Source organism: Streptomyces malaysiense (genome assembly GCF_000980885.2).
In the GTDB taxonomy this organism is placed as follows: domain Bacteria; phylum Actinomycetota; class Actinomycetes; order Streptomycetales; family Streptomycetaceae; genus Streptomyces; species Streptomyces malaysiense.
The window spans coordinates 57,398-112,825 of the sequence record NZ_LBDA02000016.1 but is presented as its reverse complement, the minus strand read 5'-3'; the positions used below and the strand labels follow the sequence as shown (position 1 = coordinate 112,825).

The 55,428-nt window shown below is 70.3% G+C and carries 60 protein-coding genes and 1 tRNA gene (1 of these 61 running past the window's edge); 19 read left to right on the top strand and 42 right to left on the bottom strand.

What is annotated here, in order from left to right:
* The 8 genes from VT52_RS08530 to VT52_RS37520 all read right to left on the bottom strand — a co-directional run.
* A protein-coding gene (locus tag VT52_RS08530) for an MFS transporter (RefSeq protein ID WP_046417557.1) crosses the window boundary here: on the bottom strand, window positions 1-303 show its 5' end (the start). 1,158 nt of this gene lie to the left of the window's left edge; 303 of the gene's 1,461 nt are visible here — the first part of the coding sequence; the start codon lies at window positions 301-303; its stop codon lies off the left edge, out of view.
* A 112-nt stretch (window positions 304-415) separates the two neighbouring features.
* Entirely contained in the window at window positions 416-1,438 is a 1,023-nt protein-coding gene (gene fbaA / locus VT52_RS08525; RefSeq protein WP_046417559.1) for a class II fructose-bisphosphate aldolase, read from the bottom strand.
* 139 nt (window positions 1,439-1,577) lie between these two features.
* A complete protein-coding gene (gene pyrE / locus VT52_RS08520) occupies window positions 1,578-2,126 on the bottom strand; it encodes an orotate phosphoribosyltransferase (RefSeq protein WP_046417561.1) in 549 nt (182 codons plus the stop codon).
* Window positions 2,127-2,136: 10 nt separating this feature from the next.
* On the bottom strand, window positions 2,137-2,925 hold the full coding sequence (locus VT52_RS08515) for an aldose epimerase family protein (RefSeq protein WP_046417563.1): 789 nt from the start codon (window positions 2,923-2,925) through the stop codon (window positions 2,137-2,139).
* A gap of 109 nt (window positions 2,926-3,034) precedes the next feature.
* Window positions 3,035-3,874 (bottom strand): SRPBCC family protein, encoded by an 840-nt coding sequence (locus tag VT52_RS08510; RefSeq protein WP_046417566.1) that lies wholly within the window; start codon window positions 3,872-3,874, stop codon window positions 3,035-3,037.
* Window positions 3,875-3,944: 70 nt separating this feature from the next.
* Window positions 3,945-5,564, bottom strand: a complete 1,620-nt coding sequence (locus tag VT52_RS08505) for a polyamine aminopropyltransferase (protein WP_046417567.1) — start codon at window positions 5,562-5,564, stop codon at window positions 3,945-3,947.
* Between the two features lie 101 nt (window positions 5,565-5,665).
* Complete coding sequence (locus VT52_RS08500; protein ID WP_046417568.1) at window positions 5,666-6,208, bottom strand: DUF2617 family protein; 543 nt, start codon at window positions 6,206-6,208, stop codon at window positions 5,666-5,668.
* 303 nt (window positions 6,209-6,511) lie between these two features.
* Window positions 6,512-6,853: a hypothetical protein gene (locus VT52_RS37520; protein WP_143070855.1), complete on the bottom strand. Its 342-nt coding sequence runs from the start codon at window positions 6,851-6,853 to the stop codon at window positions 6,512-6,514.
* A gap of 140 nt (window positions 6,854-6,993) precedes the next feature.
* On the opposite strand from VT52_RS37520, the gene VT52_RS08495 reads away from it, so the two are divergent.
* Both VT52_RS08495 and VT52_RS08490 read left to right on the top strand, forming a co-directional pair.
* Window positions 6,994-8,178: a pyridoxal phosphate-dependent aminotransferase gene (locus tag VT52_RS08495; protein WP_046417570.1), complete on the top strand. Its 1,185-nt coding sequence runs from the start codon at window positions 6,994-6,996 to the stop codon at window positions 8,176-8,178.
* Between the two features lie 70 nt (window positions 8,179-8,248).
* Window positions 8,249-9,433: a glycosyltransferase family protein gene (locus VT52_RS08490; RefSeq protein ID WP_046417571.1), complete on the top strand. Its 1,185-nt coding sequence runs from the start codon at window positions 8,249-8,251 to the stop codon at window positions 9,431-9,433.
* Between the two features lie 13 nt (window positions 9,434-9,446).
* Here VT52_RS08490 and VT52_RS08485 read toward each other — a convergent pair whose 3' ends face one another.
* Window positions 9,447-9,989, bottom strand: a complete 543-nt coding sequence (locus VT52_RS08485) for a type III secretion system chaperone family protein (protein WP_046417572.1) — start codon at window positions 9,987-9,989, stop codon at window positions 9,447-9,449.
* A 161-nt stretch (window positions 9,990-10,150) separates the two neighbouring features.
* Entirely contained in the window at window positions 10,151-12,748 is a 2,598-nt protein-coding gene (gene clpB, locus VT52_RS08480) for an ATP-dependent chaperone ClpB (protein ID WP_046417573.1), read from the bottom strand.
* A 182-nt stretch (window positions 12,749-12,930) separates the two neighbouring features.
* On the opposite strand from clpB, the gene VT52_RS08475 reads away from it, so the two are divergent.
* Entirely contained in the window at window positions 12,931-13,344 is a 414-nt protein-coding gene (locus VT52_RS08475) for a pyridoxamine 5'-phosphate oxidase family protein (protein WP_046417575.1), read from the top strand.
* A 181-nt stretch (window positions 13,345-13,525) separates the two neighbouring features.
* Here VT52_RS08475 and VT52_RS08470 read toward each other — a convergent pair whose 3' ends face one another.
* A complete protein-coding gene (locus tag VT52_RS08470) occupies window positions 13,526-13,861 on the bottom strand; it encodes a Rieske (2Fe-2S) protein (RefSeq protein ID WP_046417577.1) in 336 nt (111 codons plus the stop codon).
* Window position 13,862: 1 nt separating this feature from the next.
* Window positions 13,863-14,135, bottom strand: a complete 273-nt coding sequence (locus tag VT52_RS35410; RefSeq protein ID WP_240509685.1) for a hypothetical protein — start codon at window positions 14,133-14,135, stop codon at window positions 13,863-13,865.
* 87 nt (window positions 14,136-14,222) lie between these two features.
* Between VT52_RS35410 and VT52_RS08460 the strand changes: the two genes are divergently transcribed.
* Window positions 14,223-15,227: a helix-turn-helix transcriptional regulator gene (locus VT52_RS08460; RefSeq protein ID WP_079174922.1), complete on the top strand. Its 1,005-nt coding sequence runs from the start codon at window positions 14,223-14,225 to the stop codon at window positions 15,225-15,227.
* 51 nt (window positions 15,228-15,278) lie between these two features.
* Here VT52_RS08460 and VT52_RS08455 read toward each other — a convergent pair whose 3' ends face one another.
* The 7 genes from VT52_RS08455 to VT52_RS08425 form a co-directional block, all read right to left on the bottom strand.
* Window positions 15,279-16,295, bottom strand: coding sequence for a helix-turn-helix transcriptional regulator (locus VT52_RS08455; RefSeq protein ID WP_046417582.1), 1,017 nt, complete (start codon window positions 16,293-16,295; stop codon window positions 15,279-15,281).
* A 208-nt stretch (window positions 16,296-16,503) separates the two neighbouring features.
* Complete coding sequence (locus VT52_RS08450; RefSeq protein WP_046417584.1) at window positions 16,504-17,610, bottom strand: sugar ABC transporter substrate-binding protein; 1,107 nt, start codon at window positions 17,608-17,610, stop codon at window positions 16,504-16,506.
* Between the two features lie 329 nt (window positions 17,611-17,939).
* Complete coding sequence (locus VT52_RS08445) at window positions 17,940-18,395, bottom strand: heat shock protein transcriptional repressor HspR (RefSeq protein ID WP_046417762.1); 456 nt, start codon at window positions 18,393-18,395, stop codon at window positions 17,940-17,942.
* Window positions 18,396-18,400: 5 nt separating this feature from the next.
* On the bottom strand, window positions 18,401-19,576 hold the full coding sequence (gene dnaJ, locus VT52_RS08440; RefSeq protein WP_046417587.1) for a molecular chaperone DnaJ: 1,176 nt from the start codon (window positions 19,574-19,576) through the stop codon (window positions 18,401-18,403).
* Window positions 19,577-19,612: 36 nt separating this feature from the next.
* On the bottom strand, window positions 19,613-20,287 hold the full coding sequence (gene grpE / locus VT52_RS08435; protein WP_046417589.1) for a nucleotide exchange factor GrpE: 675 nt from the start codon (window positions 20,285-20,287) through the stop codon (window positions 19,613-19,615).
* Window positions 20,284-22,131, bottom strand: a complete 1,848-nt coding sequence (gene dnaK / locus VT52_RS08430) for a molecular chaperone DnaK (protein WP_046417591.1) — start codon at window positions 22,129-22,131, stop codon at window positions 20,284-20,286. Before dnaK ends, grpE begins: the two co-directional genes overlap by 4 nt.
* Before the next feature lie 94 nt (window positions 22,132-22,225).
* On the bottom strand, window positions 22,226-23,257 hold the full coding sequence (locus VT52_RS08425) for an MraY family glycosyltransferase (protein ID WP_046417593.1): 1,032 nt from the start codon (window positions 23,255-23,257) through the stop codon (window positions 22,226-22,228).
* A gap of 219 nt (window positions 23,258-23,476) precedes the next feature.
* Here VT52_RS08425 and VT52_RS08420 point away from each other — a divergent pair, with 219 nt between their 5' ends.
* Window positions 23,477-25,759, top strand: a complete 2,283-nt coding sequence (locus tag VT52_RS08420; protein ID WP_046417596.1) for a (Fe-S)-binding protein — start codon at window positions 23,477-23,479, stop codon at window positions 25,757-25,759.
* A 358-nt stretch (window positions 25,760-26,117) separates the two neighbouring features.
* Here the strand turns inward: VT52_RS08420 and VT52_RS08415 are convergent, their stop codons facing one another.
* Entirely contained in the window at window positions 26,118-26,498 is a 381-nt protein-coding gene (locus tag VT52_RS08415) for an antibiotic biosynthesis monooxygenase family protein (RefSeq protein WP_046417601.1), read from the bottom strand.
* Between VT52_RS08415 and VT52_RS35405 the strand changes: the two genes are divergently transcribed.
* From VT52_RS35405 to VT52_RS08405, 3 genes are all read left to right on the top strand, one after another.
* A complete protein-coding gene (locus VT52_RS35405) occupies window positions 26,448-26,732 on the top strand; it encodes a recombinase family protein (protein ID WP_079174930.1) in 285 nt (94 codons plus the stop codon). The two genes, VT52_RS08415 and VT52_RS35405, sit on opposite strands and share 51 nt — an antisense overlap.
* Before the next feature lie 245 nt (window positions 26,733-26,977).
* Window positions 26,978-27,229, top strand: a complete 252-nt coding sequence (locus VT52_RS08410) for a hypothetical protein (protein ID WP_143070854.1) — start codon at window positions 26,978-26,980, stop codon at window positions 27,227-27,229.
* Between the two features lie 498 nt (window positions 27,230-27,727).
* Window positions 27,728-28,816 (top strand): Yip1 family protein, encoded by a 1,089-nt coding sequence (locus tag VT52_RS08405; protein ID WP_206306464.1) that lies wholly within the window; start codon window positions 27,728-27,730, stop codon window positions 28,814-28,816.
* A 70-nt stretch (window positions 28,817-28,886) separates the two neighbouring features.
* Here the strand turns inward: VT52_RS08405 and VT52_RS08400 are convergent, their stop codons facing one another.
* From VT52_RS08400 to VT52_RS38650, 3 genes are all read right to left on the bottom strand, one after another.
* Complete coding sequence (locus VT52_RS08400) at window positions 28,887-29,384, bottom strand: phosphoribosyltransferase (RefSeq protein ID WP_046417606.1); 498 nt, start codon at window positions 29,382-29,384, stop codon at window positions 28,887-28,889.
* Window positions 29,385-29,397: 13 nt separating this feature from the next.
* Window positions 29,398-29,973 (bottom strand): dCTP deaminase, encoded by a 576-nt coding sequence (gene dcd / locus VT52_RS08395; protein WP_046417608.1) that lies wholly within the window; start codon window positions 29,971-29,973, stop codon window positions 29,398-29,400.
* Window positions 29,974-30,046: 73 nt separating this feature from the next.
* Entirely contained in the window at window positions 30,047-30,238 is a 192-nt protein-coding gene (locus tag VT52_RS38650; protein ID WP_046417609.1) for a hypothetical protein, read from the bottom strand.
* A gap of 281 nt (window positions 30,239-30,519) precedes the next feature.
* On the opposite strand from VT52_RS38650, the gene VT52_RS08385 reads away from it, so the two are divergent.
* Window positions 30,520-30,593: transfer RNA gene (locus VT52_RS08385), tRNA-Gly, on the top strand.
* Between the two features lie 90 nt (window positions 30,594-30,683).
* Here the strand turns inward: VT52_RS08385 and VT52_RS08380 are convergent.
* The 13 genes from VT52_RS08380 to VT52_RS08320 form a co-directional block, all read right to left on the bottom strand.
* Window positions 30,684-31,862 (bottom strand): tyrosine-type recombinase/integrase, encoded by a 1,179-nt coding sequence (locus VT52_RS08380; protein ID WP_046417612.1) that lies wholly within the window; start codon window positions 31,860-31,862, stop codon window positions 30,684-30,686.
* Window positions 31,862-32,077, bottom strand: a complete 216-nt coding sequence (locus tag VT52_RS08375) for an excisionase family DNA-binding protein (RefSeq protein WP_046417614.1) — start codon at window positions 32,075-32,077, stop codon at window positions 31,862-31,864. Before VT52_RS08375 ends, VT52_RS08380 begins: the two co-directional genes overlap by 1 nt.
* Window positions 32,074-33,390, bottom strand: coding sequence for a replication initiator (locus VT52_RS08370; RefSeq protein WP_079174929.1), 1,317 nt, complete (start codon window positions 33,388-33,390; stop codon window positions 32,074-32,076). The genes VT52_RS08375 and VT52_RS08370 overlap by 4 nt, the downstream gene beginning before the upstream one ends.
* 115 nt (window positions 33,391-33,505) lie before the next feature.
* Entirely contained in the window at window positions 33,506-33,748 is a 243-nt protein-coding gene (locus VT52_RS08365) for a hypothetical protein (protein WP_046417765.1), read from the bottom strand.
* A 17-nt stretch (window positions 33,749-33,765) separates the two neighbouring features.
* Entirely contained in the window at window positions 33,766-33,960 is a 195-nt protein-coding gene (locus VT52_RS08360; protein WP_046417617.1) for a hypothetical protein, read from the bottom strand.
* A 25-nt stretch (window positions 33,961-33,985) separates the two neighbouring features.
* Window positions 33,986-34,177 carry a mobile element transfer protein gene (locus VT52_RS08355; RefSeq protein ID WP_039656601.1) on the bottom strand — a complete coding sequence of 64 codons (192 nt, stop codon included), beginning with the start codon at window positions 34,175-34,177 and terminating at the stop codon, window positions 33,986-33,988.
* On the bottom strand, window positions 34,177-34,377 hold the full coding sequence (locus VT52_RS08350) for a hypothetical protein (RefSeq protein ID WP_046417622.1): 201 nt from the start codon (window positions 34,375-34,377) through the stop codon (window positions 34,177-34,179). The genes VT52_RS08355 and VT52_RS08350 overlap by 1 nt, the downstream gene beginning before the upstream one ends.
* A gap of 20 nt (window positions 34,378-34,397) precedes the next feature.
* Window positions 34,398-35,000, bottom strand: coding sequence for a DUF2637 domain-containing protein (locus VT52_RS08345; RefSeq protein WP_046417624.1), 603 nt, complete (start codon window positions 34,998-35,000; stop codon window positions 34,398-34,400).
* 81 nt (window positions 35,001-35,081) lie between these two features.
* On the bottom strand, window positions 35,082-36,455 hold the full coding sequence (locus VT52_RS08340; RefSeq protein ID WP_046417626.1) for an FtsK/SpoIIIE domain-containing protein: 1,374 nt from the start codon (window positions 36,453-36,455) through the stop codon (window positions 35,082-35,084).
* A gap of 5 nt (window positions 36,456-36,460) precedes the next feature.
* A complete protein-coding gene (locus VT52_RS08335; protein WP_046417628.1) occupies window positions 36,461-36,811 on the bottom strand; it encodes an SCO3933 family regulatory protein in 351 nt (116 codons plus the stop codon).
* A gap of 527 nt (window positions 36,812-37,338) precedes the next feature.
* Window positions 37,339-38,067 (bottom strand): GntR family transcriptional regulator, encoded by a 729-nt coding sequence (locus tag VT52_RS08330; protein WP_046417629.1) that lies wholly within the window; start codon window positions 38,065-38,067, stop codon window positions 37,339-37,341.
* 92 nt (window positions 38,068-38,159) lie between these two features.
* Window positions 38,160-38,597, bottom strand: a complete 438-nt coding sequence (locus VT52_RS08325) for an ATP-binding protein (protein ID WP_046417631.1) — start codon at window positions 38,595-38,597, stop codon at window positions 38,160-38,162.
* A gap of 277 nt (window positions 38,598-38,874) precedes the next feature.
* Complete coding sequence (locus tag VT52_RS08320) at window positions 38,875-39,615, bottom strand: GntR family transcriptional regulator (RefSeq protein WP_046417634.1); 741 nt, start codon at window positions 39,613-39,615, stop codon at window positions 38,875-38,877.
* A 152-nt stretch (window positions 39,616-39,767) separates the two neighbouring features.
* Between VT52_RS08320 and VT52_RS08315 the strand changes: the two genes are divergently transcribed.
* Window positions 39,768-40,811 (top strand): DUF1152 domain-containing protein, encoded by a 1,044-nt coding sequence (locus VT52_RS08315; RefSeq protein WP_046417637.1) that lies wholly within the window; start codon window positions 39,768-39,770, stop codon window positions 40,809-40,811.
* 332 nt (window positions 40,812-41,143) lie between these two features.
* On the opposite strand, the gene VT52_RS08310 is transcribed toward VT52_RS08315, so the two are convergent.
* Window positions 41,144-41,608 (bottom strand): hypothetical protein, encoded by a 465-nt coding sequence (locus VT52_RS08310; protein WP_143070853.1) that lies wholly within the window; start codon window positions 41,606-41,608, stop codon window positions 41,144-41,146.
* Window positions 41,609-41,736: 128 nt separating this feature from the next.
* Window positions 41,737-42,249 carry a hypothetical protein gene (locus VT52_RS08305; protein ID WP_046417642.1) on the bottom strand — a complete coding sequence of 171 codons (513 nt, stop codon included), beginning with the start codon at window positions 42,247-42,249 and terminating at the stop codon, window positions 41,737-41,739.
* 736 nt (window positions 42,250-42,985) lie between these two features.
* On the opposite strand from VT52_RS08305, the gene VT52_RS08300 reads away from it, so the two are divergent.
* On the top strand, window positions 42,986-43,288 hold the full coding sequence (locus VT52_RS08300; RefSeq protein ID WP_046417644.1) for a hypothetical protein: 303 nt from the start codon (window positions 42,986-42,988) through the stop codon (window positions 43,286-43,288).
* Window positions 43,289-43,584: 296 nt separating this feature from the next.
* Here VT52_RS08300 and VT52_RS08295 read toward each other — a convergent pair whose 3' ends face one another.
* The 3 genes from VT52_RS08295 to VT52_RS08285 form a co-directional block, all read right to left on the bottom strand.
* Window positions 43,585-44,187, bottom strand: a complete 603-nt coding sequence (locus tag VT52_RS08295) for a hypothetical protein (protein ID WP_046417646.1) — start codon at window positions 44,185-44,187, stop codon at window positions 43,585-43,587.
* A gap of 1,034 nt (window positions 44,188-45,221) precedes the next feature.
* Window positions 45,222-46,544: an APC family permease gene (locus VT52_RS08290; RefSeq protein ID WP_206306463.1), complete on the bottom strand. Its 1,323-nt coding sequence runs from the start codon at window positions 46,542-46,544 to the stop codon at window positions 45,222-45,224.
* A gap of 59 nt (window positions 46,545-46,603) precedes the next feature.
* Window positions 46,604-46,801, bottom strand: a complete 198-nt coding sequence (locus VT52_RS08285; protein WP_046417653.1) for a hypothetical protein — start codon at window positions 46,799-46,801, stop codon at window positions 46,604-46,606.
* Window positions 46,802-47,704: 903 nt separating this feature from the next.
* Here VT52_RS08285 and VT52_RS08280 point away from each other — a divergent pair.
* The 4 genes from VT52_RS08280 to VT52_RS08265 all read left to right on the top strand — a co-directional run bounded on the left by VT52_RS08280 (window position 47,705) and on the right by VT52_RS08265 (window position 50,439).
* Window positions 47,705-47,908: a cold-shock protein gene (locus VT52_RS08280; protein WP_028799214.1), complete on the top strand. Its 204-nt coding sequence runs from the start codon at window positions 47,705-47,707 to the stop codon at window positions 47,906-47,908.
* 174 nt (window positions 47,909-48,082) lie between these two features.
* A complete protein-coding gene (locus VT52_RS08275) occupies window positions 48,083-49,588 on the top strand; it encodes a DEAD/DEAH box helicase (RefSeq protein ID WP_079174917.1) in 1,506 nt (501 codons plus the stop codon).
* 108 nt (window positions 49,589-49,696) lie between these two features.
* Window positions 49,697-50,044 (top strand): CBS domain-containing protein, encoded by a 348-nt coding sequence (locus tag VT52_RS08270; RefSeq protein WP_420856269.1) that lies wholly within the window; start codon window positions 49,697-49,699, stop codon window positions 50,042-50,044.
* Window positions 50,045-50,100: 56 nt separating this feature from the next.
* Window positions 50,101-50,439, top strand: coding sequence for an SCO5918 family protein (locus VT52_RS08265; protein WP_046417658.1), 339 nt, complete (start codon window positions 50,101-50,103; stop codon window positions 50,437-50,439).
* Between the two features lie 126 nt (window positions 50,440-50,565).
* Here VT52_RS08265 and VT52_RS08260 read toward each other — a convergent pair whose 3' ends face one another.
* Complete coding sequence (locus VT52_RS08260; RefSeq protein WP_046417664.1) at window positions 50,566-50,940, bottom strand: hypothetical protein; 375 nt, start codon at window positions 50,938-50,940, stop codon at window positions 50,566-50,568.
* A gap of 640 nt (window positions 50,941-51,580) precedes the next feature.
* Between VT52_RS08260 and VT52_RS08255 the strand changes: the two genes are divergently transcribed.
* The 4 genes from VT52_RS08255 (at window position 51,581) to VT52_RS08240 (ending at window position 55,106) form a co-directional block, all read left to right on the top strand.
* Entirely contained in the window at window positions 51,581-51,919 is a 339-nt protein-coding gene (locus tag VT52_RS08255; protein WP_046417666.1) for a MerR family transcriptional regulator, read from the top strand.
* Window positions 51,920-52,817: 898 nt separating this feature from the next.
* The gene (locus tag VT52_RS08250; protein WP_046417667.1) at window positions 52,818-53,825 is read left to right on the top strand and encodes a L,D-transpeptidase; all 1,008 of its coding nucleotides are present in this window, start codon (window positions 52,818-52,820) and stop codon (window positions 53,823-53,825) included.
* A gap of 62 nt (window positions 53,826-53,887) precedes the next feature.
* On the top strand, window positions 53,888-54,394 hold the full coding sequence (locus VT52_RS08245) for a SigE family RNA polymerase sigma factor (protein WP_046417670.1): 507 nt from the start codon (window positions 53,888-53,890) through the stop codon (window positions 54,392-54,394).
* Window positions 54,387-55,106 (top strand): hypothetical protein, encoded by a 720-nt coding sequence (locus VT52_RS08240; RefSeq protein WP_046417672.1) that lies wholly within the window; start codon window positions 54,387-54,389, stop codon window positions 55,104-55,106. Before VT52_RS08245 ends, VT52_RS08240 begins: the two co-directional genes overlap by 8 nt.
* Window positions 55,107-55,428: the final 322 nt, after the last annotated feature.

Here is a 55,428-nt window from a genome sequence, read left to right as displayed (position 1 = left end):
GGAGTCGGGCGCGATGCCGCACAGCAGGGAGGCGGTGGCGAACCAGACCACCCCGAGCACGAAGATCCGCCGGCGGCCGTAGCGGTCACCGAGGGAGCCGCCGAGCAGGATCAGCCCGGCCAGCGTGACCATGTACGCGTTCACGGTCCACTGAAGGGCGCCGAGGCTCGCGTTCAGATCGCGGCCGATGCGGGGCAGCGCCACATTGACGACGGTCGAGTCCAGCATGGCCATGCTGGAGCCGAGCACCGTGGTGAGCAGGATCCAGGTACCCCGGGGCGTGCCGAGCCGGACTTCGGGCATGCCCCAGGTATAACCGGCGCGGCCCGGTGGTACGCCCGGACGCGGCGGTACGCCGGGCCCGGCGGCGTCGGGGCGACGGCCGCCGGACCCGGCGCGGACGGCGTCAGAGCGCCTACTTGATCCTGTTGCCCGCGGAGCGCAGGTTCTGCGTGGCCTCCACGACGCGCGCGGCCATGCCCGCCTCGGCGAGCTTGCCCCAGGTGCGCGGGTCGTAGGACTTCTTGTCGCCGACCTCGCCGTCGACCTTCAGGACTCCGTCGTAGTTGGCGAACATGTGGCCGGCGACGGGGCGGGTGAAGGCGTACTGGGTGTCGGTGTCCAGGTTCATCTTCACCACGCCGTTCTCCAGCGCGGTCCGGATCTCCTCCTCGCTGGAGCCGGAGCCGCCGTGGAAGACGAAGTCGAACGGGGACTCCTTGCCGAACCGCGCGGCCACGCCCTCGTTCAGCTCCTTCAGCAGCTCGGGGCGGAGCACGACGTTGCCCGGCTTGTACACACCGTGCACGTTGCCGAAGGAGGCGGCCAGCAGGTAGCGGCCCTTCTCGCCGAGGCCGAGCGCCTCCGCCGTACGGATCGCGTCGTCGACCGTGGTGTACAGGGAGTCGTTGATCTCGTGCGAGACGCCGTCCTCCTCACCGCCGGTCGGAGTGATCTCCACCTCCAGGATGATCCTGGCGGCGCGGGCCTGCTCCAGCAGCTCCTGGGCGATCTCCAGGTTGTCCGCGAGGGTCTCGGCGGAGCCGTCCCACATGTGCGACTGGAACAGCGGGGTGAGACCGGCCTCGACGCGCTTCTTGGACAGGGCGATCAGCGGACGGACGTACCCGTCGAGCTTGTCCTTCGGGCAGTGGTCGGTGTGCAGCGCGATGTTGACCGGGTACTTCTCCGCGACGATGTGCGCGAACTCGGCGAGCGCGACCGCGCCGGTCACCATGTCCTTGCTGTACTGGCCGCCGAGGAACTCGGCGCCACCGGTCGAGATCTGGACGATGCCGTCGCTCTCCGCCTCCGCGAAGCCGCGCAGCGCCGCGTGCAGGGTCTGGCTGGAGGTGACGTTGATGGCCGGGTAGGCGAACTTGCCTGCCTTCGCCCGGTCGAGCATCTCGGCGTAGACCTCGGGAGTTGCGATGGGCATCTGTCCGCTCCTTGTGTTGCGGGTGGGTTCTGCGTACGGCCCTGACCTAGACCTGGTGGGTGACGTCGTCGTCGGCCCCCCATCCTTCCAGACGGGGGGCGTCGCACGACGCCCCCCAAGTCCAGGTCAAAGGGGCGTGTCAGTCCAGACCCAGTTCATCCTTCGAGAAGGCGAAACGGTACGGCACCCCCGCGCCGGCCTCGATCTTCTCGGCGGCGCCGGTCGCCCGGTCCACGATGGTCGCGACGGCGACGACCTCGGCACCGGCCTCGCGCACGGCCTCCACGGCGGTCAGCGGGGACCCGCCGGTGGTGGAGGTGTCCTCGACCACCAGGACCCGGCGGCCCTTGATCTCCGGGCCCTCGACCCTGCGCTGCATCCCGTGCGCCTTGGCCGCCTTGCGGACCACGAAGGCGTCCAGCCGGCGCCCGCGCGCGGCCGCGGCGTGCAGCATGGCGGCCGCGACCGGGTCGGCGCCCATCGTGAGCCCGCCCACCGCGTCGAACTCCAGGTCCTCGGTGAGGTCCAGCAGCACCTGGCCGACCAGCGGCGCGGCCTCGCCGTCCAGGGTGACGCGGCGCAGGTCGACGTAGTAGTCGGCCTCCAGACCCGAGGAGAGGGTCACCTTGCCGTGCACCACGGCCTTGTCCTTGATCTGCTGAAGCAGCTCAGCGCGTACGTCCGTCATGCCGCCCAGCTTAAAGGCGCCGCCAGCTCCAGGTCGTGGTCGCCTCCAGCGGCTCCAGGGGCGTGACCAGGCGCGGGCTGGTGTTCAGTCCGTTGGGCGGCCCGGTCTGGGGCTCCACGCACACGGCCTCGGCCTGCTCGTCGTAGACCACCACCCACTCCTCGCGGCTGGTCACCCTCAGCTCCAGCCGCCCCGGCCAGGTGAGGGTGACGTCGACGCCGCCGGGCATCCCGAAGCAGTCGTCCCACGGGCCCGGCCTCACCTCGACGCGGTTGCCGGTGGGCAGGTGGTCGGCGCCGCGCTCCTCCTGCCAGGCGGGCGCGAAGTCCAGGGCCACGTCCACGCCGTCGAGGGTGCGGTGGAACCAGGGGTGCCAGCCGATCTGCGCCGGGAACGAGTCGTCGTACGTCTCCACGGCCATCGACAGCGTCAGGCTGTCCTCGGCGAGCGCCGCGATCTGGGTGACGCGGCCGGGGTGCGGCCAGGGGTCGGTCAGCTCGTGCGTGATCACCGCCTCGTGCTCGGTGACCCGCGCGGTGCGCCAGGCGCCGTCGCGGGCGGTGCCGTGGATGGCGTGCGGCGGGGAGTTGAGGGGCATCTGCCGGACGACGCCGCCGTCCAGGAAACGGCCGTCGCGGACGCGGCCGGCCCAGGGCACCATCGGGAAGCAGCCGAAACGGTCGCCCTGCCGCAGCAGTTCCGTACCGCCGATCCTCAGTCCACCGATGCGGCCGCCGCTCCCGGGCCGCACGATCACCTCCGCGTCGCCCGCGGTCAGCGTGATGTCTTCGTTACTCACGGGACGACAGTACTGGGACAGCGCCCCGAAGGCCGCGTGCCGTGACTGATATGCGGCTCCACCCCGCGGGCGGGACCGGAATCGGCGAAGGCCGCACGAGCCGGACGCCTCAACGGCGCCTGCGAAGCGCCCGTCCCACCACGATGGCCGACGCCACCGCCAACGCCGCCGCCGGAGCCGCCCACTTGAGCGCCTGGTTCGCGGAAACGGCCTGCGGGGGCGGTACCGGGGCATAACGGCCGCGCGGCGGGGCGTGATCGACCTCCTCGGCGCTGCGGCCGATCATCGTGCGGCGGGCGTGGGCCGCCTCGGCGGGCGGGACGCCGGTGTCGGTGAAGTCGTCCGCGGGCCCCTCCCCGTCCTCGGCCGTCTCCTTCCCGTCCTCGGCCGTCTCCTCCGCGTCCTCGGCCGTCTCCTGCGCGTCGTCCGCGTCGTCCGCGTCGGGGTCGAGCGAGGATGGCGGAATCTCGGTGTCGAAAACGGACGCGCGCCCGGCCCGCGGCGCCTCCGCCTCCGCCCCGGGCTCCCGCGACCGCTCCCCCAGCCCCTCCAGGAAGCGGGTCAGCAGCCTGGTCGCCGCCGCGGAGACCGTGTCCGCGGGAAGCTCCGCGATCCTGCCGGAGGCGTCCGCGCCGCCCTCGACGGTGACCGCCGTACCGCCCTCGGTGTCCGCGAGACGCAGGGTGAGGGCGAGCTTGACCGCGCCGGTGCCGCGTGACTCGGTGGCGTCGCCCTCGACGGCATAGGTGCCGTCCTCCCGGGCGAGCACCCGTGCGGTGCCCCGATAGGTGACGGAGTGTCCGCCGACACGCAGCTTGAGCCGGCCCGCCACGGGTGGGGCGCCGGCGTCCTGCTGAAGCCCGGGGACGGCCCCGGCGACGCGCGCGGGGTCGGCGAGTGCCGCGGCGAGACGGTCGGCCGGGACCGGGACGAAGACCTGGTGCTCCATGTCGGCTGAGCCTACCCAGGAGCGGGCGGATCGTACCCTCGCCGGAACCGGCACCTGCGCGGGCGCACCCTCAGTACCGCGGGTGGATCAGGGTGGAGGCGGGCAGCCCCTCGATCCTCGTGCGCTCGGCCGCCCGCCGGTCCGCCGCGAGGGCGGCCGGGGTGAGGGTGGCGGCGGGGACCGCCGGGTCCAGGCGCAGCGGCGGGGCGGCGCGGCCGGGGGCGGCGAGCAGGAAGCCCCAGTCCCGCGGGGTCCCGGGCGCGCCCGCCGGGCGGCCGGGGTCCCGGCCGGGCACCCGGTAGGGGGTGGCGGCGAGTCCGGCCGCGCGCAGGGTGGCGGCGACCGTCCAGAAGACGCGGGGGCGGGTGGTGACGGAACCGGCGTGCACGGCGAGGCGCCCGCCGGGGGCGAGCACCCGCCGGGTGAGGCCGTAGAACTCCTGGGAGTACAGCTTGGTGCCGGCGGTGATGCCGGCGTCGGGGAGGTCGGCGATCACGACGTCGTACGAGGCGCCCGGCGCGGTGCGCAGCCAGCCGAGGGCGTCGGCGGTGACGAGGTGGACGCGGGGGTCGGCGTAGACATGGCCGTTGGCGGCGGCGAGGCCGGGGTCGCTACGGGCCAACCGGGCGAGCACGGGGTCGAGTTCGACGATGTCGACGCGGCGCACCCCCCGGTCGCGCAGCACCTCGCGCGCGGCGAGGCCGTCGCCGCCGCCGAGGATCAGGACGCGGGCGTGCGGTCCGGCGAGGGCGGGACGGACCAGGGCCTCGTGGTAGCGGCGGGCGTCCTGGCCGTCGACGCTCAGCCGGCCGTCGAGGTAGAGGTCGAGGGGACGGCCGTCGGTGCCGCCCGCGAGGACGACCTCCTGCACCCCGCTCCGCACGGCGACCCGGACGTCCGTGCCGTACACCGCCCGGCGCGCGGCGCGTTCGAAGTCGGTGGAGAGGACGGCGGCCGAGGCGAGGACGCCGAGGACGGTGAGGCCGGCGAGGAGCAGGGTCCAGCGGGCTCGGCGGGTCAGGTCGCGCCGGAAGAGGCCGAGGACGAGGGCGCCGCCCGCGAGCAGGTTGACCGTGCCGGTGAGCAGCGCGCCGGTCAACTGCCCGAAGAACGGCAGGAGCACGAACGGGAAGGCGAGGCCGCCGACGAGGGCGCCGACGTAGTCCGCGGCGAACAGGTCGGCCACGGCTGTGGGCGCGTCCTGCCGGCGGATGCGCTGGATCAGCTCCATCAGCAGCGGGATCTCGGCGCCGATGAGCAGGCCGATGGCGAGCGAGAAGGCGACCAGCAGGCAGCGCGGGCCCTCGGCCCACAGCCCGCCCCAGCCGGCGGTCCAGGCGAACACGGCGTACAGGGCCATCGCGCTGCACCCGCCGACCAGGGCGAGCAGGGTCTCGACCGCGCCGAAGCCGAGGGCGGTGTGCCGGCGCAGCCGTTTGGCGCCGAGGGAGCCGATGCCCATCGCGAACACCATCACGGACAGCACGACGGACGCCTGGGTGACCGTGTCGCCTATCAAGTACGAGGTGAAGGCGACGAGTTCGAGTTCGTACACGAGTCCGCAGGCCGCGCAGACGAAGACGCACGCGAGGACCAGGAACCGCCCGGTGCCGGGCCGGACGGGCAGCCCGGCGGGGCCGGTCCGGGAGGGCGGGGCGCCCGGGGGCGCGGGGGCGTGCGGTTCGATCACGCTGCGACGTTACGTCACATGAAGGGCACGCTTCGTCACCCACACGTGTGGATCTGGGGCCGTCCGACCCCGTCCGGGTTTATGCGGCGGACACCCCCGCGCTACGCGGCGCGGGCGCCCCGTTCCCGCCGGCCGCCGCTCGCCCGCGCCCCCACCCGGGTCCGGGTGGCGACGAGTTGGCCGTCCTGCGGGTAGGCGTGCCAGGTGCGCCAGTGCACATGGTCCTCGTGCCGCTGGGCCAGCATCGCGGTGAACGCGTGCGGGCTGCCCGGGAAGACGCCGGCGAGTCCGTGCGGGTGCTCGGAGACGAGGGCGAGCAACTCCTGGGCGCGGCCCTCGAAGGAGCCCGGGGTGAGCATCTCGACGCGCGCCGCGAACTCGTACTCCCAGTCGCCGACGCGCTTGGCGACGCCCAGCGGCAGCGGTGTGCTGGAGCCGGGGAGGCAGGCCACGGTCTCGGAGCACAGGCCGCGCTCCTCCTCCAGGAGGACCTGGTGGGAAGCGCCGAGCAGTCTCAACTGGAGTTTCGCACCGGTCAGTTCGAGGTCGAGGGTGGCCAGGGCGGGAAGCGCTTCGCGTCCCAGGGCCCAGGCGAGGTCGGCAGCGCGCGTATCGCTGTAACTGGTGTTCAGGGTCGTGAGCATGGGCAGGCTCCGCTAACACGCAAATGAGGGAGTTGGCCGTGTCAGCCCAGCCGGCCCGGCCGGTACGAGGCGTCCGCGAGACGTCCTGGGGGCTGCGTTGGCTGTATTGGCGTTTTAGAGGGAATCATGAACAGAGGCCCTGCCACAGCGTTTTTACCCAACTTCGGGGGCTTTCCATCCCTCGGGGGGCTCACAGCTCAACTGTTCCACCACGGCGCGCGCGCCGGGCGCGGACGCCGAGGCCCGCCCCCCTCGTCCCGGCGGCCGCCGCCGGCCCCGTTCGCCTCGGCCCGCTCCCCCGCCTCAGCTGCTCCCGCAGCCACCGCCACCACCGCAGGACGACCCGCCCCCGCAGGACGACCCGCCGCCACAGGAGGAGTGCCCCCCGCAGGAGGAGTGGCCGCCGCCGCAAGAGTGCCCGCCGTGGTGGCCCCCGTGGCTCCCGTGATGCCCGTGATGCCCGTGGTGGCCGCCGGACGAGGAGCCGGAGTCCCCGGCCCACCAGCTGCCGCCCGCGGTGCCGGCCGCCCCGCCCCGGCCCCCGGTCCTGCCCTTGCCGCCGCCCCGCCCGCCCCCGCCGGACACCCGCGCGATGACGACGAACAGGACGAACACTCCCACCAGCCCGACGACGAACGGATCCATGGCGCCACCCTCTTCCGGTCCCCCGAAGCCACCCCCCGTGGGCGCCTCGTCCCCTCCCGCGCCGCGCGCGGTGCCCCTGGGATGCCCGCCCGGAACGGACGCCAAAGCGGAGTTGAGGAACTCCAGAGCTTGGGCGCAGGATGGCCGCCATGACCTCCACCGCGCGCCCCCTCCTCAACCGCAGGCTCGCCGAGTTCGGTACCACGATCTTCGCGGAGATGTCCGCCCTCGCCGTGGCCACCGGGTCGATCAACCTGGGCCAGGGCTTCCCCGACACCGACGGCCCCGAGGAGATCAGGGAGGCCGCCGTACGGGCGCTGCGCGACGGGCGCGGCAACCAGTACCCGCCGGGCCCCGGCGTCCCCGAGCTGCGCACCGCGATCGCCGCGCACCAGCTGCGCCGGTACGGGCTGTCGTACGACCCCGACACCGAGGTGCTGGTGACGGCGGGCGCCACCGAGGCCATCGCTGCCGCGCTGCTCGCGCTGCTGGAGCCGGGCGACGAGGTGGTGGCCCTGGAGCCGTACTACGACTCCTACGCGGCGAGCATCGCGCTGGCGGGCGGCCGCCGGGTGCCGGTGACCCTGCGCCCGCACGAGGGCAGCTTCCGGCTCGACCTGGACGAACTGCGCGCCGCCGTCACCGACCGCACCCGCCTGCTGCTGGTCAACACCCCGCACAACCCCACCGGGACCGTCCTCACCCGCGCCGAACTGGCCGCGATCGCCGAGCTGGCGGTGGAGCGGGACCTGCTGGTGGTGACGGACGAGGTGTACGAGCACCTGGTGTTCGACGACGCCGAGCACCTCCCCCTCGCCGCCTTCCCGGGTATGCGCGAGCGCACGGTGACCATCGGCTCGGCCGGCAAGACGTTCTCGTTCACCGGCTGGAAGGTCGGCTGGGTGACGGCCGCGCCCGCCCTGGTCAGCGCGGTCCGCGCGGCCAAGCAGTTCCTCACCTACGTCTCCTCGGGCCCCTTCCAGTACGCGGTGGCCGAGGCCCTCGCCCTGCCCGAGTCCTACTACGACGACTTCCGGAACTCGATGCGGGAGCGCCGGGACATCCTGTCGGCGGGGCTCACGGCGGCGGGCTTCGAGGTGTTCAGGCCGGCGGGCACCTACTTCGTCACCACCGACATCCGCCCCCTCGGCGAGAAGGACGGCTTCGCCTTCTGCCGGGCCCTGCCCGAACGCGCCGGTGTCGTGGCCATCCCCAACGCGGTCTTCTACGACGACCGCGAGGCGGGCGCCCCGTTCGTGCGGTTCGCGTTCTGCAAGCGCGCGGACGTGCTGCGCGAGGCGGCGGAGCGCCTGCGGGCCATGTGAGGGACGGCCGGCCACCGGTCGGCCGCGCCCCGCTCGCGTCCGGGGGCGGATACCTGCACAGTGCGGAACTGTGACCCATGCAGGCACCGTTCTCGTCCCGCCCGTCACCGCGCCCGAACCCGCGCCCGGGGAACGCGCCCGCGCCTCCCTGCTCAAGGCGAGCGGCGCGGCCGTAGGACTGTTCCTCGGCGCGCGGCTCGCCGGTGTCGTCGTCCTCGCCCTGCTCGCCGAGGCCACGGGCCGGCCGGTCCTGGGCCTGCTGGGCCGCTCCTGGGACTCGGTCTGGTACCTGGGCATCGCGGCGCACGGGTACGGCCATGCCCTGGGCCGGCACGGCTACAGCGACCTGGCGTTCTTCCCGCTGTACCCGGCGCTGGTGCGGGCGGTGAGCGAGGTGAGCACGCTGGGCGGGGGCGCGGCCGGGCTGCTGGTGTCCTGGTCGGCGGCGCTGGTGGCCGCGGCGGGCCTGTACGCGGTCGGGACACTGCTGTACGGGCGGCCCGTGGGGACCGCGCTGGTGCTGCTGTGGGGGCTGCTGCCGCACTCGGTGGTGCTGTCGATGGCCTACACCGAGCCGGTGCTCGCCGCGTGCGCTGCCTGGTCGCTGTACGCGGTGCTGACCGGGCGCTGGCTGTGGGCGGGAAGCCTGGCGGCGCTCGCGGGGCTCGCCCGTCCGAACGGCTTCGCGGTGGCGGCCGCCGTGCTCGCCGCGGCCGGCTGCGAGGTGTGGCGGCGGCGCGGCCGGGTTTCCCACAGACTGTGGACGGGCGCGGCGCTCGCCCCGCTGGGCTGGACCGCGTTCCTGCTGTGGGTGGGCCGTCGCCGGGGCGATCCGCTGGGCGGCTATTTCGACGTCCAGGCGCGCTGGGGCTCGCGGTTCGACCTCGGGCGCGGCTCGCTGCGCTTCGTGCGCACCCTGCTGCTGCACGGTGGCCGGGTGGTGTTCCCCGTGGCGCTGATGGTGGTGGCCGTGGGAGTGGTGCTGTTCGTGCTGCTGCTGCTCGACCGGCCGCCGCTGCCACTGCTGGTCTACAGCGGGGTGCTGCTGCTGGTCGTGCTCGGCGGGTCGGGCATCTTCGAGTCCAAGCCGCGCTTCCTGCTGCCGGCCTTCCCGCTGCTGCTGCCGCCGGCCCGCGCGCTGGTCCGCACGGCGAGAGCCCGGCCCTGGCACGCGGCCGTGGTGGTCGCGGCCCTGGCCGGGCTGTCGTACCTCTACGGCGCGTACCTGCTGGTGCTGGGGAACGCGCCGCTGTAGCGGTCCGGGCCGGTCACTCGCCGGAGTCGGCCTCGCCGTCCTGCGGCTTCTCCGCGCCGTCGGCCTCCTGCTCCAGGCCCAGCTGCTCGACCAGCCACTTGTCGAACTCGATCGCGGCGCGCACCCAGCTGACCGTGGAGGAGACGAAGTGGTTGAGGTCGACCCCGGTGCCGATCAGCATCTGGGCCTCGCCGATGAGGCGGACCGTGCCGTCGTCGTGGGTGTGGGTGTAGACCTTGGGCCACAGGGTGCGGCGGTTCCAGTCGTCGACCGACTCGAGGAGCTGGGCCTTGTCCTCGATCTGGTGCGGGCGGTCGTAGAAGGTCCGCACCGAGAAGACCGCGTGCTCGTCCTCCCCGCGGAACATGAAGTAGGTGCGGAACTGCTCCCAGGGCGCCGCGAGGTCGCCCTCCTCGTCGATGACGTACTTCAGCTCCATCTGCTCCAGGAGCTGCTTCACGAGGTCCTGGTCCGGGAGGACGGGGCCGCCCGGTCCCTGGGGCTGCGGCTCGGGCTGGCCCCCGAAGTTCGGAATCGAGGACGGGTCGATGCTCACCGTGATTTTCCCTTCGTACGGATGCCGCCATCCTCCCCCATGCGGGGAGGGGGGTGGCAAGCCCGAGCGGCCGGAACACACCGACCTTTCGGAACAGGCCGAGGCCATGGGGGCGGCCCGAGCCGGAGGAGGACGGTCCGGCTCGGGCGCGCCCACGCGGGTTACAGCGTCTTGCCCGTCGCCGGCCCCACCAGCAGGCCCTCGCCGAAGCGGTCCACACGGACCGTGTCGCCGTCCTGGATCTCGCCAGACAGGATCTCCCGGGCGAGCCGGTCACCGATGGCGGTCTGCACCAGGCGGCGCAGCGGCCGGGCGCCGTACGCCGGGTCCATCCCCTCCTCCGCGAGCCAGGACAGCGCCTCGGGCGTGACGTCCAGGGTGAGCCGGCGCTCGGCGAGCCGCCTGCCCAGCCGCTCGATCTGGAGCCCCGCGATCCGCTCCAGCTCGGGCTTAATCAGCGCGGAGAACACCACGAGGTCGTCCAGGCGGTTGAGGAACTCGGGCTTGAAGGACGCCCGTACGACCTCCAGCACCTGCTCCTTCTTCTGCTCCTCGCTCGCGACCGGGTCGACCAGGAACTGGCTGCCCAGGTTGGAGGTGAGCACCAGGATGGTGTTGCGGAAGTCGACCGTACGGCCCTGCCCGTCCGTCAGGCGGCCGTCGTCCAGCACCTGGAGCAGGACGTCGAAGACCTCCGGGTGGGCCTTCTCCACCTCGTCCAGGAGCACCACGGTGTACGGGCGCCTGCGCACCGCCTCGGTCAGCTGGCCGCCCTCCTCGTAGCCCACGTACCCGGGGGGCGCGCCGACCAGCCGGGCCACGCTGTGCTTCTCGCCGTACTCCGACATGTCGATGCGGACCATGGCCCGCTCGTCGTCGAAGAGGAAGTCCGCGAGCGCCTTGGCGAGTTCGGTCTTCCCGACGCCGGTCGGGCCGAGGAAGAGGAACGATCCGGTGGGCCGGTCGGGGTCGGCGATGCCGGCCCGGGAGCGCCGTACCGCGTCGCTGACGGCGCGCACGGCCTCGCCCTGGCCGATGAGCCGCCTGCCCAGCTCGTCCTCCATGCGCAGCAGCTTCTGGGTCTCGCCCTCCAGCAGCCGGCCGGCCGGGATGCCGGTCCAGGCACCGACGACGTCGGCGATGTCGTCGGCGCCGACCTCGTCCTTGACCATGGTGTCCCGGGCGGCCTCCTCCTCGGCCTCGGAGGCGGCCTCCAGCTCCTTCTCCAGCTGCGGGATCTCGCCGTAGAGCAGCTCGGCGGCCTTGTCGAAGTCGCCGTCGCGCTGGGCGCGTTCGGCCTGGCCGCGCAGGTCGTCCAGCCGCTCCTTGAGTTCGCCGACCCGGTTGAGGGACTGCTTCTCCTTCTCCCAGCGGGCGGTCAGGCCCCGCAGCTCCTCCTCCCTGTCGGCGAGGTCGCGGCGCAGCTTCTCCAGACGGGCCAGCGAGGCGGGGTCGGTCTCCTTGCCGATCGCCAGCTCCTCCATCTTCAGCCGGTCGACGGAGCGCTGGAGTTCGTCGATCTCCACCGGCGAGGAGTCGATCTCCATGCGCAGCCGGGAGGCCGCCTCGTCCACCAGGTCGATGGCCTTGTCCGGCAGGAAGCGGGAGGTGATGTAGCGGTCGGAGAGGGTGGCCGCGGCGACCAGTGCGCTGTCCGCGATCTGCACCTTGTGGTGGGCCTCGTACCGGCCCTTGAGGCCGCGCAGGATCGCGATGGTGTCCTCGACGGTGGGCTCGGCGACCAGCACCTGCTGGAAGCGCCGCTCAAGGGCGGGGTCCTTCTCGATCCGCTCCCGGTACTCGTCCAGCGTGGTGGCGCCGACCATGCGCAGCTCACCGCGGGCGAGCATGGGCTTGAGCATGTTGCCGGCGTCCATCGCGGAGTCGCCGCCCGCGCCCGCGCCGACGACGGTGTGCAGCTCGTCGATGAAGGTGATGATCTGCCCGTCGGAGTCCTTGATCTCGGCGAGGACGGCCTTGAGGCGTTCCTCGAACTCGCCGCGGTACTTGGCACCGGCGACCATCGCGCCGAGGTCCAGCGCGACCAGGCGCTTGTCCTTCAGCGACTCGGGCACGTCGCCCTTGACGATCCGCTGGGCGAGCCCCTCCACGACGGCGGTCTTGCCGACGCCCGGCTCTCCGATGAGGACCGGGTTGTTCTTCGTGCGACGGCTCAGCACCTGCACGACCCGCCGGATCTCCTGGTCCCGTCCGATGACCGGGTCGAGCCGGCCCTCGCGGGCGGCGGCGGTGAAGTCGGTGCCGAACTTCTCCAGGGCCTTGTACTGGCCCTCCGGGTCGGCGGTGGTCACGCGGCGTCCTCCCCTGGCCTTCCTGAAGGCCTCCAGCAGCTTCTTCGCCTCGGCGCCCTGCCGCCTCAGCAGCTCACCGGCGGCCCCGCCCTTGGCGGCGATGCCGATCAGCAGGTGTTCGGTCGACAGGTACTCGTCGCCGAGGTCCTTCGCCCGCTCGCCCGCGTCCGCGAGCACGGCCAGCAGGTCCCGGCTCGGCTGCGGGGGCGCCACGGTGGAGCCGGCCACACTGGGCAGCCCGGCGAGGAGCTTCTCCGCGCCGGCGCGCACGGCGGCCTGGTCGGCCTCGACGGCGGCGAGCAGGTCGGTGATGTTCTCGTTGTCCTGCCCCGCAAGCAGCGCCAGCAGCAGATGCGCGGGGGTCAGGTCCGGGTGCCCCTCGGTCACGGCCCGGTTGCTGGCCGCGTTGATCGCGTCCCGGCTCTTGTTGGTCAGCTCGGCGTCCACCTTCGCGTTCTCCTCCTCGACGTACCTTCACGACCCGACGTTCCCGACGTTCCCGCGGGGCAGGGGCGGGCGCACCCTCAGACGTGCCCCCACATCCTCTGCTGACTTAACCAGCGTACATAAAGTTGAGTCTATTCCACTCAAGGCTGCTCGCGCACCGCTCTACGGCTAGGTTTCCGGGCATGGCGAAACACTCCGTGGATCCGGGTTCCCCGGACGACGCGTACCTCGGCTTCTGGCGCGAGCGGCACCTGTGCACACTGACCACCGTCCGGCCGGACGGCAGCCCGCACGTCGTGCCGGTCGGGGTGACGTACGACCCCGAGGCGCGTCTCGCCCGGGTGATCTGCGACGGCGGCAGCGCGAAGGCGGCCCACGTCCGCGCGGCCGGCCCGGACGGCGCCCGCGCAGCCGTCTGCCAGGTCGACGGGCGCCGCTGGGCCACGCTGGAGGGGCGGGCACGGCTGTCCGCGGACCCGGAGCGGATCAGGGACGCGGAGCGCCGCTACGCCGAGCGCTACGGGCACGCCCCCCGGCCGAACCCGACCCGCGTGGTGATCGAGATCTCACTGGAGAGGGGGCTGGGGCGAGGGTGAAAGGGATGTGGAGGACCAGTGACTCCACGGCGGCCGCGTTCGATTCGATTCGGCCACTGTGGAAGACGGGGCATACCCCGAAATGTCGGCACGAACAACAGCGGCGTCACCGTGTTCAGGTCACGGTGACGCCGCTGCGGGGGGAAGCGCCTGAGCGATCTTTTACGACGGGGGAATCGCGTCAGGCACTGCGGGGGGTGGCCGAGATTGTTCTCAGGTCGGACTCCACCGGCTCGGTGAGCCGGTGATCCCGCTGGTCCAGGTTCACAAAGATCATTCCGTACCGTATGGCACACCGCACCGGCTTGGGCGCCCCACGCGGCTTGCGCAGGCACCGGTAGGCCCGGACGTCCTCCTCGTCGTCGCGCGTGACGACGACCGGCTCGCCGAAGACGGTCACCATCAGCGAGTCCCCCGGGTGGGGGATCGCGGTCACCAGGTCGATGAAGTGCCAGCCGGAGCGGTAGGCGGTGGCCATCTCACGGCGGAAGGAGCGGTCGTCGGGTGGCGTGGTCACATCAGCTCCCTGAACCGTCTGCCGTGTCCACCGTCGTCGTGGTCACCGCGGGCGCGGGCGCCGAGGGCCACCGGGTGTCCGAGGGCCACCGGGTGTCGGCGCGCACATCGGTCTTCGCGTCGAACGTGGCCACCGCGGGCCACCTGGTGTCCGCGCGAGTGTCGCTCTTCGCACCGAAGGGGCCACTCAGCACTCCAAGGGCCACAACGGCGGAGAAGGTGGCGACCAGCACCGAGCGAATCATCTTCTTGCCCATGGTCGACTTCGTCCTCACTTGAAGGTCCCCTTCTTCCCCCGTCGGATAAGACGATGGCTCATTCAGGCACATCATGACCACACAATCAGTGCATCATGTTCCTGCATGTTCAGGACCCTGGGGGGTGGAGATTTGACTTCAAATCGGCACAACACGGTACATCCCCATGCGGTCACCGAACTGTGCGAGGAAGGGGGCCGACTTTACGCCAACGCCCTGCGTACCGGACACGTCTCCCGCGCTGACGTGGCGTCGGCTCCCTGCCTGATGGAATTCGCCCTGCTCCACCCGGACCCGGACGACCCCGACTGGCTGCGCCCGGTGCCGCCGGCGGTGGCGCTGGCCCAGCGGCTGTCGCCAGTCGAACAGGAGATAGCCGACCGCCGACGCTGGGCGGTGCAACTCTCCGACGTGTTCGAGCCGTTCCTCGCGCTGAGCACCCGGACCGGGTCCGCGACCCACTCGATCACGGTCCTGGAGGGCAGCGACCGCATCAACGCCGCCCTCGACCTGGCCACCGCCCAGTGCCAGTCCGCCGTGCTCACCGTGCAGCCGAGCAACCGCTTCACCGAACACACCATCACCCAGGGCCTGGAGCGGGACACCGCCCTGGTGGAACGGGGCGTGCACATCCGCACCCTCTACCAGCACACGGCCCGCTACAACCTCGGCCATCTCGGCTACGTCGCCCAGCTCACCAGCGGCAAGGTGGAGTACCGCACCATCGACGAACTGGTCGAACGGCTCATCATCTGCGACGAGTCGGTCGCCTTCATCCCCACCCGCGACGACCAGCAGGTGGCGCTGGAACTGCGCAACCCCGGGCTCATCCGCTACCTCATCAAGGTCTTCGAGTTCATGTGGAACCGCGCGGTCCCGCTGACCGCGGGCGCCCCGTACGAGACCGCGCCCGACGGCATCACCGAGATCCAGCACTCCATCGCCAAGCTCCTGGTGGAGGGCCATGTGGACGAGGCCATCGCTCGCCGGCTCGGGATGAACGTGCGCACCTGCCGCGCCCACATCGCCCGGCTCGCCCAGGCGCTCGGCAGCGGCAGCCGCGCCCAACTCGGCTATCTCATCGCCCAGTCCGGCATCCTGGACAAGTGAGCCGCCCGTACCGGCCCCGTGCGGGCCCGTACGGGGCCTTCTGGGGGAAGGTCACCGCGAGGCGTCCCGGGCGGCCGGCAGACCCCTGCCGCTGCCGTCCAGGCCCGCCTGGGCGATACGCACGCCGAGCTGGGTACGGCTCGCCGCGCCCAGCGTCTCCGAGAGGCGCGCGATGTGCGCGCGGCAGGTCCGCACGCTGATGCCGAGCCGCTCGGCGATCACCGCGTCCTGATGCCCCTCGGCGAGCAGCGCCGCGATGGACTGCTCGCGGTGCGAGATGCCCTCGATGCCGGTCTCCGGCAGCGGCGCGGTGAGCGGGATGGCGAGCCGCCACAGCCGCTCGAAGACGGTCACCAGGTACTCCACCAGCGCCGGGTGGCGCAGCTCCAGGGCCATGGTGCGGTCCGCGTTCGCCGGGATGAAGGCCACGGTGCGGTCGAAGAGGATGAGCCGGTCGATGACCTCGTCCAGGGTGCGGGCCTCCACCGTGTCGCCCATCAGCTCCAGGTAGTTGAGCAGCCCCTGCCCGTGCCGGGCCACATGCGTGTACAGGTCCCGCATGCGCACCCCCCGCCCGCGCAGCGCCAGTGCCCGGTGCAGGCCCTCGGTCAGCTCCGCCTCCCGCCGGATGCCGCCCGGCTGCACGGTGAGCACCTCGGTGGTGCACGCCTCGGTCGCCTCGTCCATCGCGGCCTGGATCCGGGACAGCCCGTCCAGCACCCGCACCGCGCTGCCCCCGGCCGGCGCCGCGAGCGCCCGCAACCGGCCGAGCCCGGCGTACCACTCGAAGGCGGCCACCGCCGAGCCCACCCGGCGCTGGCTCTCGCTGACCTCGTCGTAGACCCCGCGCAGCAGCCGGGTCATGACCTCCTGCGGGGAGGTGGGGACCAGCCAGTCCATGTCGTCGGGGTCCGGGTGCAGCAGGGCCAGTTCCAGCAGGCAGGGCACCGCCTCGGCCTCGACGCGCGGCACCCGGCCCCGGCGCACCGCCCGTGAGTACACGCGGTCCCCGGCCTCGCACAGCCGGTCGGCACCGTGAGGATGCTGCTCCGCCCTCCGCCCGGCCATCGCGCATTCCACCCCCGGTGTGCTGCCACTTCCGCAGCGCAACTATGCGTGGCGCCGACCGGGTCCGCAACACGGCTCCCCGCGGCACGGCGGCCGTTGACAGCCGCCTTGCGGGGGTATCTCCCGGGCTCCGCGCCTCGCACTGCAACAAGCTGGTGGCGGCCCCGGACACCCGCCCGGGGCCCGGCCGCCGTACCCCGCCGGCCGGTTACTTCAGGCCGATCGCGTCGCACCGCGCCTTGAACTTGGCGGTGCAGATGTCGCCCACGGTGTAGATGCCGTCCGCGACGACCGTGTCCTTGATGGTCTTGCGCGTCAGGGCGCTCACCTGGACCAGCTTGGACGGGATGTTCTTGGTGGTGGGGCTGTCCACCTTGTCCTGGGTGAGGGCGTCGAACTGGATGTCCTTGCCCTGGACCTTTGAGACCGCCATCTGCGCGGCGGCCTCGGCCTCGTCCGGGTAGGACTTGTAGACGCTCATGTACTGCTCGCCCGCCACGACCCGCTGCACGGCGTCCAGCTCGGCGTCCTGGCCGGTGACCGGCGGCAGGCTGGTGACACCCGCGGCCTTCAGGGCCTTGATGACACCGCCCGCCATGCCGTCGTTGGCGGCGTAGACGCCGGCGATGTTGCCCGCGCCGATCTGGCTGATCGCCTTCGCCATGTTGGCCTGGGCGTTCTCCGGCTTCCAGTCCGTGGTGTCGTAGCTGGCCGCGATGGTCACCTTGCCGTTCAGCTCGGAGAGCGCGCCCTCCTTGAACTGCTTGGCGTTCGGGTCGGTGGGCGAGCCGTTCATCATCACGATCTTCGTGGCGGTGCTCGCGCCGCTGCCCAGCGCCTCCAGCAGCGAACGGCCCTGCACCTCGCCGACGAGCTCGTTGTCGAAGGAGATGTACGCGCTGATCGGGCCCTCGGCCAGGCGGTCGTAGGCGATGACCGGGATGCCGGCGTCCTTGGCCTTCCTCACCTCGCCCGCGATGGCGTGCGAGTCGACGGCGTCGAGCAGGATCACGTCGACCTTGTCGTCGATCATCTTCTGCATCTGGCCGGACTGCTTGGCCGCGTCCGCGTCCGCGTTCTCGTACTCGACCTTGCCCTGCTTCGCGGTCAGGTCGGAGACCTTGCTCTTGATGATGGGGTAGTCGAACTTGTCGTAGCGCGAGTTGGTCTTCTCCGGCAGCAGCAGGCCCACGGTGAGGTCGTCGCCCTTGGCCGGGCTCGCGCTCGTGCTGTCCCCCGTCGCGTTCAGGACGCCGCATCCGGCCAGCGAGAGGGTCGCCGCGGAGGCGGCCACGGACAGGGCGATACGGCGCATACGAGGGCTCACTTCACGTGTGTTTCGGACGTGGGTGCTGCTTTAGGACCCAGGTGTCTGAAAAGACAACGCGGAGCCGACAGTCGGCGTCAAGAAGCCTTGCTTAACGAGTACGCAACACTACGCGCCGTCCAACCTGTGAAAGCAATGGGGAAACCTCTCCAAACGCTCTTTACGGACCGTCCATCCAAGGGGAGTTCACGGGGCGGCAAAAAATGGGTTGTGCCCGCCGCCGTGCCGCACGGGGTCCGAGGACGGCGAAGGGACGGCGAAGGGCCCGCGGACGGGATGCGTCCGCGGGCCCTTGGCCGTACGTGGTGGTGCGGGGGTCAGTCGCCCTGCTGCGGGGACCGCTTGGGCCGCCACACGACCAGCGCGCTGGTCTGCTGGACCTCCTGATACGGGACCAGGTCCCGCCGGTAGGAGGCGTGCACGGCGGCCTCGCGCTGGCGCATGGCGGCCGCCGCCCCGTCCAGGGCCGCCTCCATTTCCGCGACGCGGGACTGGAGCGCGGCGACCTGGTTCTCCAGTTCGATGATGCGCTTGATGCCGGCCAGGTTGATGCCCTCGTCCTGCGACAACTGCTGCACCTGGCGGAGCAGTTCGATGTCACGGGCCGAGTAGCGCCGGCCCCGGCCCGCGGTGCGGTCCGGGGAGACCAGGCCCAGGCGGTCGTACTGGCGCAGCGTCTGCGGGTGGAGTCCGGAGAGCTGGGCCGCCACCGAGATGACGTAGACCGGGGTCTCCTCGGTCAGTTCGTACGGATTGCGCCGGCGGCCTTCCATCACTCTCAAGCTCCCTTCGCGGCCTCGAACAGCTCCGCCCGCGGGTCCTCGCCCGCGGTCGCCTCGCGATACGCCTGCAGTGCGTCACGAGCCTTCCCCGACAGGTCCTCCGGGACACTCACCTCGACGGTGACCAGGAGGTCGCCTCGGGTGCCGTCCTTGCGGACCGCTCCCTTGCCGCGGGCCCGCATGGTCCTGCCGTTCGGAGTGCCCGGGGGCAGCTTCAGGGTGACCGGCGGGCCGCCGAGAGTCGGCACCCGCACCTCGCCGCCGAGCGCGGCCTCCGCGAAGGTGACCGGGACGGTCACCGTGAGGTTGTCGCCCTTGCGGCCGAACACCGGGTGCTCGCCCACATGCACGGTCACGTACAGATCGCCCGCCGGACCGCCCCGCTCGCCGGGAGCGCCCTTGCCGCGCAGCCGGATCCGCTGCCCGTCGGTGACGCCCGCCGGGATGCGGACCTGCATGGTGCGCGAGGACTTGGCGCGTCCGCTGCCCTTGCAGTCCGGACAGGGGTTCTCCGCGATCAGACCGCGGCCCTTGCAGTCGGGGCAGGGATCGGTCAGGGAGAAGCCGCCGCCCGAGCCCCGGGCGATCTGGCCGGTGCCGACGCAGGTCGGGCACACCCGGGGCGTGCCGTTCTTGTCGCCGGTGCCGGAACAGGCCTTGCAGGGCTGCTGGGAGGTCATCCGCAGCGGCACCGTGGCCCCCTCGATCGCCTCGGTGAAGCTGAGGGTGACCTCGGTGTCCACGTCCTGGCCGCGGCGCGGCTGCGTACGGGTCGCCCCGCCCGCGCCGCCCCGGTTGAACAGGCCCCCGAAGACATCGCCGAGCCCGCCGCCGAAGCCGCCGCTCTGGGCGGTGCCGCCGCCTCCGAAGAGGTCGCCCAGGTCGAAGTTGAAGTTTCCGCCGCCGGCGCCCGGACCGGGGCGGAAGCCGCCGTTGCCGAACAGGGCGCGCGCCTCGTCGTACTCCTTGCGCTTCTTGGGGTCGCCGAGGACGTCGTTCGCCTCGGAGATCTCCTTGAAGCGCTCCTCGGCCTTGGCGTTGCCCTTGTTGGCGTCCGGGTGGAACTCACGCGCGAGCTTCCGGTACGCCTTCTTGATCTCGGCCTCGGTGGCGTCCTTGGGGACGCCGAGGACCTTGTAGAAGTCCTTCTCGATGAAGTCCTTGGTGCTCATCCCCGACGTCCCTCCTTCCCGTCCGCTGTGATTACGTCAGCCCTCCTCCGGGCCACCGTTCTCCTTGTCGTCGGCCGCCTCGGACTTCTCCTCGGCACCCTCGGCCTTGCCCGCCTTCTCCGGCTTCCCGGCCTGCGCGCCCGGCTGCGGCTCGGCCACGGCCACCCGCGCGGGGCGGATGGTGCGCTCGCCGATGCGGTACCCGGGCTGCAGGATCGCCACGCAGGTCGTCTCGGAGACGTCCGGAGCGTAGCTGTGCATCAGGGCCTCGTGGATGGTCGGGTCGAAGGGCTCGCCCTCCTTGCCGAACTGCTGGAGGCCCAGCTTGGCCGCGATGGTCTCCGTCGACTCGGCCACCGACTTGAAGCCGCCGACCAGTTCGCCGTGTTCCCGCGCGCGGCCGATGTCGTCGAGCACGGGCAGCAGCTCGGTCAGGAGGTTCGCGACGGCGACCTCCTTGACCGTGACCCGGTCCCGCTCGACCCGGCGGCGGTAGTTCTGGTACTCGGCCTGGAGCCGCTGGAGGTCCCCGGTGCGCTCGCTCAGGGCGGTGCGCACCTGGTCCAGCTGGGCGACCAGACCGGCGTCTGCGTTCGCGTCCCCGGCCGGGGCCGCCCCCTCCTTGGGGGCGGCCTTCGACTCGGCGTCGTCAGGGGTGGCGCCGGAGGGGACGTCGGGCTTCTCGTCAAAGCCCGGGGTCTCCTCCGTCACGCGGCACCGTCCTTGCGCTCTTCGTCCACGATCTCGGCGTCCACGACGTCGTCGTCGGCCTTGGCCTGGCCGTCGGCGGCCGCGTCACCGGCACCCGCGGCCTGAGCGCCCTGGGCGTCGGCGTACATCGCCTGGCCGAGCTTCTGCGAGACGGCCGCGACCTTCTCGGTGGCGGTGCGGATCTCGGCGGTGTCCTCGCCCTTGAGCTTCTCCTTCAGCTCGGCGACGGCGGACTCCACCTCGGTCTTCACCTCGCCCGGCACCTTGTCCTCGTTGTCCTTGAGGAACTTCTCGGTCTGGTAGACGAGCTGCTCGCCCTGGTTCCGGCTCTCGGCGGCCTCGCGGCGCTTGTGGTCCTCCTCCGCGTAGCGCTCGGCCTCCTCGCGCATGCGGTCGACCTCGTCCTTCGGCAGCGAGGAGCCGCCGGTGACGGTCATCTTCTGCTCCTTGCCGGTGCCGAGGTCCTTCGCCGTGACGTGCATGATGCCGTTGGCGTCGATGTCGAAGGAGACCTCGATCTGCGGGACGCCGCGGGGCGCCGGCGGCAGACCGGTCAGCTCGAACATGCCGAGCTTCTTGTTGTACGCCGCGATCTCGCGCTCGCCCTGGTAGACCTGGATCTGCACGGACGGCTGGTTGTCCTCGGCCGTGGTGAAGATCTCCGAGCGCTTGGTCGGGATCGTGGTGTTGCGCTCGATCAGCTTGGTCATGATGCCGCCCTTGGTCTCGATGCCGAGGGACAGCGGGGTGACGTCGAGCAGCAGGACGTCCTTGACCTCGCCCTTGAGGACACCGGCCTGGAGCGAGGCGCCGATGGCGACGACCTCGTCCGGGTTGACGCCCTTGTTGGCCTCCTTGCCGCCGGTCAGCTCCTTGACGAGCTCGGCCACGGCGGGCATACGGGTGGAGCCACCGACGAGGACGACGTGGTCGATCTCGTTGATGGAGATGCCGGCGTCCTTGATGACGTTGTGGAACGGCGTCTTGCAGCGCTCCAGCAGGTCGGCGGTCAGCTGCTGGAACTGGGCGCGGGTGAGCTTCTCGTCCAGGTGCAGCGGGCCCTCGGCGGACGCCGTGATGTAGGGCAGGTTGATCGAGGTCTCGGTGGAGGAGGACAGCTCGATCTTGGCCTTCTCGGCGGCCTCGCGGAGGCGCTGGAGGGCCATCTTGTCCTTGGACAGGTCCACGCCGTGACCGGACTGGAACTGCTTTACCAGGTAGTCGACGACACGCTGGTCCCAGTCGTCACCACCGAGGTGGTTGTCACCGTTGGTGGCCTTCACCTCGACGACGCCGTCGCCGATCTCCAGCAAGGACACGTCGAAGGTGCCGCCGCCGAGGTCGAAGACGAGGATCGTCTGGTCGTCCTTGTCGAGGCCGTAGGCCAGCGCGGCGGCCGTCGGCTCGTTGACGATGCGCAGGACGTTCAGGCCCGCGATCTCGCCGGCCTCCTTCGTCGCCTGGCGCTCCGAGTCGTTGAAGTACGCCGGGACGGTGATGACCGCGTCGGTCACCTTCTCGCCCAGGTACGCCTCGGCGTCCCGCTTCAGCTTCTGCAGGATGAACGCGCTCATCTGCTGCGGGTTGAACTGCTTCCCGTCGAGCTCGATCTTCCAGTCCGTGCCCATGTGGCGCTTCACGGAGCGGATGGTCCGGTCCACGTTCGTGACCGCCTGGCGCTTGGCGACCTCGCCGACCAGCACCTCACCGTTCTTCGCGAAGGCGACGACGGACGGCGTGGTCCTGGCACCCTCGGCGTTGGTGATGACGGTGGGCTCGCCGCCCTCCAGAACGCTGACGACGGAGTTAGTCGTGCCCAGGTCGATGCCGACCGCACGTGCCATGGTTGATTCCTCCAGCTGACTTGAGTGCAACAGGCTCAAGTGTGCACGAGCGGGCCGCTGGGGTCAACAGACATGAGTCAGACAGACTCAAGTCTTATCCGTTCCTTACACGCAACCGCTCGCTGACCTGCGTCGATGCCATACGACGGGGGCGCTGGACCGGAATCCGCACGGGCGCCCGCAGGAGTACGAGCACCAGGACGGCCGCCCCTCCCGCCACCCACAGCACGGGGTCCTCCCCCGCCCACCCGGCGTGCACGAGCACTCCGGCGAGCACCGCGGCGAAGGCGCACATCCCGAGCACCACCACGGCCCCCGGCTGCGTGAGCCCGAACCGCCGCAGCCGGTGCACCAGGTGGTCCGGGCCGCGCCGCAGCAGCGGCCGGCGCCCGAGCAGCCGTACGAGGACCACCAGGGCGGCGTCCGCGAGGGCGACGGCGCCGAGGCAGAACAGCACGGCCGCGCTCGGCCCGATCGCGTACCCCGCACGAGTGAAGACGACCCCGGAGGACAGCAGGAACCCGGTGAACAGCGAGCCGCAGGCGCCGAGTCCGACCCGGGCGGGATACCAGTTGTGCATCAGGAAGCCGGTGAGAGCGGCGGCGAGCACGCTGAGCAGGACGGCGAGCCCGTCCATCACCTCGATGGCGGCGCAGACACCGGACCCGAAGGCGGTGACCACCCCGACGGTCCCGGCCAGCCCGTCCGCGTGGTCGAGTCCGCGGAAGGCGAGCGAGACGACGACGATCCCGGCCACGGCGAGCGCGCCCCCGGCCACCCCCGTCTCGTCGTAGGGCACCACGCAGGCCGCCGCCACCGCCGTACCGGCGGCGATCACCCGGCCGCGCAGCCGCCAGACGTCGGCGACCAGGCCGAGCAGTCCGACCACCACGGCGGCCAGGAGCAGCCCGCCGACCCCGTCACCCAGAGGGGCGACCCGGGTCCATTCACCCGTCCAGGCGACCAGCGAGGTGACGGTGACGACGGCGAGGCCGCCGAGCAGGGGCAGCGGCCGTCCTCGGCGCCGGTCGACGACCCCGGCCCGCAGGGCGGGCAGCCGGAGCAGCGCCGCGAGGACGGCGGTGAGCAGCAGGGCGGCGGAGGCCGCGGCGATCCCGTAGAGCACGGCTCTAAGGTAGGGGTGAAAGTAGCAATTCGGGATGAATAACACGATCAGATTGCCCTTGAGGTGATCAGCACGCCACCATGGGCGACCCCTCAGCGACCCATATCACCCCGCGCTCCCCTGCAGCGCGAAGGAAGATAGGGGTAGTCTCAGAGGACTACATAAGTTACCGCTTAGTAATGTCGCTCGGTCAATTCGAGGCCGCCCTCAGGAGCCCCAATGCAACTCGCCGCGATCATCGTGTCGCTGGTCCTGATCGTGGTCGGCGTGGCACTGTTCGGCCGCGCCCTCCTCCAGATCTTCAACTACATGCGTCTCGGCCAGCCCGTACCGGCCGGGACCAGGACCAATGACCCCGCCCAGCGCACCGTCACGGTGGCCAAGGAATTCCTCGGCCACACCCGGATGAACCGCTGGGGCATCATCGGCGTGGCGCACTGGTTCGTGGCGGTGGGCTTCTTCTCCCTGCTGCTGACGATCGTCAACGCGATCGGCCAGCTCTTCAAGGCGGACTGGATCCTGCCGATCATCGGCAACTGGACGCCGTACAACATCTTCGTCGAGTTCGTCGGCACCATGACCACGATCGGCATCCTGGTGCTGATCGCGATCCGCCAGCTGAGCAGGCCGGACAAGCCGGGCCGCAAGTCCCGCTTCGCCGGCTCGAACTTCGGCCAGGCGTACTTCGTCGAGGCCGTCATCCTGATCGTCGGCGTCTGCATCTTCATGCTGCACGCCCTGGAGGGCGCCCAGCACCACGTCGACAGCTACGAGGCGTCGTTCTTCATCTCGTATCCGGTCGTCGCCTGGTTCAAGGGCATGAGCGTCGGCACGCTCCAGAACCTCACCTACTTCTTCGCCGCCCTGAAGATCGCGACCTCGTTCATCTGGATGATCACGGTCGCCCTGAAGACCGACATGGGTGTGGCCTGGCACCGCTTCCTCGCCTTCCCGAACATCTGGTTCAAGCGCAACGCCGACGGCGGCACCGCGCTCGGCGCGCTGCTGCCGATGACCTCGGGCGGCAAGGCGATCGACTTCACCGACCCCGGCGAGGACGACGTCTTCGGCGTCTCCCAGGTCGAGCAGTTCTCCTGGAAGGGCCTGCTGGACTTCTCCACCTGCACCGAGTGCGGCCGCTGCCAGTCGCAGTGCCCCGCCTGGAACACCGGCAAGCCGCTGTCCCCGAAGCTGCTGATCATGTCGCTGCGCGACAACGCGCACGCCAAGGCGCCCTACCTGCTGGCCGGCGGCGGCAAGACGGCGGAGGGCGAGGAGAAGGCCTCCGAGGAGCAGCTGGCAGGCGTGCCGGCCGCCGCGCTGGCCGAGGCCGAGCGCCCGCTGATCGGCACCGCCGAGGAGAACGGCGTCATCGACCCGGACGTGCTGTGGTCCTGCACCACCTGCGGCGCCTGCGTCGAGCAGTGCCCGGTGGACATCGAGCACGTCGACCACATCGTCGACATGCGCCGCTACCAGGTCATGATCGAGTCGGCCTTCCCCTCCGAGGCGGGCACGATGCTCAAGAACCTGGAGAAGAAGGGCAACCCCTGGGGCCTGGCCAAGAAGCAGCGCCTGGAGTGGACCAAGGAGGTCGACTTCGAGGTCCCGGTCGTCGGCAAGGACATCGAGGACCTCACCGACGTCGAGTACCTCTACTGGGTCGGCTGCGCCGGCGCCCTGGAGGACCGCGCCAAGAAGACCACCAAGGCGTTCGCCGAACTCCTCCACATCGCGGGCGTCAAGTTCGCGATCATGGGCGGTGACGAGAAGTGCACCGGTGACTCCGCCCGCCGCCTGGGCAACGAGCCCCTGTTCCAGGAGCTCGGCATGGAGAACGTGATGGCCCTGAACACGGCGTTCGGCGAGGAGCTGGACGACGACGGCAAGGTCACCGCGGAATCCCGCAAGCCCAAGTCGGCGAAGAAGATCGTCGCCACCTGCCCGCACTGCCTCAACACGCTCGGCAACGAGTACCCGCAGCTCGGCGGCGACTACGAGGTCATCCACCACACCCAGCTGCTCCAGCACCTGGTGGACGAGGGCAAGCTGATCCCGGTCACCCCGGTCGAAGGCATCATCACCTACCACGACCCGTGCTACCTGGGCCGCCACAACAAGATCTACACGCCACCGCGCGAGATCATCGGCAAGGTCCCCGGCCTGCGCAACGAGGAGATGCACCGCCACAAGGAGCGCGGCTTCTGCTGCGGCGCCGGCGGCGCGCGCATGTGGATGGAGGAGCGCATCGGCAAGCGCATCAACAACGAGCGCGTGGACGAGGCCCTCTCCCTCGACCCGGACATCGTCTCCACGGCCTGCCCCTTCTGCCTCGTCATGCTGACCGACTCGGTCAACGGCAAGAAGAACGACGGCAAGGCCAAGGAATCCATCCAGGTCGTCGACGTCGCCCAGCTCCTGCTGGACTCCGTCAAGACCCCGGCGGACCCGACGGACGAGTCCGAGTCCGAGACCGCCCCGGAGCCCGAGCCGGTCAAGTGACGGCCCCCACGGCCCGCTGAGACACGGCAACGCCCCCTGCTTCGCACAGGCAGGGGGCGCTGTCGTGTCCGGGGGCGGGACGCTCGGGGGACGGCATCGCCGCGCCGCGGCGCGACCCCGGCGGCCGTCGGAACCCGCACACCCGCCGAGCGGGGGCGGGAGGGGCCGGGCGCACGGGGAACCGCGGGCATCCGGCCGGGGCCGGGCAGGCGACCGGGAGGCGGGCCGCCCGGCGGGACCCGCCCGCGGGCGTCTCTCATGGCGGGCCCGAGGCCGGCCCCGCCTCCCGCACGGCGGGCGCGCGGCGCAGGCATGGCGCCGGACCTCGTGAGCACCACCGAGGCCCGGCGCCGGGCGGTCACGCGTTCTTCGGGGCCGCCTGCTGGACCACGTCGAAGGACCACAGGGTGGAGCCGGAGGCGGCCGGCTTGGGACGGTCGCCCTCCGTGGCACCGCCCTGGTGCGCGGCCTTCATCGGGCCCTCCATCCACGCCTGGAAGGAGGCCTCGTCACGCCAGCGGGTGTAGACGAGGTACTGGTCGGTGCCCTCGACCGGGCGCAGCAGCTCGAACCACTCGAAGCCGTCGGAGTTCTCCACCGCGTGGGCCCGCGAGGCGAACCGCTTCTCCAGGATTTCCCGCTGCTCGGCAGGCACGGTCAGCACATTGATTTTTACTACGCTAGGCACATGACACCTCTCGTCAAACGGGGCCCCGACTGGACCCCTGATCTGGACCATGTGCGCGCAGTGTCCTACATCCGACAGTCAAGGAAGCGTGAGGACGACTCCGCGTCGTCCCCCGAAGCACAGCGGACCAAGTGCGAGGCGCTGATCACAGCCAAGGGTTGGGACAACGCCGGTCACTTCGCTGACGTGGGCAAATCCGGCTGGGACCCCAAAGTGGTCCGCCCCGCGTTCGAAGAGATGATGTCCGCCGTTCGCGCCGGACACGTAGACGCAGGTCGCGCCTGAGTACGCTGGACCCCGAGGACCGTGAAGACCTGGAATGGCTTGGTGAGGCAGCGCGCCGATTTGCCGCCCAGGCAGACACGGGCGAGCGGCATGCAGAACTAGCCGCCGCGCGGGCTGAGTTGGAGCACGTACGGGAAGCCCTCCGCACGCTGTACGCCGACCGGCAGGCAGGGCTGTACGCCGGGGCGACCGGCACGGCCATGTTCGCTGAATCCGTCGAGCGGCTGACTGCCCATGAGGCTCGGGTGAGTGAGCGCGTAGCTGAGCTGGGGCGGGATGAGAGCGGCACCGTGGTCATCCCCTCGGAGTGGACGGCCCCGGAGGGCGACCCCATCGGGCCGGAGTCGACGTGGGGCAGTTGGGACCTGGAGCAGCGACGTAGCTTCCTGGCTTTCTCCCTCGACCGCATCACCATCGCCAAGTCCATCGGCCGTGGCCGGAACGCGAACACGGAGGATCGGGTGACTGTGCACTGGGCAGAAGCACCAGCCCAGTAGGCGCCTGAGCGCCCTCTGAGCCCAGTTCGGGGACGTCGATTGGGATTTCGCCTTTGTGGTCTCGATGCCATGATCGCGTCGTGATGGATCCGGAGGGCGATTTCGGTCATCCGGCACCCAGGTTCGGTGTTGAAGCCGAACGTGTCGTGCGCCTGGCGGTACCGCCGCCCGTTGCGGGCCGCCACGCAGGTAGTGGGGGTAGGTCAATCTCTGGCGACACGCGTCCCACGGACCCGGCCTCCGGGGTTACGCGCATTTCCGCGAAATGGCCACCCGGGGGGTCTGGGGCAAAGCGGGTCGCGTGGCTTGCATCGCCGCAGGTCAGAGCATGTCACTTACCGGCGTTCACCGGGACTCCCGTACGGCCCTCGTCCACCACGGCGTGTCCCCCGGCCGCCGGCCCGGCGGTGAACCCTGCGGTCCGGCTCCGCCCTCGCGGACCGAGACGGTTCAAACCCGGAACCATCCCTGGTGAAACGGCTGACGGCCCCTTAGGGGATGTCACAGGTCGGCCGCAAAGCCCGGCCCGGACCGCCGGGCCCGGCACGTGGCCCTCCGGGACCAGGTACGTTCGATGACGTGGCTGGATTCAGGATCGGACGTGGGGGCCGGGACGACCGCACCCCCCAGGGACAGCAGGCGCCGCAGGGACCGTCGTACGGCCGCCCCGGCCCCTCGGGCGGGCGGCGCGGCCCGTCGTCGTACGGGCAGCAGGGGCCCCAGGCGCCCGGACAGGGCGCGGGACGGCCGTCGTACGGCTACCCGTCGCCGCAGTCGCCGCAGCCGTCGTACGGGCAGCCGCCGCAGGCACCGCAGTCGTACGGACAGCAGTCGTACCCGCGGCAGGGCCGGCCGTACGACCGGCAGGGCCCGGCGGACGACGGCCCGGAGTACTTCGACGACGGCTACGGGAGCGGCACGCCCGACCCGTACGCGGCCAACAACCCGGGCCACACCCAGGCGTTCTCGATCGACGAGGCCGCCGGCTACACCCAGGGCGCGACCTACCAGGCCGGCTCCGTCGCCGCACCCGCCCCGCCGGTGGGCCCGCCACTGCACTGGAAGGAACTGCTGCGGGGGATCATCCTCTCCCCCGACCCGACCTTCCTGCGGATGCGGGACTACACGATGTGGGGTCCGGCCCTGGTCGTGACCTTCCTCTACGGTCTGCTGGCCGTCTTCGGCTTCGACGACGCGCGCAAGGAGGCCATCGGCGCCACGCTGTCCAACGCGGTGCCGATCGTGCTGATCACCGCGGTCGTGATGGTGCTCGCCCTGTTCGTGCTGGGCGTGGTCACCCACACCCTGGCCCGCCAGCTCGGCGGCGACGGCGCCTGGCAGCCGACGGTGGGCCTGTCCATGCTGATCTCCGCCCTCACGGACGCGCCCCGCCTGGTCTTCGCCATGTTCTTCGGCGGTGACGCGGGCTTCGTCCAGATACTCGGCTGGGCCACCTGGCTCGGCGCGGGCGCCCTGCTCACCATGATGGTGTCCCGCTCGCACGACCTGCCGTGGCCGAAGGCGCTGGGCGCGTCGGCGATCCAGCTGATCGCGCTGCTGTCGATCGTGAAGCTGGGCACGTTCTAGCCCCGGACACGGAGAAGGGCCCCCGGCGCGGTTTCCGCCGCCGGGGGCCCTTCTCCGTGTTCTGTCTCCCTCAGGCGTCGAGCACCTGGTCGTCCCGCCGCACGACGGGCCCTTCCACGCTCCACGGGAAGTTGATCCAGTCGTCGGTGCGCTTCCAGACGTACTCGCACTTCACGAGGGAGTGGGACTTCTCATAGATCACCGCGGAGCGCACCTCGGCCACGGTGTCGAGGCAGAAGTCGCGGACCAGCTTCAGCGTCTTGCCGGTGTCGGCGACGTCGTCGGTGATCAGGACCTTCTTGTCGGAGAAGTCGATCACGTTCGGGACGGGCGCGAGCATGACGGGCATCTCGAGCGTCGTCCCCACGCCAGTGTAGAACTCGACGTTCACCAGGTGGATGTTCTTGCAGTCGAGGGCGTAGGCGAGCCCGCCGGCCACGAACACGCCGCCCCGGGCGATGCTGAGCACGATGTCCGGCTCGTACCCGTCGTCCGCGATGGTCCGCGCCAGCTCGCGGATGGCGCCGCCGAACGCCTCGTAGGTCAGATTCTCCCGCACGTCACTCATGTTCCGGCCGCCCTCACACCTGGGTCCGATGGAAATTGACGTAGGACCGCGAGGCGGTCGGCCCGCGCTGACCCTGGTACCGCGAGCCGTAGCGCTCACTGCCGTACGGGAACTCCGCGGGCGAGGACAGCCGGAAGAGGCACAGCTGGCCGATCTTCATCCCCGGCCAGAGCTTGATGGGCAGGGTGGCGAGGTTCGACAGTTCGAGGGTGACGTGACCGCTGAAGCCCGGGTCGATGAACCCGGCGGTGGAGTGGGTGACCAGGCCGAGGCGGCCCAGCGAGCTCTTGCCCTCCAGCCGCGAGGCGAGGTCGTCGGGCAGCGAGATGACCTCGTAGGTCGACGCGAGCACGAACTCCCCGGGGTGCAGGATGAACGGCTCGTCCCCTTCCGGCTCCACCAGCCGGGTCAGATCGGGCTGTTCGACGGAGGGGTCGATGTGCGGGTACCGGTGGTTCTCGAACACCCGGAAGTAGCGGTCCAGCCGGACATCGACGCTCGACGGCTGCACCATGGATTCGTCAAAGGGATCGACCCGTACCCGCCCGGCGTCGATCTCGGCCCGGATGTCCTTGTCTGAGAGAAGCACGTAGCGAGGATACGCAAGGCGCGCGGAGCCATGACAATCGCGACGACTCCGCGCGCCGGTGGTGACGACGCGGCTACACCGCGTACGTACCGACTTCGCCGCTCACCCCTTGCTTCCGCCGGGCGACCGGCACGACGCTGCGCAGCCGCGCGCATCGAGGGCACCGCATGAGCCGACCGGGGCCGAGCCGCTCGGCCTGCTGCATCGGGAACGAAGCGGTGCTGAAGACGTGCCCATCGGCACAGCGGACGACGGTGTGTTCCATCAAGTCCCTTAAGTCCCTTCCCCAAGAGCCTCGTCGGGCTGACCAACCCGACGACAAAAGCCACATTACGGGATCAAAGAGACGACCCTCCAGGCGGCACTCCGGCCTCACCCGGCCCCTCTCCCGGGCCCCCACCGTACGCCCCAACTCCCGCCCCCCGCAGCCGGATCCCACCCCTGAAACACACTCAGACCCCCGGCCATGAGCACCGGGAGCCTGCGATGAGGTACAGTGAGCGAGCGTCGGACAGGGACCGTCTCGGGAACTTTGTCCGTAGTTACGCGGGTGTAGTTTAATGGTAGAACATCAGCTTCCCAAGCTGAGAGCGCGAGTTCGATTCTCGTCACCCGCTCCACACTAAACCCCCAGGTCAGAGACCCGGGGGTTCTTTGTTGTCTAGACCGGCGCGCGGAGCGCGCACCACAACCGCACCACAAGGGCGTGGCTAGCTGCCCGTGGGCTTCTCGTCGTGGTGCGTGGGGCCGCCGTGTTCCTTGCCGTTGTGGTGCTTCGCACGTTCGGCGCGGACCAGGTCGTCGAGGCCGGCCGCGAGGTCGCGCTGCCGCTCCTCGTCGGAGTGCTGGTAGATCAGCGCGGCCTTCTCGGACGACTGGCCGGCGCGGACCATCGTGTCCTTGAGGGTGGCACCCGAACGGGTCGAGAGCGTGTGTCCGGTGTGACGAAGGTCGTAGAAGCGGAAGCCGTCCGGGAGCCCGGCGGCCACGCGAGCACGCCGCCACTTCCGGCCGAACGAGGTACGCCGGAAGGGAGCGCCCTTCTCACCCACGAACACCAGCCCGTCGGGCCCCTTCTCGGCGAACCAGGCGAGGTGCTGCCGCACCTCCTTGTGGAGGAAGGCCGGGAGGACGACGGCCCGGACACCCGCGTCGGACTTCGTCTCACCGGGAGCACGCTTGCCGTTGGTCCGCTCCGGTTCGGCGACGCGGACGCGCATCACCATGTGGTCGAGGTCGACGTCCCGGCGCCGCAGGCCGGCCAACTCCTCCGGCCGCATCGGGCCGTAGGCGCCGAGATAGACCATGAGGCGCCAGCGGATACCGATCGCCTCGGCGAGGGCGTCGACCTGGGTGACGGTGGCGATGCGCCGCTCAGCGGCCGACTCCTTGCCCGCTCCCTTGATCCGGCACGGATTGCGGCTGATCAGGTCGTCGTCCACGGCCGTCTCAAGGATGCCTTTGAGGAGGCGGTACGCCTTGGCGACGGTGGTCTTGGCCTGGGTGGTGCGGAGCCGCTCGGCCCGCCATTCGCGCACGCGGGGAGCGGTGATCTCGTCCAGGTCGAGCGTGCCGAAGGTCGGGAAGATGTGCAGCCGCAGGAGGTGCCGGTACAGGTCCTCGGTCCGAACGGCCAGCTCCCGTTCCTCGACCCACTTCTCGGCGTAGAAACGGAAGTTGACCGCCCCGGCATCGGGATCGCGCCAGTCCCCCCGGCTGAGGTCCGCCTCGACCTGTGACAGCCAGATCTCCGCGTCCTTCTTGGTGTCGAAGGTCTCGTCCGCACGGATGCGCTCACCGTCGGGCGCGAGATACGACGCCGTCCACTTGCCGGACCGGTACTGCCGCACTGCGCCGAAGCGCCGGCGCCTGCCCTTCTTGTTGGCCATCAGGCAGCCCTCCGGAATCGGGAGCGAGGACGCCTCAGCGGCTCCACCGTGCGCGACTTGATGAACTCCTCGACCGCGCTCTCAGGGATGCGCACATGCCGGCCGACCTTCACGTACCGGATGCGCCGCTCCTCGATCAGCCGCCGGGGGAAGCGGGCGGTTGTGCCGAGCAGCTCGGCGACCTGGTCGACGGACAGATAGCGGTCGGTCGTCATGTGGCCGGTTCTCCTTCCGTTCCGGAGGCGGGTTCGAGAGTTGCGGCGAGCCAGGCTTCGCCGTCGGTGAGACCGGTTCCGGCGAACACCCAGTGGGCGAGGACGAGGGTGGTTTCGCCGTCCTGCGGGACCGGTGGAGCCGTCTGGGCGCGGCGCCATTCGGCGCGGGCGTCGCGGAGGGCGCCGAGGGTTGTGGAGTAGCGGCGGGACTTGGTGGAGAAGTGGCCGCGGAAGCCGAGCATGTGCGCCCAGGCGCGCAGGCGGAGGTGTTCGAGGTCCTTGCGTGCGCCGAGGGTCCAGGCGGTGCGGATGAGGCGGCGGGCGTGGTCGCTGATGTCGAGCTGGGCGAGTTCGGCGGCGAACTTCAGCGGCCGGTCGAGGGTGCCGATCGCGGTTTCGGCGCCCTTGGTGGCGTACTTGGCGATGTACGCGGCTACGGCCCGCTCGGTCAGCTCCTGGCCGCCGTCGAAGTCGGCGGAGCGGATCGGCCGGACGTCGAGCTGGCGGCCGAAGGCGAAGGTGTGGGCGCGGCCATCGACAACAGGGCCGTCAACGCGCGCGGCGGTTGCTGCCGCGCGGATGGCATCGGACAGCAGGTCGGCGGTGGCCCACGGCGGGGGCGGGGTGTCGCCGCCGTCGGGACCGTCGAGGCGGATGACCGCATGGAAGTGGACGGCGCCGCGCTTCTGGTACTCGGCGACCTTGGCGAACGCGACGCGGGCGTGGTCGCGGAAGGCGCGTTGGGTGAGGCCGGCGCGCTTGGCGATCTCCCGGCGGAGGTAGATCGAGAAGCGCCGCCAGAGGTCGCCCGCATGAGCGTTCCAGAGGATGGCCGCTTCGTAGTCGTAGGTGTCCGCGTCGAGGGGTGTGCCGAGGGCGGGGTCGTCCTGGTCGTGGTGGGTGCCGCAGCGGCAGGGGCGGCCGTCGGTGCGGCGGTTGTGGACCGGGCCGAAGCCGGGAGCGGTGACGGTGGCGAACACGCGCGGGTGTGCGGCGACCCGGTCGGGGGTGCCCTTGCCGCCGCGCAGGCCAGCGGTGATCAGTTGGTAGGTGTCGCGGCGGTAGACCTCGGCGCAGGCCGGGCAGCGGGTTGCCCGTCGGTTGTTGCAGCGGACCAGCAGCTGTCCGGCGGGCAGGGTGGCGGAGTCGAGGTGGTGAAGGGTGTTGCCGATCTCGCCCGTACGGGTGTCGACGGCGTATTCGGTGCGGTGGCCGTCGAGGCGGATGGGGTGGGTGCAGCCGCCCAGGCCGGAGAGTTGGCGGGCAAGCTCGGGCAGGGTGCCGAGCGACGCCAGGGTGGAGAGTTCCGCCAGCGGGGGCGGAGTCTGCCGGGTGATGATGGGACTTCCTTTCGGCTGTTTCGGCGGTGGGAAGGGACGGCCCCGGGGCGGCGGGATGCTTGGCGGCGTTTGCCGCCCCGGTGGCCGGTCAGCGCCTGTCGGCGCCGTTGACGAGGGAGCGCAGGACCACGGCGGCGACGGCCACGGACACGGCCGTGACGGCGACCGCCGCGAGAAGTGCGGTGAGGACGATGCCGACGACGACCACCGCGGCGACCGCACCCGCGTAAGGCGCGAGCGGGCGGCCGGCGAACGCCAGTGGAGCGCGGTCCTGGTGCCCGTGGACCGTGGTGGGCGGGTGCGGGATGTCGGGCGGCCGGGGGCGGAACAGCATGGCGGGCCTTCTTGTCATTTGTCGGTGCCGTTGACGACGTCGACCCCGGAGCGGGTGCCGGTCTCGATGGCGGGGGCGAGGAAGGTGTGGGAGAGCCAGAAGCCGAACAGGGCGATCACGACGGCGACCCAGAGGCGGACGCCGAGGAACTTGATCGCGGCCCAGGCGATGACGCCCAGGACGAAGACGAGCGGCAGCGAGACGGTCACGGGATCTCCTCAGCGGATCAGCAGATCAGCGGACGCGGCAGCGGTGGGTGCGGGCGGCCAGCTCGGCGGCGGTGCGGCTGTCGTAGTCGTTCGAGAAGCCGCAGCGCGGAGCCGTGCAGACGGCGGCGTGCTTCTCACGGCCCCGGCCGTCGTAGTACGTGCCGACCTGCACGGGACCGATGCGGACGACTCGGCGGAAGCGAGGGTTGGCGGGCATCAGGGCAGTTCCTTCGAGTCCGGGTGGTTCTCGCCGGTGAAGTCGGCGACGTGGTCGAGGAGCCACTGCCGGATCTCCTCGCCCTCGTACTCGTCGGCGGTGAGGATCACGGGTTCGGCGATGAGCATGGCTTCGGTAAGGCGGTTCTGGCGGGTCAGCTCGGCGGCGCGGTTCAGCGCGCGGAGCGTGGACGGGCGCATGGGCGGAAGTTCTCCTGAGTTCAGGTGAGTTGGGCAGCGATGGCTTCGGCGAGCGGCAGCGGGACGCCGAGTCGGGCGCGAAGCGTCGAGGTGTCGATGGGGGTTCCGGTCCGGGCCCGGTGTTCGTCGGCGACCTTGCGGGCGTGAGCGACGAGGGCGGGCGGGACAGGCGTTGTGGACGGCGGAGCCGGTTCGGGTTCGAGGGCCGGTGGTTCAGGGACCGGCGGAGCCGGAGTCGCCGTGGCGTTGGACGCGGGTTCAGGTGATCCGTGGGCGAGGAGGGTGCTGCCGAGGAAGGCGACGGCGGGCCATCCGGCGACGAGGATGCGCAGCCAGGCCGGTACGGCGTTCAGGTCGAGGAGGCCGGCGGTGGCGACGTTGGCACCGAGCGAGGCGGTCAGCGCAACCAGGAACCAGCACCACCCGGCCGCTTTCGACCCGCCGGACCGCAGGCGCCGCCAGGCCGCCACCAACAGCAGGTCGACGGAGACCGGATAGGCCCACGCCTTCCAGCCGTCCTGCCCGGCGGCCGAGGCCAGGTCGTGCAGGTGGGCGAAGGACAGTGCGGCGGCGATCAGCGCTTGGACGAGTACGGCGTCGAGGCGGACGGGCAGCGAGCGCACGGCGTCACTCCTTCCGGTTCCGGGCATGGCGGGGTAGGGAGTCGGCGCGGTACGGCCACGCCGGCCGATGCTTCGGGTGGGTTACTCGGTGACCGGGCGAGAGGTGGTCACGGGCCCGGAGGCTTCTACGGGCGCGGGTGGGACGTACGGCCGGAAGCCGGCGAGCGCCGGTACGTCCGGGACGAGGTGAGCCGATTTCCGGCAGGTCTCGGCGGCGGCGCCGAGGGAGAGGTACGGGGTGCGGATGCGGGACCAGCCGCCGGAGGTGTCGCCGACGACGGCCAGGCCGGGCAGCTCGGCAGCGATGGAGCAGGCGGCGAGTACGGCTTCGGGTGCGATGTCGCCGAGCGCCATCTTGGCGGATGCTTCGTCGTTGACGCGGTGGCAGACGCGGCCGGTGAGCTGGGCGCGGAGCATGGTGGCGCCCTTGCCGAGTTCGGCGCCGAACCGCTGTCCGCACACTTCCAGGTAGATGCCGGCCGCGCGGCCGAGCTGGGCGAGCCGGATGAGCTGGGTGACCATCTCGTCCCGCCGCTCTTCGTCCTTGCGGGTGGCGACCAGGAACAGCTCGGCTACCTCGTCGACGAACACCACGACGGGCACGGGCCGTTCGCAGTCGGGCAGGCCCCAGATGTCCGAGGTGATCTCCTCGTCCGGGGTGCCTGGTGCGATGCCCTGCCGGGCCTTGATCAGGTCGTATCGGTCCTCCATTTCCTTGACCAGGACGGGCAGCAGCTCCGCCGCTTCAGTGGGGTCGGTCGCCAGTGCCGACAGGCGCGAGGCGAACGGCGCCAGCTCGACCCCGCGCTTGCAGTCGATGCCGACCAGGGCCACGGGTTGGAGCGCGAGGCCGGAGATGAGATGGCGCAGGTACATGGACTTGCCGGACAGCGTGGCGCCGAGGACGAGTCCGTGAGGTACGGCGCGGTAGTCGCGGACGAACGCGGTCGCGTCCTCCCGCAGCGCCACCGGAACCCGCAGAAGCCCGCTGTCGACACGGCGCGGCATGCGCACCTTGCGCAGGACGTCGAAGCCGACGAGCCGGAGTTCGACGACACCAGGCTTGACGTCCCGTACGTGCACGGCGTGAACGCCCCAGGCGTGCCGGAGGCGTTCCGCCGAGGCGGCCACGTCCGCCGGTTCCTGCCCCGGCGCCAGCCGCAGCCGGAGCCGCAGTCCGGTCGAGGTGGGCCGGATGACGCCCCGGCGGGGTGGCACCGGCCGCACCTCACGACGTGTGGTCGCTCGGACGGCCAGGGCCCGCAGCCGGGACGGCTCCATGGTTAGGCCGCAGGCGTCCATGGTCGAGGAGTACGAGGCCAGCAGCCGGGCCACCGAGAGCGGCAGCCCGACCGTGGACCAGTACGCCGCCGGGTGGGCGTGCCGGGCGTAGACCGCACCGCCCACGGCGGCGAGCGAACCGCCCAGCTCGGCCAACGTCACGAGGTCGGTCACGTCGATCAGCCCGCCTGAGCCATCTGGAAGGCGCCGGGCATGACGGCGGTGGCGCGGTAGGCGATGCCGTGCCGCTGCTGCCCGTTGAACACCGACTCCCACGGCCGGGCAACCAGCCCCGGCAGCGAGACCGGCGAGCCGAGGGCCAGCCCCTCGGCGACGCCGCCCTCGGGGACGGTGACCTTGATGAGCGAGGACTCGCCGTCCTCGATGTAGACGACGCCGATCGTCATCAGCGCCTCACCGCTCACGGCGTCCTTGGCGATCTCACCGGTCTGCCGGTCGCGCACCTTCGGCGCCGGCGCTTCGGTCAGCAGGATCGTGGCGGTCGAGGCGTCAACGCGGATCACACGCACAGGAATGTCTCCTTCTGGGATCGATCAACCCGCCACCTGACAGGTTGACTTAGCAAGTTCGAGCTAGAGATGCCAGGTTGACTTGTCAAGTGAGAACGAGGCGTGTGCCGCCACCCTCCTTGACCGGCCCGAGCCGTCTCAGAATTCGGTTTGCCGGAGCTGCGCGATCAGCCAACCTGAGGCCATGCCTCGCAGAATCATGTTCATCCAGCTCAAGACGGGTTACGACATCGACCGCGGACCCTCGTGGATCGGTTGGGTGGACTTCTCCAAGACCTGGAAGACCGCCTACTTCCAGGGCCGGACGCTACGGCGCGCCACGCGGCGCGGCATGTCCGACGCGAACTTCTACGACGTCGAGACCGACGAGGAGTTCTGGATTTCCGGCCCGAAGCGCGACCGGAGCGACACGCGGTACGGACCGGAGGCACCGACCGTGGAGGCGACGCCGCCGACGCCTACCGGTCGTTTCTCCAGGGCGTGCCCCTCCCCGGCAGGGAGGACGGTTAGCCACACCCGGAGCGGACTCAGCTCAGGCGGTAGGTGTCTTCAAGCTCCTGCCGGTCGGCAGGAAGCAGCACGTCGGACACTTGCAGGGCTTGTCCAGAAGCGTCGCAGGCGATGATCAGGACGCTCAGGACAGGAACGCCGTCGGGCAACCCCAGCAGCTCGGCGTCACCGCTGTCCGGGATCCGGACCGACACCCGTTCCGTCACATGGTCGAAGCGGATCTTCTTCCGCGCCTCCAAGTGCGCACGCGTGCTGCCGCTCAGGGGTACGGCGCTCTCCAGCTCGGTGCCCTCGACCAGGCCGGCGGGGAAGTAGGACGAGATCAGCTCGACCGGTTCGCCGTCGTCCTCGACCAGGAGCCGCCGCATGAGGACCTTGGCGCGCTTCGGCACCCCGAGCGCGGAAGCCACACGCGCCGGAACGGGAACGTAGCCGACCTTGACCAGCGCCCCCGACCCCTGCGACTCGTCGCGGGCGAGCACTTTCCTGCCCCGGCGGTCCCTCTGCTCGACGCCGGCCGGACGACCGCGCACGATGGTGCCGTACCCCTGCCGGGACTCCAGCCAGCCGTCCCGCTTCAACAGCTCCAGCGCCCGGACGACCGTCGGGCGGGACATCCCGAAGGCTTGCACCAGTTGGTTCTCACTCGGCACACGGGTGCCCGGCGCGTACGTCCCGTCCTCGATGCGACCCTGAATGGTCTGAGCGAGGCGTACGTACTTCGGTGCCTCCACTTCATACGCCATGAGTGCTGCCGCCTGTCGAGAATGGCCAAGTCAACTGGTCAACCAGACTAGCGACCAATCCGCCGGCGCAGTACCAGCGGAACGTATTCCCGTCATGACGGCCAGGCATCATCGACCATGAAGAAGACCACTGTCCCGCCGAATCGGCTGGGCCCGGAGTGCCACGAGTCGGCGATGGAGTCGACCAGGAGCAGTCCGCGTCCGTGAGCGTCGTTGGCATCGGGTCGGCGCAGTCGCACGTTCGCCGGGAAGCCAGGGTTGTGCACCTCGACCCGGAGCGAGTCCCCCTCGCGGAACCACTCGACCCGTACAAGCCACGGATCCTCCGACCGCCCGAAGACGATGGCGTTGGTCACCAGCTCCGAGATCATCAGCACGCAGTCGTCGACCGAGCAGGCCGGGTCGTATGGGGCGATGAACTTCCGGAACCAGCGCCGCGCCCGAGGGATGGACTCCGCGACGGGGTGCAAGGTCATCGCCCCGAGCCGAGGCGAGTCCTCAGAGGGATAGCGGTCGATCATGTAGGCCATCCGCGCTCACTCCTTGCCGCTGCCGTCGCAGTCGAGGCAGCGCCGCTTCGATGTGGCACGGGTGCGGTCGGCGGCGGTGGCCAGTGCCAGGGTCGTACGCGAACCGACACGCTTCCATCCGCGCCCCCGGCACCCTCGGCACACTGGGCGCGTGCCCCGATCCGGCCGCTGACTCGTCACGCCATGCCCCCTTCCGATCAAGTGGCCTTAGCCACTTACTGGATAGTGGCATTGGCCACTTGGGCTGTGCAAGCGGTTCGCCATGATTGGCGAGTCGTCAGGAGAGCGGGTAGCCCTGCTCGAACGCCCAGCGGTGCGGCGGGTAGGTGGCTTCGGCGAACTCCAGCGGCCGGTCCTGGAGGTCGAAGACGACGTGATGCACGATCAGGACCGGCGAGTTGGGCTCCAGATGCAGGTCGGCGGCTTCCTCGTTCGTTGCCGTACGGGCGCACATCCGATCTTCGGCGTAACTGCCCTGGCGACCGGTCATGTTCTCGACGTACATGAGGGTCCCTTCCTGGATCCGCCCCGGATCCGTCAGCTTGGGCGCCCGCCGGCCCACATCTGCCCCGAACCACGAGGTGGACAGAGTGATGGGTCCGTCCTGGTTGTTGGTGACCCGCCGCCGGTGCACGGCTCGACGGTCCTTGACCAGGCCGAGCGCCTCAGCGACGTGATCCGGGGCGTCGAGCCAGCCCGCCGAGGTGATGACGGCGTACTCGCCGGGGGTGTAGATCTTCCCGGTCTGCCGGGCACGCCCGTACAACTCGCGGGCCCGCCGGTTCACTTCGAGGCTGCGTACGTAGGTGCCGGACCCCTGCCGCTTCTCGACAAGCCCCTGATGACTCAGCGCCTCCAAGGCCCGCGCGGCCGTCGGCCGGGACACCTTCCAGTCGGCCGCGAGTTGCCGTTCCGAGGGAACCTCGTCTCCCGGTCGCAGGTCACCCCGAAGAATCTGATCGCGGATGAAGTGCGCGATCTGGAGATACTTCGGCTGAGCCTCCTCGATCTGGGGCATGTGCCCTCCTCGTCCCGTGCCGCATGGTCGGCAAGTGGCTATGGCCTCTAGCCACTATAGGGTGAGTGGTCAACGCCGGAACCCGTACTCTTGGGCCCATGACGCGGTTGATCGTCGCAGCAGGAGGAGGGGGCGACGCAGTCGCCGCCGCCATGCTCCACGCCGCCCTGTATGGCAACGACAGCGATCCGGCGGTGATCCTCACCTACGCGTGGGACCGCTTGCTGATCGACCCGGTACCGGGCCCGCGAGGAGCCGACGACTTCACCGGCCTGGAGCCGATCACCCCGGCCGTCTGGAAGGTGCCGGCGCAGGCCCGCCCCATCGCACCGGCGGGATCCACTCTCCCCCGACTCGCGGCAGAACTCCCGCACACGTTCGCACTGCTCGACCCGAAGCAGGGTGCCGAGGGCGTGACCCGCCAGCTCGAAGAGTTGGTGACCCACCTGGCGCCCGAGTCGATCGACCTCCTGGACGTCGGCGGCGATGTGCTGGCCCGGGGCGATGAACCGACACTCAAGAGCCCACTCGCGGACGCCCTCACACTGGCCGCGTGCTGCCAGACGAACGCACCGATCCGGCTGCTGATCGCCGGTCCGGGCCTGGACGGCGAACTACCGCTCGACGACCTGCGCGGCTTGCTCGGCCCAGTCGTCCACACCTTCACCGCGAAGGACGTGGAGCCCATCAGCCCGGTCCTGGAGTGGCACCCCTCCGAGGCCACCGGCATGCTCGCGGCAACCGCCCGAGGAGTGCGCGGCACGTGCGAAGTCCGGGACGCAGGAGTCCCCATCCCACTCACCGACGAAGGGCCGGCCGTCCACGCAGTCGACCTGGACGAGGCCCTGAGCCGCAACGAATTGGCCCGCGCGGTCCTGGCAACGACCACCCTGGACGAGGCAGAGACCCTGTGCCGTGAAATCTGCGGCTTCTCGGAGATCGACTACGAGCGCAACAAGGCCCTCTGGCTCAAGGACCAGCAGGCGGCGAAGCTCGACCCCCAAGCGGTACTGGCCGGCGTCGAGCAGTTCGAGGCGGAAGCCCGAAGCCGCGGAGTCACCCACACGACGTTCCGCCACCTCACCGAGGCCCTGAACATCAACGGCTCGCAGCGGGACGCCCTCCGCACCCTGCTCATCAACAGCCGACCGGAGCAGTACACGGCCCCACTGTGGCACGTACCAGCCGAAGCCTGAGTAACAACTTTCTTCACGGGTTCAAGTGCGGCTCGCTCCGCTCCCCGCGCGCGGCCCGGCCCCCGGCCGGGCCTGCGCTCCAGTCTCCGCCCCGCTCCAGCCCGGCCGGCGCCCGTGCCGCGCGCACAGCAATCAGCCGCATGAGGCCAGAGAAGGGGTGCGTCGTGGCTGGGGCGGTCGGCTCCGCGATTTTAGGCAGCCACTTTGGCGCGAGCCTCGAAGATCATGGCCCCAACGTCGTGCTTTACCGGGCAGGTCCACAGACTGCCCGACGCGCCGGAAGCTTACGGGGCCATGATCACTCGCGCCAAAGCAGCTCCAGCCCAAAATCGCTACGCCGCCCGCTCGGTCTCCGCACCAGGCTCGACCATGCTTCGGACTATCAGGCCAAGCGCGTCGGCCTGTTCCGGGGTGAGCTGGTCGAGGAGCGGTGCAAGGTTCATCACTCTCGGAGAGACACCGCCGTGCGGCTCCTGCCCGTACCAATCGGCGGCGACCATGGCGGCAACCTGCTCTACTGTCGTACCGAAGAGCTTGGCGATGCCGGGGAACTCATCGGGTGTGGGAGGCCCCACACGCGCGCCGCCGGAAGTCACCCCCCATGCTCCGCACTCCACGATGTTCTTCCACCACGAGTGCGAGCGGGCTCGATCGCACTCCACCGACATGGAGATGTAGTCCTTCTTGCGCGCGATGCTCCGCGCGGTGTCCCTGAATGGAGTACTGGCCATATTGCGACCATGCCAGATGTGCGCGAGTTTCACACTAGCTTTCAAAAACCTTTGAATGATGGACACTTCGCTGCCCGGACCTTGAGGGGCGTGCCGACTGGGCGCTGTTGTTCAGTTGCAAGTGGCACTGGATCCGCGTGGGGCATGAAGCGAGCCCTGCGCAGCGGGACCGCGCAGGGCTCAGACTCAACCCATCACTTGGACTGAGTCCACTCCTTGTCGAACCACTCAAGGAACGGCACGACGCCGCCGACCTTGGCGATCCGCTCGTGAATCGCCCTCTGGTCGTGCCCGGCCACGAAGTTGCGGCCCGACGGTGTCTCTGTGCCGCATCCGCAGGCGCAGACAGTCCTGTCGAACGGGGCGTCGAAGTACTGGACCGGGTTCTGGCTCTTACCCACAGGTGCCTCGCCGCCCACGTACTTGTCGTACACCGGGTGGCCCGGCTTGAGGATCACGCCGCTGACAGTGCGTCGGCCGTCGGGGTCCGGGTTCGAGATGCTGTCGATCTCGACGGCCAGGACGACGATGCCCATGGCGGTAAACAGCACGTACCGCTCACGGTCAGCGCGGGCGCCGAGCTTCCAGCGCCCGCGAGCCGCCTCGTACGCCTCCTCGTCGGTCAGCCCAGGTCGCCAGCCTGCGGACGACTGCCCGTACTCATTGAGCTGAAACGTCCGGTAAGTGCCGAGTGTGATGGCGAGCATGTCTTACCCCCTCCTTCTAGCCAGGGATACTGCATCCCGGGGTTACGGCAAGAGGTTAGAACCTGTGTCGCTCTCGACGCAATCCCGGGATGCAAAGTCTCTTTGCTGACCTATGCGCGATCAACGCGATCCCGGGAATCAAAGTATTTGGAGGGCGTTCCAATGATCCGAACGTCGAGTGGTTCTCCCCGACCGGCAACCGCTGCCGTACAGCAGCGAAGTACAGCAACCCCAGCAACCGGCCATGACCGACAGCCGCTCTGAGGAACCGCGCGGCGGCCTCTATGGCCCCCGTTGACCGATCTCTCTAGAGCTACGGATCAGGTGCTCCCGTCGCCGGCGTCAGCAGGACGCAGTACCAGTGCGTGTCTAACTGCGTGACAACGCAGACGTACGACGGCGGACGAGCACGGACACCTGCGGACCATCAGCGCAGGTTAGAGGTACACCAGCCCCAGGTACAGCCCCCACCCAAGTTGCTTCGGGACGAAGAAGTCCTTACCCAATGCCTCGCTGCCACAGTTCCGCCGTCGCCGGTTGCTCTGGCTGATGTCACCGGCCAACGCGGCTGAGGCCGGTGCAGGTGGAGCGAGGCACACGCGTGCCTGGTCGGTCAGCGCAACCGCCGTCGTGGCTGACTGTCGTCGGCTGAGGCCCAACCGGGCCCGGTACCGGGCCCCTGAGCGGACGAGGCCAGCGCGAGTTGTAAGCGCCGTCCTGCTGGCAGGATGCTGCCATGCCCGAGTACACGATCAGCACCCGGAGCGGCGCTGACTGGCCTGACATACCTGCTGGCAAGCTCTCCAGCCACCTCGCGCCGAAGTCTCAGCCATGCGAGATCGTGGAGGACGGCAGCGTCCTCGTCCTCCGCATCGGTGACGCCACCATCCACGTCTCCTGGGAGATCCTCGGGACCTGGTACGTCGACATCGAAGGCTCCGCATCTCTTGAGCAGGCGGACACGATCGCGTCCGAGATCGCACGCCAGCTTGGGGACGCGACCGCCGAACAGGCTGCCTGGTACCGAGTCACCGACTGAGGAAACTCACCATCCTGATCTCACGTCCCCGCCCGACGGGCTCACACCAGGGGCCGACACCAAGAGCGGCGGACGAGCGCGAATCAAAGCAGCCGCCGCGGCCACCACACTGCTATGAGGTCGTGCCAGACCCGTGCCAGATGGTGCGGGGAACCGCGGGGAACACCGGGGAACCAGCCAGCCTCGCTCCAGGCACCGATACGGCTCAGCGGCAGGTCAACAGCGGAGTACGCCCCGATTCACCTCAGCTTCCCAAGCTGAGCGCGTCCGGCACTTGTCCGCGTACCCCCGAGGAGTCAGAGAAGGTCCCGCCAGAAGGGGACCGTCGCTCGCGGGTTCCAGCTCTCGCCGGCCTCGCCCCGAGCCTCGTCGAACTCCTGGTGCATGTAGTCCACCAGGTCCAGCCCGTAGTAGATGACATCGGTCTGCCACATCGAGAGCACCGGATGCCCGAAGCTGCCACGGCCGGCAGGCAAGTACCGGTGGGCGTACACGGGCACGAGCACCGGTACCTCCGCAAGATGCCGTCGCGCCGTATCCAGTGCCGCCGTCTCGTCGGCTGGACGCTCACCCCAGCCCTCGTACCAGAACCCGTTGTGCTCAACATCGAGCAGAACACCCTCGACCGGCCAGTCGAGCTGTCTGCGCAAGCTGTCCAGGTCACCGCCCCGCCACTCCGGCCAGGGCCTGGACCAGGTCTGCCCCTCTTCCGGAGGGACGTTAACCGGAAGACCAGTTGCAAGAAACGCTCGGTGATCGTCTGCGAACTCGAAGCCATACTCCTGCTCGATGCGCGCGAACTCGACGTCCGTCAGCCCCGACTCAAACTCATAGAGACCCGTCGCTGCCAGACGGCATGCGGCCTCCGCACCCAGGCGTACTCCCTCACAGCTGATCACTGCTGCACGCTAGCGCCAACCGGCGCCCGCGGTCACCCGAGTTGTGCGCGGGCCCCGTCTCAGTTTCCGTCTCATTCAGCATGGTTCACGGCCGTTCAGGGGAGACCGGACGCCGAGAGTGAGTGAGCGTCCATCCGCCGATGAACCCAGGTGAACCCTCCTGCACGCGCGCCGACGACCCACCACCACAGTTGGAAAGCGTGCGTCTGCTCTACCGACAGTCGCCAGGCTCGGTGCGCGGCTGGCGCTGGCAGGTCTCTCCTTAGCCATCGACGAAGCCCGACCGTCGGTTAGGTCCCGGGCCGTACCCGGTCCGCCCCCAGACAGAGCCGGGGATGCAACTGCTCTACAGATCTGGACACCTCGGAGCCAGCCGCGCGTCTGAGACCCTAGCCGCGCCCACTGACAACGCGTCCCACCAGTACGACCTCTGACTCCCTACGGCCTGCACCACAAGCGCACCAGATCGAGCGGGGAACAGCGGGGAACAGCGGGGAACCACGGTGAAAGCAGTCGAGCCCGACGAGGACCCTGCACGGCCCTTTGCGCAGGTCAGCGCCCGAACCGCCCACAAATGCCCGCAGCTTCCCAAGCTGAGAGCGCGAGTTCGATTCTCGTCACCCGCTCCATGCGAAGCCCCCAGGTCAGTGACCCGGGGGTTCTTTGTCGTCTGGATCGGTGGGCGGGTTGTGCACCACGACCGCACCACTGAGGCCCGCCTCCTTGCCGGCCTCCAGGGTCGCCGCTCCTTGCGGTACTGATGATGCTCCGCGTATGACTGCGCGAGGACACGAAGTGCGTACGCGAGACCGGCGGCGCGCGGGTCCGTGGGATCCATCACCTTGAAGTCCCGCGCCAGCATATGCGTGGTCGTCCTCCTCGTTGCGCGTGCGGAGGAACTTGAGAAGGTGGTCCATCGGCGTCGCTGCCGTCCGGCCGAGTGGACGCAGAGAGTGACCCGCAGATCACGCCGGCACCCGAGCCTCAGGGTGGACCGGCAAGCCCCTGGCGCGGTGCCTGCGATCCGGTTCCGGTCACCGCTTCGGCTCGGAGCCACGCGGCTTGGTGCCCGCCGGAGGAGTGCGGCCGCGCGCCCGGATGACGGCCTCGGCCAGCACGGCGACGCCGAGCATGGCGCCGAACACGGCGAGCTGCCGCGGGATGGTGGTGGCGGCGTAAGCGGTCAGCGCGGCAAGGCATCCGACGCACGCTGCCACGCCGCATCCGGCGGCGGCCCTTGCGGCGAGGCGGGCGTCCGGGACCCGGGAGGCGGCGAGGTTCACGGCGGCGAAGACGATCAGAAAGCCGGCCGATCCCATCAGGCTGATGCCTTCGATGTCGACCAGGTTGACGATCAGGAGTGTGCCGAGGGTGGTGGCGATGAGCCCGCCGATCGGGCGGTTCCAGACCGGCTCGGCAAGGTGCTCGGGCAGTTCACCGTGGCGGGCCATCAGGTAGGTGAACTTGGCGGTGCCGTAGAGGGTGGCGTTGATGGCGCTCGCAGTGGAGACGACGGCGGCGATCGCGACGAGGGAGAACCCCGCCTGGCCCAGCAGCGGCCGTGCCGCGATCGCCAGGGCGTAATCCCGGTCATGTGCGATCTGCCACGGGGTGAGGTTGCCGACCGCGACGAAGGCCACCAGCACGTACAGAACGATCACGCCGCCGATGGAGACGAGATACGCCCGCGGAAGAGTGCGCTCCGGATCCACGGCGTCCTCCGCGGCGTTGGCGATCAGTTCGAAACCCTCGTAGCCGAGGAAGATCAGGGTGCCGGCGTAGACGACGGCACTGCCGTGCGGATACGCCGACGGAGCGACCCGGGCCGTGTCCACGAACGCCAGCCCGCCGATGCAGAAGACCAGCAGGACGGCCACCTTGAAGTACACGAGCACCGACTCCGCCCGGCCGACCACCTGGGCACCGGCCAGATTGAGCCCCGCGAAGCAGATCACGACGACACTGCCGAACAGTCGGTGCCAGCCGCCGGACAGGCCCAGCAGCGCGGTCAGATAGGAACCGAAAGCGACGGCGTAGAGCCCGAGCATCACGAAGTAGCTCAGCCACAACAGCAGGTTGAGCGGTCCGGCCACCCGCGTTCCGAAGGACTGGTCGAGGAACGCGGCCGTGCCCCCGCGGCTGCGGACCCGTACCGACAACAGCGCGTAGGAGACACCCGTCAGAGCCGCCACGATGCCACCGACGAGGAAAGAGACATAGGCGCCCGCGCCCGCCACCTGCACGGTCAGCCCCAGGACCGAAAAGATCCCCCCACCCACCATGCCGCCGACACCGATCGACACGAGAGCCGGCACACCCAGCCCTGTCGGCTGTTCCCGCACACCTGATGCCCTCACCCGGCCTCCTCGCCTCGGGGCCCGCCACGCAGTGACTCGTTCCCGGGCACCGGCCGTCATCACGCACCAGTGAACGGGAGAGGCAGGTCGCCGGCACTGACATCGGCTTCCGGCTCGTAGCAGCTGGTGGAGCCGGTGGAGTCACCGTAGGCGGCGGCATGGTCGCCGACACGCTTATCCGCCGGGTGAACACCCGTGTAGACGGCGACGGACTGAACGGCCTGATCGCCCATCCGGACCTTGTCTCGCGACGTCATACTTCTCCCACCCCGATCTACGTCTGCGGGCATCCTCCCGCAGCGGCTGGATCTGCCTGCACACGCCCAACCGCTCGCTCATGTGCTTCCGCAACAGAGGTCATCCGACCGGTGCCCGTTCCCAGGCTCGAGTGCTCTGCCGTCAATCGCGAGGTGCCTGCACCGCCCCCGCCCAGCGGCGTGCCCATGTCGTGCCCATGTCGTGCCCATAAGACCGGACACCCACGGTGAACACCGGTGCCTCGCCCCGTTCCCGCGAGCCGCGCATGAGCACAAAAGCCCAGTTCAGGCACCCTCTGATGAGCCAAGCGCCGTCGCGTCCCAAGCTGAGAGCGCGAGTTCGATTCCCGTCACCCGCGCCGATCCCGACCGTACCGACAGGCAGGGGCCGGCAAGGAGATGCCCGAGCGGGCCTGCCGGAAGCACTCCGCAGGAACGGGCCGAGGGCCACCTCCTGCGCGACTGGCAGTCATCGACGCCCCGGCCCCCGCCCTGGAAGCCGTCAGCCACTGATCCGGCGTGACCGCCACACCGCGAACTAGCCTGCCACCGCTGCCACTCGCCCGCGTCAGCACCACTGCCCCCAGGTCGGAGCCGGCTGGAGCACCACCCGAGTCAGAGCGGGAGTCCGAGGGCGCTCACCGTCCCGCAGGGATTTTCATACGGCAGCCTGGAGGACAATATCTGTGGTCGTGACATAAGAAATCGACGCGGCGCACAGTGACTATTCCTGCGATCACATTCGGTGCGGAATTATTTACCCAGCAGAGCCGGCGCCGACGTGCTACTGTCGCCATCAGTTGCAGGTGTGGTTGCCAGAAGGTTTTTCCGACGGCCGATCATCACGGCGACACGGAATGCGCACAGGGCGTGTTCCTGACACCGTCCCGAAGGAGAAACGAAATGGCTACCGGTACCGTGAAGTGGTTCAACGCGGAAAAGGGATTCGGCTTCATCGAGCAGGACGGCGGCGGCGCCGACGTCTTCGCCCACTACTCGAACATCGCCACTCAGGGCTTCCGCGAGCTCCTGGAGGGCCAGAAGGTGTCGTTCGACATCGCGCAGGGACAGAAGGGCCCGACGGCCGAGAACATCGTTCCCGCCTGACGATGCGGCATTGACGCATACTTCGCAGCTGGGGCCCGCACCTTGGGGTGCGGGCCCCAGCTCGCTTTTTTCAGGGTTGTCCGACCCGGATTTTTCGGCTCGTTCTCGCGATTCTCTGCGCCGCTCATTCCGCTGCGGAATTCCTTGATACGCGCCCATCGAGGAAGGTTCCGCATGAACCGCACGCGTTCCACTCGCACACGTTCCACTCACGTACGCACCGCTCGCACATACGACCGCTTCGACGGTCGTTCCGCCGAGGACCGTTCCCGTGTTCCGCGCCGCTCCGACGGTTACGGAAAACCGCAACCCGCGCGAGGCGAATTCGCGCCGCCGAAGACGGTCACGCCCGCGTTGCCCGCCGCCGAGTCGTTCGCCGATCTCGCCATGCCGACACCACTGCTGACCACGCTCGCCCACGAGGGCGTGACCGTGCCGTTCCCCATCCAGGCGGCGACCCTGCCGAACTCCCTGGCCGGCCGTGACGTACTCGGTCGCGGCCGCACCGGGTCGGGCAAGACCCTGGCCTTCGGCCTGGCGGTACTGGCCCGTACCGCCGGCCGGCGCGCCGAGCCGTGCCGACCACTGGCCCTGATCCTCGTGCCCACCCGCGAGTTGGCCCAGCAGGTCACCGACGCGCTCGCTCCCTACGCCCGCTCGGTGAGGCTGCGGCTCGCCACCGTCGTCGGTGGCATGCCCATCGGCAGGCAGGCCGGCGCCCTGCGCGGTGGCGCGGAGGTGGTGGTCGCGACGCCCGGTCGGCTCCGTGACCTCGTCGACCGGGGCGACTGCCGGCTCGACGACGTCGGCATCACGGTTCTCGACGAGGCCGACCAGATGACCGACATGGGCTTCATGCCCCAGGTCGCCGCCCTGCTCGACCTGGTACGCCCGGAGGGCCAGCGCATGCTGTTCTCGGCCACCCTGGACCGCAACGTGGACCTGCTGGTCCGCCGCTACCTGACCGATCCGGTGGTCCACTCCGTCGACCCGTCGGCCGGTGCCGTCACCACGATGGAGCACCACGTGCTCCACGTGCACGACGCCGACAAGCACCGCACGACCACCGAGATCGCGGCCAGGGACGGCCGGGTCATCATGTTCCTGGACACCAAGCACGCCGTGGACAGGCTGACCGAGCACCTGCTGGACAGCGGTGTCCGCGCCGCGGCCCTGCACGGTGGCAGGACCCAGCCGCAGCGCACCCGGACCCTGGCCCAGTTCAAGGACGGACACGTCACCGTCCTGGTGGCCACCAACGTCGCGGCCCGCGGCATCCACATCGACAGCCTCGACCTGGTCGTCAACGTGGATCCGCCGAGCGACCACAAGGACTACCTGCACCGCGGCGGCCGCACAGCCCGCGCCGGCGAGTCCGGCAGCGTCGTCACCCTCGTGACACCCGGTCAGCGCCGTGGCGTCACCCGGCTGATGGCGTCGGCCGGCATCACCCCGCGCGTCACTCCGGTCCGCTCCGGCGAGGCGGAGTTGAGCCGCATCACGGGCGCGCAGGCACCCTCCGGCGTCCCGGTGGTCATCGCCGCGCCGGCCGTGGAACGCCCCCGCCGCACGTCCTCGCCGTCCCGGAGTCGCCGGGGCCGCACAGGCCGGGGCCGGCCCGTGGGCGCGCGGGCGCGCCGCGGGGCTCGGCCGGAGCCCGGCGGCAACTCGGCCGCCTAGACCGACCTCAGTCCCCGGCAGTCCCGGGACCGCGCGGTGACCCCTCCTTCGGTCTTCGGGGAAGCCGCCGAACGCCGAAGCGAGCAGCCACGACCGAAGGAGAAACACTTGACGCCAACGCGGATGCGGTACCGCGGACCTGACCCGGCCCCCGTCGTCGTGGTCGGCGGCATCGCAGGGCACGGTCTCCGGGTGTGCGACGACATGACCGTCGAGGTGGCTCTGGCCGTCATGGCGGGCGCCCGGGTCGAGTACCTGACCGTGTGCGACGGGGACGACCAGAGCACGGGCTCGATCACGAAAGGCCGGCTCGCTGTTCTCCGTGACAGCGCCGCGTACACGGACCGCATCCGGCTGCGCGACGTCCTCGCAGAAGCGCTGCCCTCGCCCAGCACCCGCACCGAGGGGGCCGGCGAGTACGGCCGGCTTCCGGACGTACTCGTCTCCTCGGGCTGATCCGCCTTCCCCGACCGGCTCGTCCGTCTTCTCCCGCGATTCCCCTGTGAGGCATCATGCGCTGTGTCATCGCCCGGTATCCCTTCGAGCTGACCAAGGCCGGGGTGCTGGCTTCGATGGAGGGCGTCAGGCCCGAGGCCGTCACCGCCGAGTCCGTGACCATCGGCCGCCACCGCTACCCCGTCAAGCAAGTGGGCCAGGTCATCACACGGCAGGACCGGCGTGACTTCACTTCGGTCGAAGTCACGCGGGCCCTGACGCGCCTCGGCTTCACCTGTCACGACCGTCCCGAGACCGCGTCCGTGGACACGGGCGTGAGCGGCCACTCTCCGCTCCGAGCGGCGTCCACGCTCCTCGGAGGCACCGGCTACGGTTCCGGCTCCATGACTGTCTGAGGACCGGCGGAAGCCGCCCTCGGACCCCGGTGGGGGCCCTGTCGACACGCGTCGGCAGGGCCCCCACCGCCGTGCCGCCGGCCGCTCGGGGAACGCCGCCCGGAAGAGGGGTGCGCGGGTGGCGTCTCAGCGATCGGAGTAGCTGAGATCGCCCACCGTCCACGCGCTGACGTCCTTGATCGCGACCCGGTACATCCCGCCCGTCTCCGGGAGCCCGAGGCTGCCTTGCAGGATCCGGGCGAGATGGAAGTGCAGATGCGTGGGCGGCTCACCGCGGCCGGGCCGGTATCCCCGCGGGCCGCGGGCGAAGACGTCGGAGAACACGCCGAGACGATCCGAGTCCCTCAGGACCTCCGCCACCCGCTCCCTCCATACCGCCTCCGGAGCCAGCCGGCCGGTGAGGACGGCGCCGCCGACGACCACGGTCAGCGACATCTGATTGCTTCGCTCGGACTCCACCGCGGCGGAAATGGCGACGAGCAGCTCATCAGGGTTCGACATGCAGCAGAGCCTATGCGCCCGCCCGTGGAGCCCGTTCGCCCATTCGCCCGCGGGAGGACCGGCCGCGCGTGCCAGGAGGCAGCTCCGGCCCGGCAGCCAGGGCTGACCGCGGGAAGTCCTCCTCCACCTGAAGAGTGAAATCTATAGTTGCCAGTAGACATTTTTTCTCTGTAGTGGATAGACTTCCTCTCGTAGAGATGATCGAACGAGGCCGGCCAGACATGAACTGGCAGGTGACTGAAGACGAAGTACGCAAGTCGGTGCGGCTCCCGAACCTCGAAGCCAAGGCGTTGCCAGAGCGGCGACGAGGCTGGGGGCCGCACCGGGTGGCTCGCAGGTCGCGAAGCCACCACCGGCGGTACCGGTTCACACACAGTGGCTGGTTCAAAGAGAAGAGGAGGAGCAGACACCATCAGGATCGCCCGGACCGAGAACCACTCGGCCGGGTACCGCAAGACCCCGGAATGGATGGTGGTCCCCGGTCACGCAGCTGCGATCCCCCGCTCCGCCCTGCCGGGCCGGACAGCGGAAAAGAGAAGGTCGGCCCAGCAGTAGTGCCGACAGATGGTGTTGAATTTCCTTCGGGGCCCTGGTGCCGTACGGCACCAGGGCCCCTCGACGCGTTGCACAGCGAGGTGACATGACATCGGACAACCCACTGAATGATCGTCTGGACGACGACGACTACCCCGCATACACGATGGGCCGGGCAGCCGAGATGCTCGGTACCACCCCGGCCTTCCTCCGGGCCATCGGCGAGGCTCGGCTGATCACTCCCCTCCGCTCGGAGGGAGGACACCGCCGGTACTCCCGCTACCAGCTGCGGATCGCCGCTCGCGCTCGCGAACTCGTCGACAAGGGAACCCCGATCGAGGCCGCATGCCGCATCGTCATCCTCGAGGACCAGCTCGAGGAAGCACAGCGCATCAACGCCGAGTACCGCCGCTCCGCAGCCAAGGCAGCGGACGGCTCCGGCTGAGAACCCGGGCTCGGGCCGACGGCCTGAGGAGAGACACGGCCCGAAGAATCGCCGGCAGACCGAGAAACAGCGGTCGGTTTCGTGCCGGCGACGGGATCAGGTCGGCCCGGATCCCGCGCGGCCGGTGCACCGGACCTCCCCGTCCGAGAAGGCCAGGACAAGCTCTACGCCGGTCCGGGGGGTGAGCATCTGGTCCGCCTCGGCAAGAAGCATGTGACGTCTCCGTCGAGCGTCGTATCCTCGGCGTGCCCACCAGAGCGGCCAGGCACGGCAACAGGGGGGCGATCCGCACCGCCGCGGCCGGACCGCCCGGCAGAACTGCACAGGCTGTCCGCGCGCTGGTGCCGCAAGCGCCGTCGCTCGCGGCATGTCCAAACGGACACCCGCGCGGGCCATGGGCTTCGACGCCTCCTCCGTCAGCCACATGGATTCCGGCCGCCACAGTCCCACCGAGAAGTTCGCCCGCATCGCCGACGAGGTCCTCAACACCGGCAAGGCGATCCGGCGCCGGTGGTGCGCCTACGAGCAAGCCCAGGTACGCGAGACGCAGGCCAAGCGCCCCTCGGCGGCACTGCCCGTGCCGTGCCGCGCAGGTCCTCCCCGGGAGCGATCCGCCGGCCGTTCGTGCGCTCCGGGTCGGCGCGGCGAATCGTGGTCTTCGGTGTGCCGGTGTCGACACCTCCGTGGCGCTCGTCGCCGGGTGGGTGGGAGGTGAGTCCGTACGTGGGCGGCGTCGGCCGCCACGCCACCGGCTGCGGCAGGTACGGCCGTGTGACCGCGCCCGTCAGGTGCGCGCGGAGTCCGGGCCGACGGTCCCCGGAAAAAGTTCCGACGCGATGCAACCCGGCGCCGAGCCCGTGCGTAGAGGAGTCGACAACCACACCTCACAGGAGTTTTCATGCACTCGAACCGTTCGACGAGGCGGGCCGTCGGCCGTCTCGGGGCCGCTGTCGCGGCCTGTGTCGCTCTGCTCTCGGCCGTCGGCTGCTCGGCGAACGCGGGCACCGGCGTTCGGACGGCCGCCGGCACACCGGATGCCGAGGCGTCCCCCTCGAAGGCCGTGGGCGGCGACAAGGACGGCGGGGGCGACGCGTCCAACGCCCGCCCGGCGCCGTCCGTGCCGGAGCCCGCCGTGCTCGCGCGGGCGCGGGTGCACATATCCGACGGAGACACGGTCGGTGTGGGCATGCCGATTTCCGTCACCTTTCCCCGGCCGGTCCCCACCGCCGAGCGCAAGGCCGTGGAGAGCTGGCTGCGCGTGCAGACCTCGTCCGGCACGACCGGTGCGTGGAGTTGGGTGCGGGACCGGAACCTCCTGGACGGGCAGCGTGTGGACTTCCGCCCCAGCAGCACGTATTGGAAGCCGGGCACCAAGATCACTCTCCACCGCGGCTCGCACGGCGTGAGCCGCTTCACCATCGGCCGCTCGCTGGTCGCCACCGTCGACACGAAGACGGACATGATGACCGTCGACACCGGCGGGAAGACGAACCGCATCCCGATCACCGCGGGGAGGCCGGGACTGGACACCTGGAAGGGGACGATGGTCGTGATGGACAAGCAGCCCAAGGTGTTCATGGACTCCCGCACCGTGGGCATGGGCCCGAACGACACGTACCGCGGCTACTACTACTGGGCCCTGCACCTGACGGCGTCCGGTACCTACGTGCACCAGAACGCGCACGCCGACGTCGCGGCCGGACACAGCAACGTCACACACGGCTGTGTCGGCCTCGCCACCAGCACCGCCAAGGGCTTCTACGACCAGGTCATGGTCGGCGACGTCATCAAGGTCACCGGGGCGAACAAGGACACGGTCGCCACCGGGAACGGCTACGGTGACTGGAACCTGACCTGGGATCAGTGGCTCGCCCACAGCGCCGCCGGCGCCACCACGACCGCATGACCCCCGCCGCAACGGCGGCGGTACACCCCGCGCCGCGCGTCGTAGGAAGAAAGCACCACCAGTTGACCGAAGCCGAGTTCGACCTCTTCTACACGGCTGCCTACCCGCGTCTGGTGGGCCAGCTGTACGCCCTGACGGGCGACCAGGCCGAGGCTCAGGACGTGGTCCAGGAGGCGTTCATACGTGCCTGGGACCGGCGTTCGTCCGTCCTGGACGGTGACCGGGATCCCGAGGCGTGGATCCGCACGGTGGCACACCGTCTGGCGATGAGCCGATGGCGGCGAGCACGCCACTGGTGGCAGCTGGTGCGGGGCGAGCACGCCCCGCGACCGGTGTCCGAACCGAGCCCGGACCACGTGGCGTTGGTCGCCGCTCTGCGGCGCCTGCCGGAAGCCCAGCGGACCGCGGTCGTGCTGCACCACCTGTGCGATCTGAGCGTGGCGCAGATCGCCGCCGAGACCGGCGCGGCTCCCGGCACCATAAAGGCGCGTCTGTCACGCGGCCGCACCGCACTCGCCGCTCACCTCGTGAGCGAAGCACCGCACCCGACGGAGGAAGCCTGTGCCTGAGCAGCAGCCCCCGCAGCCGCTGACCGAGTCGGAGCTGTCCGCCCGCCTCCACCACCTGGCCTCAGGAGTCATGGCACCGGTCCCGGCCTCGGGCGCACAGGTCAGAGGCCAGGCGGTACGCCGACGCCGCAACCGGCGCGCCGCGCTCTCCGCCACCGTCCTCGCGGCGGCGGCCCTCACCATCGTCGCCACCGGCGTCCCCGGCTCCCCCACCGCGCCGGCCACGCCTCCCGCGACGTCCGTGTCCCGCACCCCCCGGCCCGCCCCGTCGCCCGCGCCCGTCCGGCGAATAACGATCGACCTGAACTCCAGGTTCTTGGCCGTCGAGGGCGAGGAGTACGGCATCGCCGGGCCCGTACCCGTCTGCCCGATCGGCGAGACGATGGTCACGGTCACCGCCAAGTACCCCACGCTGACCGTGCCCGGCCCGGCCGGCGTCGGCGGGGCCCCGACGGTCAGGCGGTGGGCGGTCACCTTCACCGACCGCCGGCACCACGAACGGCTGCTGTTCTGGGCCCTGGACAGATCCGAGGGTCTCGACAGCGTCGGCCACGGCACCTCCGGCTCCATCGCCCTCCCGTACGACACCGGCAAGGAGGTGTACGACGTCGTCGGGCCGGGCACGCGGGTGGAGATCAAGGGCTGGCAGGCCGCGAACGCGCAGCCGGACTCCGTCTGCTCCGACCGTCGGCCGATCACCGACGCCCGCTGACACAGGATCGCCGGATCACCGGATCACCGGGGGGGAGCCCCGTCCAGGAAGGAGGAACCGGTCGCACCGCGGTCGTCGCACCGTCGACCGGAGGAGCACGAACGAGCGTCATCGCGGGTGTGCCGCCGCATACCGACGACGAGGAGAGGCGCGCCGGCGAGGCACGGAACGCAGGCACTCTGCAACGACCTTGACGCGTCCTTGACGAGATCTTGATGGTGTGATGGCGACTTCCTGACGTACCGTTGTCGGCGGTGTGCCGGGAAGTCTGGTCGGCGAGGTTCTCTTCATCGTTTCCTTCCGACAGGTCCGAGAGGTCTTC

Bases quoted from the DNA above. Each gene is read 5' to 3' on its own strand.
- fbaA (WP_046417559.1), bottom strand. From the start codon at position 1,438: ATGCCCATCGCAACTCCCGAGGTCTACGCCGAGATGCTCGACCGGGCG.
- pyrE (WP_046417561.1), bottom strand. From the start codon at position 2,126: ATGACGGACGTACGCGCTGAGCTGCTTCAGCAGATCAAGGACAAGGCC.
- VT52_RS08510 (WP_046417566.1), bottom strand. From the start codon at position 3,874: ATGGAGCACCAGGTCTTCGTCCCGGTCCCGGCCGACCGTCTCGCCGCG.
- VT52_RS08500 (WP_046417568.1), bottom strand. From the start codon at position 6,208: ATGCTCACGACCCTGAACACCAGTTACAGCGATACGCGCGCTGCCGAC.
- VT52_RS37520 (WP_143070855.1), bottom strand. From the start codon at position 6,853: ATGGATCCGTTCGTCGTCGGGCTGGTGGGAGTGTTCGTCCTGTTCGTC.
- VT52_RS08495 (WP_046417570.1), top strand. From the start codon at position 6,994: ATGGCCGCCATGACCTCCACCGCGCGCCCCCTCCTCAACCGCAGGCTC.
- VT52_RS08475 (WP_046417575.1), top strand. From the start codon at position 12,931: ATGGCGAAACACTCCGTGGATCCGGGTTCCCCGGACGACGCGTACCTC.
- VT52_RS08460 (WP_079174922.1), top strand. From the start codon at position 14,223: ATGTTCAGGACCCTGGGGGGTGGAGATTTGACTTCAAATCGGCACAAC.
- VT52_RS08455 (WP_046417582.1), bottom strand. From the start codon at position 16,295: ATGGCCGGGCGGAGGGCGGAGCAGCATCCTCACGGTGCCGACCGGCTG.
- VT52_RS08450 (WP_046417584.1), bottom strand. From the start codon at position 17,610: ATGCGCCGTATCGCCCTGTCCGTGGCCGCCTCCGCGGCGACCCTCTCG.
- VT52_RS08445 (WP_046417762.1), bottom strand. From the start codon at position 18,395: ATGGAAGGCCGCCGGCGCAATCCGTACGAACTGACCGAGGAGACCCCG.
- dnaJ (WP_046417587.1), bottom strand. From the start codon at position 19,576: ATGAGCACCAAGGACTTCATCGAGAAGGACTTCTACAAGGTCCTCGGC.
- dnaK (WP_046417591.1), bottom strand. From the start codon at position 22,131: ATGGCACGTGCGGTCGGCATCGACCTGGGCACGACTAACTCCGTCGTC.
- VT52_RS08420 (WP_046417596.1), top strand. From the start codon at position 23,477: ATGCAACTCGCCGCGATCATCGTGTCGCTGGTCCTGATCGTGGTCGGC.
- VT52_RS35405 (WP_079174930.1), top strand. From the start codon at position 26,448: ATGACACCTCTCGTCAAACGGGGCCCCGACTGGACCCCTGATCTGGAC.
- VT52_RS08415 (WP_046417601.1), bottom strand. From the start codon at position 26,498: ATGGTCCAGATCAGGGGTCCAGTCGGGGCCCCGTTTGACGAGAGGTGT.
- VT52_RS08405 (WP_206306464.1), top strand. From the start codon at position 27,728: ATGTCACAGGTCGGCCGCAAAGCCCGGCCCGGACCGCCGGGCCCGGCA.
- VT52_RS08400 (WP_046417606.1), bottom strand. From the start codon at position 29,384: ATGAGTGACGTGCGGGAGAATCTGACCTACGAGGCGTTCGGCGGCGCC.
- VT52_RS38650 (WP_046417609.1), bottom strand. From the start codon at position 30,238: ATGGAACACACCGTCGTCCGCTGTGCCGATGGGCACGTCTTCAGCACC.
- VT52_RS08380 (WP_046417612.1), bottom strand. From the start codon at position 31,862: ATGGCCAACAAGAAGGGCAGGCGCCGGCGCTTCGGCGCAGTGCGGCAG.
- VT52_RS08375 (WP_046417614.1), bottom strand. From the start codon at position 32,077: ATGACGACCGACCGCTATCTGTCCGTCGACCAGGTCGCCGAGCTGCTC.
- VT52_RS08355 (WP_039656601.1), bottom strand. From the start codon at position 34,177: ATGCCCGCCAACCCTCGCTTCCGCCGAGTCGTCCGCATCGGTCCCGTG.
- VT52_RS08350 (WP_046417622.1), bottom strand. From the start codon at position 34,377: ATGCGCCCGTCCACGCTCCGCGCGCTGAACCGCGCCGCCGAGCTGACC.
- VT52_RS08330 (WP_046417629.1), bottom strand. From the start codon at position 38,067: ATGGCGTATGAAGTGGAGGCACCGAAGTACGTACGCCTCGCTCAGACC.
- VT52_RS08325 (WP_046417631.1), bottom strand. From the start codon at position 38,597: ATGGCCTACATGATCGACCGCTATCCCTCTGAGGACTCGCCTCGGCTC.
- VT52_RS08320 (WP_046417634.1), bottom strand. From the start codon at position 39,615: ATGCCCCAGATCGAGGAGGCTCAGCCGAAGTATCTCCAGATCGCGCAC.
- VT52_RS08315 (WP_046417637.1), top strand. From the start codon at position 39,768: ATGCTCCACGCCGCCCTGTATGGCAACGACAGCGATCCGGCGGTGATC.
- VT52_RS08305 (WP_046417642.1), bottom strand. From the start codon at position 42,249: ATGCTCGCCATCACACTCGGCACTTACCGGACGTTTCAGCTCAATGAG.
- VT52_RS08300 (WP_046417644.1), top strand. From the start codon at position 42,986: ATGCCCGAGTACACGATCAGCACCCGGAGCGGCGCTGACTGGCCTGAC.
- VT52_RS08285 (WP_046417653.1), bottom strand. From the start codon at position 46,801: ATGACGTCGCGAGACAAGGTCCGGATGGGCGATCAGGCCGTTCAGTCC.
- VT52_RS08280 (WP_028799214.1), top strand. From the start codon at position 47,705: ATGGCTACCGGTACCGTGAAGTGGTTCAACGCGGAAAAGGGATTCGGC.
- VT52_RS08275 (WP_079174917.1), top strand. From the start codon at position 48,083: ATGAACCGCACGCGTTCCACTCGCACACGTTCCACTCACGTACGCACC.
- VT52_RS08265 (WP_046417658.1), top strand. From the start codon at position 50,101: ATGCGCTGTGTCATCGCCCGGTATCCCTTCGAGCTGACCAAGGCCGGG.
- VT52_RS08260 (WP_046417664.1), bottom strand. From the start codon at position 50,940: ATGTCGAACCCTGATGAGCTGCTCGTCGCCATTTCCGCCGCGGTGGAG.
- VT52_RS08255 (WP_046417666.1), top strand. From the start codon at position 51,581: ATGACATCGGACAACCCACTGAATGATCGTCTGGACGACGACGACTAC.
- VT52_RS08250 (WP_046417667.1), top strand. From the start codon at position 52,818: ATGCACTCGAACCGTTCGACGAGGCGGGCCGTCGGCCGTCTCGGGGCC.